This is a genomic window from Bacillus sp. AFS012607, assembly GCF_002558005.1.
GTDB classification, from domain to species: domain Bacteria; phylum Bacillota; class Bacilli; order Bacillales; family Bacillaceae_G; genus Bacillus_A; species Bacillus_A thuringiensis_S.
The window spans coordinates 57,672-115,342 of the sequence record NZ_NTVM01000023.1 but is presented as its reverse complement, the minus strand read 5'-3'; the positions used below and the strand labels follow the sequence as shown (position 1 = coordinate 115,342).

Here is a 57,671-nt window from a genome sequence, read left to right as displayed (position 1 = left end):
TATTTCTACTTTATTCAGTGATAAGAAATAAGAAAGGAGAGCAGTATGTTCAAAAAAAGAGTTAAATTACTTTTTTTATTATGTACTAGTGCATTCCTTTCTGGCTGTTGGGATCAAGAACCATTAAGAGAAGCGAGATTAGCTTATAGCATTGGATATGATATTACGGAAGAAAATAAACTTCAACAAACGCTTGAACTTGTAAAAAGTTCAAGCGGAGAACAATCTTCATTCGAGAATGAAGTACATTCAGCAACTGGATATAACATAAGGGATACAAGTGATGCCCTAAAAAAAAATGTAACTGGGAATATCCGCTATTTCAAATATGGCGTTCAATTACTTGGAACCAAAATTCTAAAGAAAGGTATACTACCCTATTTAGATGTCAGCTTTCGGGACCCAACAAACCCAACTGCTTTAGTAAAACTTATTGCAGTAGATGGTGAAACATCCGAGATACTCAAAAAAAAGAAAGTAGGAAATTTATTAATTGGAGATTTTTTAAAGAAAAAAGTAAAAAGCTTAGAAGATATGAGTGTGTTTCCGAAAGAAACTTTAGAAACAGCTGCTACAAAAATGTTAGATCCAGGTAAAGATTTTACCCTCCCCTCTATAAAAATAAAAGAAAAAGAAGTTATTACAGACGGATTATCTTTATTTAATAAAGACAAATTAACTGGGCATTTACCTTTGAAACAATCTGTTTTATTCGTGTTATTAACTGGAAAAATGGGAACAAGTGCCCGTATCACCCAAAAACTTACTAGCGATGAATCAGAGACGACATCTGATTATTTAACGATGGAAATTAGCAATCGGAAATTAAAACGAGACTTAAAAATAACAACAGATAAAAAAGGAAATGTTTATGCTCACATTAAGCTTCAACTAAAAGTTATAGCGCTTGAGGCTCCAAGAGATAATCTTTATAAAATGTGGGAACGAAAAAAACTAAATAAAGAATTATCAAAGCAACTTACGAAAGAAGCGAAACAAATAACAAAAAAGCTACAAAAAGCAAACTGTGATGCTTTCGGTATCGGCAGACACCTTATCGCTTATCACCCTGAGTTATGGAGGAAAAAAAATTGGGATAAAGATTATGCAAAAGTAAAGTTTAAACCTGAAGTAGAAGTAAGCATTTTGTATAGTGGTGTCTTAAAATAAAAGGTTGTATGCCCATGCGGCATACAACCTTTTTATTTCGTATATCGATACACAATTGATTCATATGGTCTTAAGTTAAGTTTTGCAATATCCTTGCTGGCATCTTTATAATTCGACAGTAGTACTTCTTGTTTCATTCCATCTAATTGAACGTGCGCTGGTACAGAGTACGTTATTTCTTCTCCATAGAAGTTATTTATAACAAGTAGTACTTCACTTTCTGTAGTACGAGTATATGCCCAAATTTTAGGATCATTTTTATCCAAAATAGCATATTCTCCTTCTGTAATTACATCATACGTTTTTCTAAGTTCTATTAACTTTTTATAATGATAAAATACAGACTCTTTATCTTCTAATGCCTTCTCTACGTTTATTTCTGTAAAGTTTTCAGTCACTGAAATCCAAGGTGTACTTGTTGTAAAACCACTGTTCATCTCTTCATTCCACTGCATCGGAGTACGAGAGTTGTCACGAGATTTTTGTTTTAAAATCCCGATAATCTCTTCTTTTGATAATCCTTCTTCTCGCTTGATATCGTATATATTTAACGATTCCACATCGCGATATTGCTCGATGGACTCGAATTTAGGATTCGTCATACCGATTTCTTCGCCTTGATAAATGTAAGGTGTTCCTTGCAACATATGCATAGCTGTCGCTAACATTTTCGCAGATTCATTTCGGTACTTTCTATCATCACCGAAGCGTGACACTATGCGAGGTTGGTCATGATTACACCAAAATAACGCATTCCATCCTCCGCCCTTTTGCATTTCAATTTGCCAGTTAGACATAATCTCTTTTAATTTAATAAAATCAAACTCTGCTTTCGTCCACTTATCACCATTCGGATAATCTACTTTTAAATGATGGAAACTAAACGTCATGCTCAGTTCATTACGCTCAGGATTAGAATATTTAATACAATTATCAATTGTCGTAGATGACATTTCTCCAACTGTAATTACATCTTTTCCTGCAAAAACTTTTCGGTTCATCTCTTGTAAATATTCATGAACACGCGGACCATCTGTATAATACTTGCGTCCATCACTTGTCGCAGTATTACCTTCATCGTTTAAGAAACATTGGTCTTTTGAAATTAAGTTAATGACATCTAATCGGAATCCTGTTACCCCTTTATCCAGCCAAAAACGCATCATATCATATACTTCTTCGCGAAGTTGTTCATTTTCCCAATTTAAATCAGCTTGTGTTTCATCAAATAAATGTAAATAATATTGCTCCGTCTTCTCATCATATTTCCAAGCAGATCCACCAAACTTAGACTGCCAATTATTTTTTTCATCACGCCAAATATAGTAATTACGATATGGACTATTTTTATCTTCCTTCGCTTCTTTAAACCACTTATGTTCAGTCGAACTATGATTTACAACAATATCAAGCATAATTTCAATGTTACGTACTTTCGCTTCTGCTAAAAGTTCCTCAAACTCTTCCATCGTTCCGTAAGATGGATCAATGCTGTAGTAATCACTTACATCATATCCATTATCATTTTGTGGTGATTGGTATATCGGTGTTAACCAAATATAATCCACTCCGAGTTCTTTTAAATAATCTAGTTTCTCTGTAACCCCTTTTATATCACCGGTTTCTTTATTGTAATAGCTATTAAAGCTCTTCGGATAAATTTGATAGACTACACTTTTATGCCAATCCTTCATGTTTAACTTCCTCCTACTTCTGTTTGACTCTTTTTGCAAATAACCATGTTAAAGTAAATGGGATTACAACTGCAATAATCATTCCTACAATAAACATTGGAATCGATTTCGGAATGATAGAAATAAATGCTGGCAATCCGCCAATTCCGATAGCAGGTGCTAATACACCATTTAATGTAATGAATATCGCTGCCACAGCAGACCCTATAATCGCTGCATAGAACGGGAACTTATTTCGTAAATTCACACCAAACATCGCTGGTTCTGTAATACCGAAGTATGCTGAAATGGCTGATGTTGATGCCATACTTTTATCATTTTGATTTTTAGAAATCCAGAACATTGCAAGTGCCGCACTACCTTGCGCAATGTTAGAAAGAGCAATCATTGGCCAAATGAATGTGCCACCGTGCTGTGCAATCAATTGTAAATCAATTGCAATAAACATATGATGCATACCTGTAATTACAAGCGGTGCATATAATGCTCCAAACAATACTGCTCCAACTACTGGTACTGTTTCATATACACCTACTAATCCTACTGTTAATAAATCTCCAATATGACGTGTAACCGGACCGATAATTCCTAATGCTAACACACCTGTCACAACGATTGTTGTAATTGGTACAACTAATAATTGAATTGCATTTGGTACATGTTTCTTTAAGAAAATTTCCACTTTACTTAATACAAAAGCTGCTACTAAAACAGGTAAAATTTGTCCTTGATATCCTACCTTCTCAATTTGGAACAGTCCTAAAATATTGAAGTACTCAATCTTTTGACCCTCTAAACCAGTCGCTGCTTTTCCATAGTCCCAAGCGTTTAATAAGGCCGGGTGCACAAGCATTAATCCCATAACAATCCCTAGTATTGGACTACCACCAAAACGCTTCGTTGCTGACCACCCGACAAGTGCTGGTAAGAATACGAATGCTGTATTGGCCATCATATTAATTAAATCCCAAAGCCCGCCTAAGTTCGGATAAACATCTAATAAATTTTTCCCATCAAAAAATAAGTCCTTTGCCCCTAATAGATTGTTAATACCCATTAGTAAACCAGCTGTTACGATCGCTGGTAATATCGGCATAAATACATCCGAAAATATTTTCACAAACTTTTGAGCTGGATTTAACTTCTGATTTCCAGAATCTTTTACGTCAGCTACAGTCGATTCTTCCATACCTGCAAGCGTTATCAATTCAGCGTAAACACGATCTACATCCCCTGGACCAATTACAACTTGAAATATACCAGCGTTATGAAACGCTCCTTTCACTAATGAAACAGACTGTAATTTATCATTATCTATTTTACTTTCATCTTTTAAAGCGATACGGAGCCTCGTCACACAATGTGCAGCTTGTTCAATATTGTCTTTCCCACCAATATACTGCAACACTTCCTCTGCTGTTTTACGATAGTCTTTCCCCATATTCCCGTCCCTCTTTTCTTTTTTTGATACCGTTTACAATTACATATTAACTCGTATATATAAGTTAGTCAACACTCGTATATACGAGTTTGTGTTTTTTTTTTATAAAAAAAGAGATGAAACAATATTTTGTTCCACCTCTTTACTTCCTGCGTGCCACATCCGAAAAGTGAAAAATATCTAAACGGTGGCGTGATTCTGTGTATTCAAACTGACTTCCATCATACAAATGTGTAAAGTTTTTCACAACGACAACATAGTCTGTTCCATTTAAATCTAAATACTTTCTGTCATCCTCTGTACACGGCTGTACTTCAATTACCCTCTGCGAATAACTAATATGTAGCCCAAGCTCTTTCTCAATGTATTTATAAATCGATGCAGTTGCAATTTCTTTCGTTAATCCTGGAATAAACTCAGATACAAAATGATTTATATCTAAAATTACTTTTTCTCCATCAATATTTCGTACACGTTTAATATGATCAATCTCTGTTTTTTCTTTTACATTTAATAATTTCGCAATTTCTTTTGTGGCTTTTTCTTTGTCCATTTCCACAACTTCCGTAATACAATGACGTCCTAAACGTTCATTTTCTTCTTGGAAACTTACAATACCGCCAAAATTAAATTCAATATTTTTTCGCTTTAAAACAAAAACACCTTTTCCATGAATTTTTTGCACATATCCACGCTCTTGCAGTAAATCTACAGCTTTTCTTACCGTGCCTCGGCTTGCCTCATACTGCTTCATTAATTCTGTTTCTGATGGGATTTTGCATCCCTCTTTTAATTGTTTATTATCAATAGATTTACTGATTTCTGTATAAATTTGTTCATACTTACTCATCATCTACAATAGCCCCTTGTCACCTTCTAATTCTATATGTATTATAACATGCTTCACTCTTCTGCCAATCTCTCACTTATTTTCCAGTACAAGAAAAATATAGGTAAATATTTAATCTTTAAAACGTATTTTTATAAAAATTTTTATATTTTTCTTTTCATTCAAAAAAACATGTAGTATACTAACTTCAAAATCAGAGGAGAAAGGGAGCAAAGAACTATGCTTACTTATACAACAACTGTAGTTTCATTTGCACAAAAACATCATCATCATACGTAACCCTTGAAACCTAGCGGAAAAATTACGCGTAGGTACAAGGGTTATTCCCGTTGTACCTACGCTTTGGCGAAAGAGCCATGTAGGTATTTTTTTATCTACATGGCTCTTTTTTTATTGTCAAAAAGCTAGTAAAAAATGATGTTTAAGCAAAACTTACTACAAAGGAGTTAACAAAAATGGAAACGAAAAAATGGGGATTATGGGTTTTAACAGCATTTGTTATCGGGAATATGGTTGGCGGTGGCGTATTTATGCTTCCAGCAAATTTAGCACAAGTATCAGGGCCAATGGGTTCTACACTCGCATGGAGTATTACAGGCCTTGGCGTATTTATGATTGCACTTGTATTTGGAAATTTAGCGATTCGGAAACCAGAATTAAAAGCTGGACCACAAAGCTACGCTCAAGCGATGTTTCCTTCAAAAAAAGCTGGTAAAGTTGCGGGATATAGTATGGCATGGGGATATTGGGCTGCTAACTGGGCTGCAACAGCATCTGTTATTATTTCCTTTGCTGGATATTTATCAACATTCTTTCCAGTTTTACAAAGTAAGCAAATTCTTTTTTCAATAAACGGATTTTCACTAGAACTCGGAAAAGGATTAACTTTCCTCGTATGTAGCCTTATGCTGTGGGGAATTCAATATATTCTTTCTCAAAATATTGATCGAGCTGGAAATATGAATCTACTTGCTACCATTGCAAAAATTATCGGATTTACAATGTTTATTGTAATTACATTATTCATTTTCAATGCCTCTAATTTCGGAGACGGTCAAACCTTTATGAATGAAGCAGGACAATCCATCTCGTTAGGTGGACAAATCAATTCAGCTGCTATTGCAACACTCTGGGCATTTATCGGTATTGAATCAGCAGTTATGCTTTCTAATCGTGCAAAATCACAGCGCGATGTAAAAAAAGCTACGATTTTCGGATTAATTATCGCTCTTCTTATTTACATGTCAATTACTTTACTTACAATGGGAGCTCTTCCGCAAGATGCTTTAAAAGAGTCTCAAAAACCATTAGTAGACGCATTAAATTTAGCAATTGGAAATAAAGGCGCATATATCATGGCTTTACTCGCTCTTATATCTTTATTTGGATCTACAGTTGGTTGGATTGTTGTTAGTTCAGAAGTACCTTACCAGGCAGCAAAGAATGGACTTTTCCCTAAGTTTTTCGGGAAAACAAATAAAAAAGGTAGTCCTTCAAAATCATTATTGATTACAAATGTAATGACGCAAATTTTCTTATTTTCAACGATTTCTGGTACTGTTTCAGAAGCGTATAGTTTCGCTATTGTCGTAGCAACATTAGCCTATTTAATTCCATACCTAGTTTCTACTCTGTACCAATTCAAACTGGTTATTACAGGAGAAACGTATGATATAATGCCTGGTTCTCGAATAAAGGACGGGATCATCACTACATTAGCATTTGTATACTCAATTTGGGTTATCAAAACGGGAACTGCTGATTTAAAAACGTTCTTCTTAGGAATTGGATTGTTCGTATTAGGTCTTATTCTTTATCCAGTACTAATGAAAGACTCACAAAAAACGGATTAAATAAAGAGAAGCTGCTGGCTTCTCTTTTTTATTAAAAATCTGTAATTAACTTTTCTTTTAACTCTCCTACAGATAAAGGTTTCGCATAATAAAATCCCTGTACATAATCACAGCTCATTGATTGTAACAAACTCTCTTGCTCTACTGTTTCTACCCCTTCAGCAACTACTGCTAAATTTAAACTATGAGCAATTTCAATAACAGATTTTACAATTGTTCGTTCTGGTTGCGCGTGATCATAATGAAATTCACGAATAAAATTACGATCAATTTTCACAATATCCAGTGGTAGTTGTTTTAAATAATATAAGGAAGAATAGCCAGTTCCGAAATCATCCAAAGCAATTAAAACACCCATATTTCTTAATTCTTGTAATGTAGCAATAATATAATCAAAATGGCGGACTGCAATGCTTTCCGTTATTTCTAATATTAAACGGTTCGGAGGAAAACCAGTTCTCTTTAAAATGCTACGTACAGACAAAATAAAACGTTTCTGCATTAATTGTTGTATAGATAAATTCACAGATAACTTTAGTCCTTCTTGATAATTTGGCAATGTTTTAAACAATCGGCACGATTTTTCTAATACCCAGTCTCCTAGCTTTATAATAAGTCCAGACTCTTCAGCTACCGGGATAAATTCGCTTGGTGCAATGGGGCCGTCTTCTGTCATACAGCGTACTAAAGCTTCTATACCAGAATATCTCTTCGTTTTCAAATCAATAATAGGCTGCAATGCTACATCTAACTCTTCATCACGAATTGCCTTTTGCAAAGCAAACTCAACTTTCATTCTACGATTTATTTTCGCCCGTAGCTCATCTGTAAAGAAACATGCAGCGTTTCTACCTTGTTCTTTTGCACTATACATAGCTAAGTCAGAGTTTTTCAATAACGTTTCCACGTCTAGTCCGTCTTGTGGATAAGAACAAAGTCCTAGACTAGCTGAAATGTATACTTCATGGCCTTCCAACATAAATGGTGCCTGAAAACATGACAACACAGATGTCGCTAACTGACTCATATCATCTTGCCTATGATTTTTTGTTAACAGCACAAATTCGTCGCCACCTAGCCTAGCCAGAACATCTTTCTCTCCTAGTACATAATGCAACCGTGAAGCGACTTCGCTTAAAAGTAAGTCCCCTATCATATGACCTAACGTATCATTTACTAATTTAAAACGGTCCAAATCAAAGTAAATCATACCAAATTCTTTTTTATCTGCAATCAATTTATTAACGGTTGTTATTAATTGCAAACGGTTCGGCAAACTGGTTAAAGCATCATGATAGGCAAGTTCCCTATAACGACTTTCACTTAGCCGCAATCTATGTTCTGCTTCTTTTCTACTACTAATATCATTTCGAATTGCGATAAACTGGTATGGCTCTCCTTTTTCATTTAAAAATGGAACAATTGTTGTTTTGACCCAATAATATGTACCATCTTTTGCTCGATTCCGAATCTCACCTGTCCATACTTTCCCATTCAAAATACGTTTCCATAAGTTTTGAAAAAAGGTTTTCGGATGATGTCCTGAATTTAAAATACGGTGATCTTTTCCAATTAATTCTTCTCTTTTGTATTTAGAGATTTCACAAAATTTATCATTTACATATGTAATAAGACCTTTTCGATCTGTAATTGCAACAATTGAAGACTCATCTAATGCTAACTTTAAATCTCGCAATGAAGAGTCATATAATGCATGACCTCTCTGTTCTAGCATGCGCATCTCTCCTTGCTTCCTATCTGACTAAAACACAACCTGTTTCTCTTCATAGAAATAGAGATATTTCATTTTCTAATACTAGCCCATTACATAAATTATCTTTTTAAATAGACCGATTAAAATAACATAATATTATTTGTAATAAAAAGCAATATTATACCGTTTCAATTATAACTAGTAGCTTCTCATCTCCCTAATTATTTCGCACCTTATTATACTGCAATCCTTTTAAGTGGCTCTATCCAAGCCCTGTTTCTAACTAATACCATTCACATCTGATCTCTTTACTCTTTAATAACAAAATAGAAATTAGACCATACTACATAACTATTCACGAATAATAATATGAAAATCTACATTAATGTATATGTTTTTGAATTACAATAACAAAATATTAACATATTTTCACCTTAATTTTGGAAGTATTTTATAAATAAATACCGTATTAAACTAAAAAAGAGGGTAGCCTCTTTTTTAGTTTAATACGAATATGGTATTTGCTGATAACCTGGGTATGGCATTGGATACGTTACAGGGTATGGTGATGGATAAGTTACTGGATATGGCGCTGGATAATACCCTCCACTTGCTGCACCCGTTAATGCGCCAGCTGTCAGTCCACCTAACACTCCTCCTGCAAAGCTTCCAGGGAAAAATCCGCCTCCCCATGAACTACCCCCCCAGCCCCATCCGCCTCCGTGATGATGATGGTGATCATGGTGATTGTGTCCTCCATGGTGATGATGTCCGCCGTTATGATTGTGCCCACCATGATTGTGTCCTCCATGATGATGATTCCGATAATACAATCCATTATTTTCTATATAATTCATGTTTCTCCGCTCCTTTTCGATTTTTTCATTTTCATATGCATTAAGAGTGGGATAAAAATGTGATAGTACACTGTATGTAGGACAAATGCGGAAAGTATAGGTGAAATGTCTATATTTTGTAAAAAAAGCAAAACACCTTATAATAAAGATGTCATATTACATCTTCTATTTAAGAAATCTATATTGAAAAAAGATTAGGGGAATTATATAGAAATGAAGAAGCCTATCGTTCAGTTACTATTAATATTTACAATTGTATCTATCGTTCTGTTCCTATTAAATACATCGTATATTTCGTTATATACATTTGTCGGTGCTCTATGGTCCATCACAATCGTAGGAATTTCATTCGTTATCTTTATAGAAAATAGATCTCCACAAAGCACATTGGCATGGTTTTTAGTATTAGCACTTCTTCCTATTATAGGTGTGCTTTTATACGCTATTTTCGGGCGCAGCCGCTGGAGAAGAAAAAAACATCTCCATCGTTCAGAAGAACAAAGAAAATTATTCCGTGAAATATTAGAAGGAAGAAGACTAGAGTTATTACTCACAGTCCCACTAAATGAACGTTCCATACATTTAACAGAAGTCATACAAAAATTTGGAGGCGGTCCTGCCGCAGATAAAACAACTACAAAACTTTTAACAAACGGAGATCAAACATTTTCAGAAATTTTGCGAGCTATAGAGCAGGCAAAACATCATATACATATTCAATACTACATTTATAAATCTGATGAAATTGGTACAAAAGTTCGAGATGCTTTAATACAAAAAGCAAAAGATGGTGTTATTGTACGCTTCCTTTATGATGGTCTTGGAAGTAACACGTTAAGAAGACGATTTTTGCAACCTATGAAAGAAGCTGGGATTGAAATTGTAGAATTTGACCCTATTTTTTCAGCTTGGTTACTTGAAACTGTCAATTATCGTAACCATCGAAAAATTGTTATTGTAGATGGAGAAATTGGTTTTACCGGAGGACTCAATGTCGGTGATGAATATCTTGGCCGTTCAAAGAAATTTCCTGTTTGGCGTGATAGTCATCTAAAAATAGAAGGAAAAGCATTATATAAATTACAAGCAATCTTTCTAGAAGACTGGCTCTATGCCTCTAGTGGTTTAAATACTTATTCCTGGGATCAATTCATGAATAGACAATACTTCCCAGGTAAAGAGATTTCACATGCAGAAGGTGCTGTTCAAATCGTAGCAAGCGGACCAAGCTCCGATGATAAAAGTATTCGTAATACATTATTAGCTGTTATGGGCTCTGCAAAAAAATCCATTTGGATCGCTACACCCTACTTTATTCCAGATCAAGAAACTTTAACATTATTACGCTTAAGTGCAATTGCCGGAATAGATGTACGGATTTTATATCCAGGTAAAAGTGATAGCATCATTAGTGATCAAGCATCTCAATCCTATTTCACTCCACTTTTAAAAGCTGGTGCTTCTATTTACAGTTATAAAGATGGTTTTATGCATGCAAAAATTGTACTCGTTGATGATACAATTGCAACTATCGGAACAGCGAACATGGATGTACGTAGCTTTGAATTGAATTACGAAATTATTAGCGTACTTTATGAATCAAAAACAGTTCACGATATTAAACGTGATTTTGAAAAAGATTTTAAACATTCAACTGAAATTAAATGGAACTCTTTCCAAAAAAGAAGTATAAAAAAACGCATATTGGAGTCTTTCATGAGGCTCATTTCTCCTTTACTGTAAGCAATCAACTTCATCTTGATTGCTTTTTCTTTTCCCTTTATCCTCCTTCCTTTTCTTTGCATACCATATTAAAACAAGTTATCATAAGATGTATTACTTTATGAAAATAATGTTAGGTGGGAAATACATGTTAGAACAATTTCATATACATTCTGATTTAAAACAGCAGCTTTCTACGATTCATGAAAAGAATAAACAAGAAGCTGGTGAAAATGCTCATTTAATCGGTACTAAAATATATAAAGCATCTGATAACAGCATTATCGAAGATGCGATTACAGCACTTCTTCTTGGCAAGAACATTCTATTAAAAGGACCGACTGGTAGTGGTAAAACAGTACTAGCGGAAACTCTTTCTTCTTTATTTCAAAAACCAATGCATAGCATTAACTGCTCTGTCGACTTAGATGTAGAAGGTATTTTAGGATACAACACACTACAAACGAAAGATGGTGCATCTGAAGTTTCATTCGTTAACGGTCCTCTTATGAAAGCAATGAAGAACGGTCACTTCCTATATATTGACGAAATCAATATGGCAAAACCTGAAACTTTACCGCTACTTCACGGCGCATTAGATTACCGTAAAATGATCACAAACCCATTTACACAAGAGGTTGTATACGGTGATGAAGAATACCGTGTAATTGCTGCGATTAACGAAGGTTACGTTGGAACAAGTGAACTAAATGAAGCATTAAAAAACCGTTTCGTTATTATTGAAGTTCCTTACATTCAAGGTGACACATTAAAAGAACTATTATTAGCAGAATCAAAATTAAATGATGTTGCAACAATTGAAAAGTTTGTTGCATTTGCAAGCGACCTTATGCCTTTAGCTCGCGATGGACGTGTAAGTGAAGAAGCAGCAAGTATTCGTGGTATTATCGACGCATGTGATTTAGGTGTATATATTCCTGTTATGCGCGCTATTGAACGAAGCATAATTGCAAAACTTAATGATGAAACAGAACAAATGACTGTCCGTGAATTAGCAGAAAGTTATTTCTTTGAGGGATAATTTATGAGACAAATTTTTAGTGACAAAAAAATTGATGCGTCGCTGTTTCTACAAATGGAAAACTTAATGTATGCCCTTCTAAAAGAAGACGATGCCTATCTTGAATATGGCTATAAAGCATACTACGACGAAATTGAAAAGAAAGTTGTCATTAGTCACTTTTGGGATGATCGAAAAGAAGAAGATACAGTAATCGGATTAAAAAGCGAAGTGTTCTTAAAAGCACTTGGTAATAAACATTACTCGGACATGACTTTAATTCGTTCTTATGCGATTGAATTGCAAGAATCGCCCCTAAAAAAGTTTTTAACACAATTATTTGTTCTATTAGAAGATTTACGCGTTGAGGAAATCGTAAAGAACTTACGTCCTGGCACGAAGCATATTTTTAAACGCCGAAAAGAAATGTACCGCAATTATTTCGGCTCTCAAAATGAAATAAACCGCGTTCGTAATTATCACGGTGATCGTTTGTTTTGCCTATGCTATCTTTCATTAACGAGCGATAAATATGAAATGTTTAATAATGAATATTTTGAGCAAATTGAAGCGATTTTACATGAAACATTCCAAGCACGTAATACAGAAGATATTATGTATGTCGTTGAGAAAATTCGCTATCGCTTAGAGGCGCTTCTTGAAAGTGATATGCTTAACAACTATTTCGGACATGCTCCACTTTACTTATCTGTTCTTGCAGACGAAAAGAACTGTCGCGTCGAAGATTTAGCAAATGATGATACACAGCTTATAGATGACGATGAAAATAAAAACAAAATGGATGAAAGTTTCTCCACATGGCATCGTGAAAATAAAAATAACGAAAACGAGAACTTTTTACGCTTTGAATTAGAAAGCGGAACAAAAACAAACATGATGGGCGATACTGCTCGTGAATCAGAAGATGGCGACCAAGCACTTGGTTCTGTACAAGGTACTTCTCAAAAAAGTACACAATCCAACTTTGATGGCGCTGATACAGAAGAAGCAAGAGCTTCACACGCTTCTAGCCAGCACGACGGTGCATACGGTAAGTATAATGTAGGTGCTTCTCATACATTTAAAGAAGCTCGCAAAGCAAATATCGATGAGAAAAAAGATTACCAAGCTATCAAATCAGTCGTCAATAAAGATGTAAAAGAATTAAAGAAAATTATCGAAAAAACGATTGAAAATAAAACGAATGCGAATAGTGATAAATATTACGGAAGGCTTCGCAAAAAATTCCTTCGTATTTATACCGAAAAACAACCGCGTATGTTTTATAAAAAAGGACAAGAGTCACAAGAACTCGATGTTGCATTCCAACTGTTAGTTGACTGTTCTGGTTCTATGTATAACAAAATGGAAGAGACGAAGAAGAGTGTTGTACTATTCCATGAAGCTTTAAAATCTTTAAAAATCCCGCACGCTATTAGCGGATTTTGGGAAGATGCCTCTAGCGCTAAACCTGAAGATAAGCCGAACGTTATCCATGAAGTTGTAAATTATAAAAACTCAACGTTACCAAACGTTGGTCCGGAAATTATGCAACTTCGTGAAGAAGAAGATAACCGCGACGGATATATTATTCGTATCGTTTCTGAAAAGCTTGCAAAAAGACCTGAGAAACATAAATTCTTACTAGTCTTCACAGATGGTGAGCCTTCTGCGCTAGACTATCAACAAGATGGAATTTTAGATACGCATGAAGCTGTTAAACTCGCGCGTAAAAGTGGCATGGAAGTAATCGGTATCTTCATCGAAGAAGGCGAGGCAAAAGAAGCAACTTATCAATTGATGAAGAACATTTATAACCATCACTTCTTAGTTGCAAATCATGCTGAAGATTTACGATTGAAGATTAAACCATTACTGAAAAAATTATTACTGAAGACGATTGAATAGAAGATAGGAGCCTTGTGGCTCCTGTTTTTTCATTCAATTACTTTGTTTCTGGTTGAAACTTATATGGAATGGCTACTTCTAATAAGGATTCAAATCCTCCGTCATAGTATGGGAAGCGCTCATTCGCAATTGTTCGATCCACCCACTCTATTGCAGAAATTTCACCTTCATCTTCCGCAATAAGTTCACCTTTTACTACATTCGCTCGGAATGTAAAAAATAGTGCATGATTCCCTGATTCCTCAAAGAATTTTTCATTGATCGCAACAAGTCCACCTAACGTAGCAATTAAACCTGTCTCTTCTTTCACTTCTCTTATTAGTGCTTCCTCTAATATTTCACCTTTTTCCACAGCCCCACCTGGCAATGACCAAACGTTTTGTTCTGCATTATGTACCATTAATATTTTATCTGTTTCCTCGTCATGTATTAGTGCGTATACGACATCTACTCTTTGCATAAGACTTCTGTCCTCCCAAAAATAATGAAGAGCCGATTCCTAAGAATCGACTCTTCCTATTAATTCATCACTAACTCAGCTGTGAGCTTTTTTTTTAACTTAGCCAACATGTCCGTTGTCATTTTGTCTAAATCGTATTCTGCTTTAAAGCCCCACTCTTTCATTGCTGCAGTTGCGTCAATAGAGTTTGGCCAACTATCAGCGATTGTTTGACGAGCTGAATCTACTGCATAATCCATTGTAAACGTCGGAATGTGTTTACGAATTGATGCTGCAATTTGCTCTGGCTCAAAACTCATTGCCGTAATGTTAAATGCATTTCTATGCACTAGCTTACTTGGATCAGCTTCCATTAATGAAATGATCGCTTGTAAAGCATCAGGCATATACATCATGTCCATGTACGTTCCTTCAGCAATGTATGAGGTGTATGCACCTTTTTTAATCGCCTCATAATAAATTTCAACTGCATAATCAGTCGTTCCGCCTCCTGGAGGAGCTACGTAAGAAATTAAACCTGGGAAACGGACACCGCGCGTATCTACGCCAAACTTTTGATGATAATAATCACATAGTAATTCTCCTGCTACTTTGTTTACCCCATACATCGTAGTAGGACGCTGAATTGTATCTTGCGGTGTATTATCTTTTGGCGTCGATGGACCGAATGCACCGATCGAACTTGGCGTGAAGAACTTACAGTTTAATTCACGAGCTGCTTCTAATGCATTTACAAGTCCGCCCATATTTAAGTTCCATGCGAATAACGGATTTTTTTCTGCTGTTGCTGAAAGTAAAGCTGCTAAATGAATAATTGTATCTACTTCATTATGCTTTGCAATATCATGTAATTTTTGTCCATCTGTTACATCTAACGTTTCAAACGGACCAGACTTTACTACTTCACTATCTGTTTCACGAATATCTGTTGCAATAACATTTGATGCGCCGTATACATCACGAAGTTTCATTACTAGTTCAGAACCAATTTGCCCTAAAGAACCGGTTACTAGAATTTTTTTCATTTTCCCCACTCCTCATTTGCAAGCTATTCAAAAGATGCCCTTACTTAAATGATGCCCATTTCTTTTCCTACTTTTTCATACTTACGAATTGCTTCATCTAACATTTCTTTCGTATGAGCTGCTGTAGGCATATTACGAACACGACCTTTTCCTTTTGCTACAGTTGGGAACACAATAGATTTTGCGTATACACCTTCTTCATTTAGACGCTTACTAAATTCTTGTGTTAACACTTCGTCCCCAATAATACAAGGTGTAATTGGCGTTTCACTTTCCCCAATGTTAAAGCCAAGTTCTTTTAATCCTTGTTTTAAGTAGCGGCCATTTTCCCATAAACGATCATGTAACTCTGTGCTTTCCATTAAGATTTCAATTGATCTCATGCAAGCTGCTGCATCAGCTGGTGTTAATGCTGTAGAGAATAAGAATGGACGTGAACGAACTTTTAACCAGTCAATTAAGTTTTGTTTCCCTGCTACATATCCACCAATTACCCCAATTGCTTTTGATAATGTACCAATTTGGAAATCAACTTTATCAGATAGACCGAAGTGCTTTACAGTTCCTGCACCTTTTCCAAGTACACCTGAACCGTGTGCATCGTCTACATATGTCATTAAATCTAATTCTTCTGCAATCTCAACAATTTCTGGTAGTTTTGCAACATCTCCATCCATTGAGAAGACACCGTCTGTAATTACCATTAATTTATTGTAAAGACCCGATTCTTTCGCCGCGATTGCTTTTTGGCGTAAATCTTCCATATCAGAATGTTTATAAACAATAATTTTTGCCTTTGATAGACGACTACCATCAATAATAGAAGCATGGTTTAATTCGTCTGAAAGAATTGCATCATTTTTATCCATAACAGCTGAAATCGCTGCCATATTACAGTTAAATCCTGATTGGTAAGCAATTGCCGCTTCTGTATGTTTAAACTTTGCAATTGTCTCTTCTAATTTAATATGCAAATCTAAAGTACCGTTAATTGTACGAACAGCTCCTGCCCCAACACCGTACTTATGAATTGCACCAATTGCTGCTTCTTGCAAACGGCTATCTGTTGCTAATCCAAGATAGTTGTTTGAAGATAAGTTAATATATTCTTTTCCGCCAATTGTAATGATTGGTCCATTTGAACTCTCAAGCGGATCAATTACGTTATAAAGCCCCTTTGATTTTAAATCCTCTAAATTTTCTTCTAAAAATTTTGCAAGTGTTTTACTAGACATCGTGAAGCCTCCCATCGTTCATGTAAGCGGATTATTGTCTTAATAGTTCTAATAATCCCTCTACTAGCTTAACACGTTTTCAGAATTTATTATAGAAAAATAGTTTAAAGTAACCGCTTACAATTTTAGATTATATATGATTCATTATAATAAATCTATCATTTACTTTTCATATTTGATAGAATTAAAAAAATATTTTGGGAGGTTTCAAACATGGCATTTACAGAATCTGATGTATACAATAACACAGCATTTTTCGAACAATATATGAAACGAAGATACCGAGAAAATAGCCCAAATGAATCCATTGAAAAACCAGTATTCTTTCAGCTCATTGGTCATGTGCAAGGAAAACAAATTCTCGATTTAGGCTGTGGTGACGCTAAGTTTGGTGCGGAATTATTAGAAAAGGGATGCTACTCTTACACTGGCATTGAAGGCTCCGAACTTATGTATGAAAAAGCTAAAAATCAACTAGAAAATAAAAATGGATCTGTTCATTTTTTAAACCTCAAAGATTATACCTATCCCTCTTCCACTTTTGATTTAGTAACATCTAGACTCGCCTTACATTATATTGAACATCTTGATACCATTTTTCAAAATGTGTTTCAAACTTTAAAAACAAATGGCACCTTTACCTTTAGCGTTCAACATCCCGTTATTACTTCTTCATTTGAAAGCTTACAAACAAGTGGTAAAAGAACGAGTTGGCTCGTCGATGATTATTTTAAACTAGGCAAACGGGTTGAACCATGGATTGACCAAGAAGTTATTAAATATCATCGTACAACGGAAGAGTATTTCACATTATTACAGCAAGCTGGATTTACCATTACATCATTAAAAGAAGCTACACCAAATCCAATCTATTTTCAAAATGAAGAAGAGTATAAACGTCGCTTACGAATTCCTCTCTTCCTCTTATTTTCTTGTACCAAATAAAAAAAAAACGATGAATCACTCATCGTTTTTTTATCTTATCGCCTGAGCAACTTCTTTAACTACACGTCTTCCTCTTCCATGCGGGATACAAAGCGGTGTTCCAAACAACGGATCCGTACTAATTTGACACTCCATTCGGAATACATCACGTACTAGTTTCTCATCTACCACTTCTTCAGGTTTACCTTGTGCATATATTTGTTTATCTTGAATTGCTACAATGTTATCTGCATAGCGGCATGCTAAATTTAGATCATGTAATACCATAACAATTGTTCTTTGTTCTGTTTCATTTAATTCGAATAATAAATCCAGCACTTCAATTTGGTGAGTCATATCTAAGTATGTAGTGGGCTCATCCAGTAAAATGATATCTGTATCTTGTGCAAGTGTCATTGCGATCCAAGCACGTTGACGTTGCCCACCTGAAAGAGCATGCACATCACGCTCAGCAAATTCTGTCATACCTGTCGCTGCAAGTGCTTTCTGTACCATTTCCTCGTCTTTTTCTGACCATTGCTTCAGCCATGTTTGGTATGGATAACGCCCTTGCTTTACAAGTTGTAATACTGTAAGTCCTTCTGGTGCTTGTGGTCCTTGCGGTAAAATCGCCATTTGACGAGCGATTTGCTTCGTTTGCATACTTTGAATGGCTTGATTATCTAACAAAATATCACCAGTTGTTGGTTTTAATAATCTAGCTAGTGAACGTAATAAAGTTGATTTCCCGCAACCGTTAGAGCCGATAAAGATTGTAATTTCGCCTTTTGGAATTTCTAAATTCAACTCATCAATAATACTTGTTTCACCATAAGACAACGTCAAGCGTTTCGTCTCCAATGCTTTTTGCATATTCATCTCCCTTTATGAATTCCGACTTTTATAAAGTAAATAAATAAAATAAGGTGCACCAATTGCTGATGTAAATACCCCTGCTGGAATTTCAAGTGACGTGAAAATTGTACGCCCTATTAAATCTGCAGCAAGTACTAGAATTGCACCGACAATAGCTGCAACTGGGAGTAATGCACCGTATAAAGAACCAACCAATCTTCGTGAAATATGAGGTGCCATTAAACCGACAAATCCAATCCCTCCGGCAAAAGCTACCGCACCACCAATTAAAGCTGTACTAAGTAATAGCATAAATACACGCGACTTCGTTAAAGGAACCCCAAGTCCTACCGCTATATCATCCCCTAGCTCTTGTGCATTTAAATGCCTAGCTGCGATAAATGATATTACTGTTAAAATGAGAACCCAAGGCGCAAGTACCATAACATTTTGCCAAGAAGAGCCATAAACGGTACCCGTAATCCATACATTTGCTTGGCTCGCTTGATAAATTGGTGCTAGCAACATAAATAATGTTGTCGCAGCCTTCGTTAATGCCCAGAATCCAACACCAATTAAAACGAGACTAATTGGTGATAATCCATCATTTTGCCATGCAAATAAGTATACAAAAACCGCTACAATCGTTGCTCCTGCAAAAGCTGCGAGCGGCATATAATGAATACTTACCGTTAGTGCATTATTTTTATCACTAAATAGCGCTAAAAATAATACAACTGCAACACTTGCCCCGCCCGTAATCCCGATGATATCAGGAGAAGCAAGTGGATTTCGAACAAGCCCTTGTAAAATACAGCCCGCTACCGCGAGCGCAATTCCTACGAGGATAGCAATTAAAATACGCGGCATACGAAACTTATTTACAACCATGTTTGACATCGCATCGCCATTTCCGGTAATTGCTTGCCATACGTCATAAGGAGCAATTTTCATGTCTCCCATACCTGCGCTCGCAAAGAATAATCCTATTAAAACAAGTAGTAAACTTAACAAGACGAGACAAGCTCGTTTATACATTAAAAACGAGAGCTCGCCTTTTCCTATACGAAACGGAATATATTTCTTCATTTGCTAAGCCCTCTCTTACGTGCAATATAAATAAAGAACGGTGCTCCAATAAATGCTGTCATAACTCCTACTGGTACTTCTTGTGGCATAATGACATATCTTGCTGCTATATCAGCCAATATTAGTAGTATTGCACCTAACAATCCGCTATAAGGCACTCTCCATCTGTGGTCAACTCCAACAAGAAATCTAGCAAAATGCGGAGTAATAATCCCAATAAATCCAATTGGGCCAGCAACCGCAACTGAACCACCAGACAACAGTACAATAATAAGTAACACGAATGATTTCATTAAAATTGTTCGTTGTCCAAGTCCTTTCGCGACGTCTTCTCCCATCATCAATGTATTTACTTTTCCTGCCATAATAAGAGATGCAATCCATCCTATTAATAAATATGGGAATACAGATTGTAAAATTTCTAACTTTCGCCCTTGCACAGATCCAGCAAGCCAAAATAATACCTCTTCAAGTGCTTTTTCATTTAACACAAGTAATCCTTGTGTTAATGATGAAAATAACGCACTAATTGCGACCCCTGCTAACGTTAACTTAAGAGGAGTAGTCCCTTCTTTTCCTAAAGAACTAGAAGCAAATACAAGCACAGCTGCAACCGCCGCTCCTAAAAAGGCGATCCATGTGAAAGCTGATAATGATGTTACTGAAAAGATTACAATTGCTACAACTATGAAGAACGCAGCACCTGAATTTAATCCAATAAAATCTGGAGAAGCAAGTGGATTCTTAGTTAAAGTTTGCATAAGACAACCAGCAATGGCTAAACTAGCACCAACACTAGCTGCAATTAACGCCCTAGGCAGACGTACATTTTGAATAATAATATGTTCATTGGAACCGTTAAAATGGAAAAAAGCATCCAATGCTAGTTTCCAACTCGTATTTGTATATCCGAAAATAATACTTCCCCAAATACAAATAACGACTGCAATGATTCCAACAAATAATCCAATCCCTTTTGCTCGATTTGTTTTTAATAACATGCAGCGTTTCCCCTTCAATGTATAATGATACGTTGTTAGTGTATTTCAACTTAATTCTTATTGTCAACGGAAATGAGAATTATTTTCACCCATATATATTGACAATTAAAAGATAAAGGCTTAATATCATGCTTGCTATTGAAAAATATTCTCAACATGTAGGGGGTACATAATGAATTTCATGCGGAAGAAATCGTTTACAGTATTTGTATTTTTACTAGCATTTTCAATGCTTTTAAGCGCTTGTGGAAAATCAAGTAACAAAGAAGAATCTACAAAAGAAGATAATAAAAAAGAAGTGGTTACTGTAGAACATGCAATGGGTAAAACAGAAGTTCCTGCTAATCCAAAACGTGTAGTTATCTTAACAAATGAAGGAACTGAAGCTTTACTTGAATTAGGTGTGAAACCAGTTGGTGCTGTAAAGTCTTGGACTGGTGACCCATGGTATCCACATATTAAGGATAAAATGAAAGATGTAAAAGTTGTTGGTGATGAAGGACAAGTTAACGTTGAAACAATTGCTTCTTTAAAACCAGACTTAATTATCGGTAACAAAATGCGTCACGAAAAAGTGTACGAACAACTAAAAGCAATTGCACCTACTGTGTTCTCAGAAACATTACGTGGTGAATGGAAAGATAACTTCAAATTTTATGCAAAAGCATTAAATAAAGAAAAAGAAGGTCAAAAAGTTGTAGCTGATTACGAATCACGTATGAAAGATTTAAAAGGCAAACTTGGCGATAAAGTAAATCAAGAAATCTCTATGGTTCGTTTCATGCCTGGTGATGTTCGTATTTATCATGGTGATACATTCTCTGGTGTTATTTTAAAAGAACTTGGATTTAAACGTCCTGGAGATCAAAACAAAGATGATTTTGCAGAGCGTAACGTATCTAAAGAGCGTATTTCTGCAATGGATGGTGACGTATTATTCTACTTCACATTCGATAAAGGAAATGAGAAAAAAGGATCTGAATTAGAAAAAGAATATATTAATGATCCGCTATTTAAAAATTTAAATGCAGTAAAAAATGGTAAAGCATACAAAGTTGATGACGTTATTTGGAATACAGCTGGTGGCGTAATGGCCGCTAACCTACTATTAGATGACATCGAAAAACGCTTTGTTAAATAATATTTCCTTAACCAGCTCCCTTCTATGGAGCTGGTTATTTTTCAATTCACTTAAATGTCACATTATTTCGTTTTGTATTTTTATTCCCAATATGTTATATTGAGAAAGTAAATAGAATATATTTTCTTTATATCGGAATAAATATTTTAATCTAAATTTTCTGATTAATCACTATTTTATTTTCTTTTAGAATTCAATTATTACATTTGAAAACGCTTATCATCTTGTTTTCAGGGCAAAATACAGTAACGGTCGAAGAAAAATAGAACTTTTTCAGAAATTTTCTTTCTATTTCCATATAATTCTATTGACTTCTAAATATTTTGTAAATTAAAATGATTACATAAATATCCGTTATACAGGATTAGGGGGAAACAAACATGGATGCAGCTTTAAAATTAGACAAAGCTGGAGAGCAACAATCACCAAAAAAACATCCACCAGGGTTATACTTGTTGTTCTTTACAGAGGCATGGGAAAGATTTAGTTATTACGGAATGCGTGGCTTATTAGTTCTTTATTTAACAACGAGCTTAGTAAGCGGCGGTTTAGGATTTGATAAAGCAGTTGCAGTTCAAATTTACGGTATTTTCACAATGCTTGTATATTTCACACCTATTATTGGTGGTTGGTTAACTGACCATTTCATTACGAAGCGACATGCCATTACTATTGGTGGTATCATCATGGCAATTGGTAACTTCGTACTATTTTCAATGAATACGAAAACTGGACTATTTTTAGGATTAGGATTATTAGTTATTGGTAACGGATTCTTCAAACCGAATATTTCGACTTTATTAGGTCAATTATATAGCGACAACGATTCTCGTCGTGATAGTGCCTTCACTATCTTCTACATGGGGATTAACTTAGGAGCTCTTATCGCTCCATTCATTTGCGGTTACTTCGCAGATTATAGATACGGTTTCTTAACAGCTTGTATCGGTATGATTATTGGACAAATTGCATTTAACTTATTAGCACCTCGTTACTTAGGATCAGCTGGAACAACAGTTGTGGGTAAAAAATCTAAAGAACAAAATGCAAAAGCTGTTGAGAAAAAACCTTTAACACCACAAGAGAAAAAACGTACTGTTGCAATTTTAATTTTAACTTGTTTCGTTGTATTCTTCTGGGCAGGATTTGAACAAGCTGGTAGCTCTTTAACACTTTACACAGATAAGTTCGTAGATCGTACAATTGTTGGATTTACAATTCCAACACCTTGGTTCCAATCTGTAAACCCACTATTCATTATCTTACTAGCATTACCTGTTTCTGCGTTATGGATTAAGCTTTCAAAAACAAAAAATGGTGATTTGAAAATCCCAACAAAAATGGCATTAGGTATGATTTTACTAGGGATTGGATATTTAGTTCTAACTTTAGCTGTTTTAAAAACTGGTAGCGATGAAGGTAACATTACAATGAAAGCAAACTTACTATTCATTGTATTCACTTACATGTTCCACACAATCGGTGAGTTATTCTTATCACCAATCGGATTATCTATGGTAAGTGCAATCGCTCCTGTTAAACTAGCGTCATTATTAATGGGTGTATGGTTAGCTGGTACTGGCTTCGCAAACTTATTAGCAGGACAATTAGCCGCTTTCACTCAATCTTTAGGATATTTAGAAGTATTCGCAAGCATCGGTATTATCGTAATTGTACTGGGATTAGTACTTCTTATGTTCTCTAAGAAAATTGCACATATGATGGAATAACAAAAAGACGCTTCTAAAATTAGAAGCGTCTTTTTTATTATTTCTCCTCTAAAGCTGTCACGTCCACATGAACGCTCTCACCAGGATTAGATACATCATACACTTGAGCACTCCCCTTCTGCTCATCACAGCTCTCAATCCATACTGGTACGCCCTCATATGTAACGTCAATTCTACTTGAAGAAGATAAGATTTGTTTCACACGTTTCACATCCATACTACTATCCCTCCTTTTGCTTACTACACTCCTTTCTATTTTTTCTTTTCCTTTTAGAATATATTCGGTAAGGTAGCATGTTGATTAATAGTCATTTCTTCCTCACATGCTAATATTTACTCTCTCGCTACCTTTCTGACAAATAAAAAAAGACGTATATTCTACACGTCTTTTTCCATAATATTCAAATTTTAAGAAAATAATGTTTTTACTACCGCACTTACTTTATCATTATGGATTTGATAATACACTTCTAATCCTCGTCTTTCAAAGCGCACTACTTTATTTTGCTTTAACTTCGTTAAATGTTGTGAAACCGTTGATTGCGGAATTTCTAACACTTCCTGTAGTTGTGTTACATTACATGTTCCTCTTTGCATAAGTTCCATTACTAGACGTAGACGAAGTGGGTGAGCTAACGCTCTTAACATTTGTACATCTTCTTCTGAAATACGACATTCGAATTGATTTTGGTTCATAAAGTTCCCCTCATTTTCGTTTTTATTTGCGTTTTTATGTTCTTTTTATTTATTTATATATCTGTTCTTATATTTCCTGTTACGACATAACTTTATCAACCTATAAAGCCGAAAATTTTTTCCATCTTCATCAGCAAAAATTCAGGAAAAAATCCTTGCTGATTTTGAATATTATACTATATGATATAACGAAAAAGCAAAATAATGGCCTACGAATACTTTGCTTACAAACGTTGTTTTATCAGGCTTTTTGTTATATTTTCACCTCATTGAAATGCACAGTAACGGTATTGTAAAATATCGTCTATAATTGATAACCTATCGTAATGTAGTTGAACTATACTTAACCTCTTTGTTACGCTAAAAGGAATTTTCAGTAAAAAGAGATGATATGGTATTAAAAATTTGTTTCTTATTTTTTATTCGTATTGCAAGCGGTTGAATTGTTGTGAAAAACTTCCTATTAAATCCACTCACCGTTCCTCTCTCACTAAATCAAACAGGACAGATAAGTGCATATATCAAACTTTAATCAGTAGGGTTTTTGTTCATCCCCACTGATTATCAGCCCTCACCAACCGGGCGTTTACTGGCAGCCCGATCCCCACCTAACTTCTTTGCTTCCGCTGAATTTTGAGGTGTGGGTCTTACTGCCCGTTAATGCGGGATAAGAGACGGCATCTAATATACACCTATAGGGAACATGCCATCTGAATAAGCAAAATAATATGCAAATAATTTATACAGCACACTTAAATTCATTTGAGTGTGTTTTTTGTCTACTTTATGAACAAAGCTTTTCTTTTAACACTATTATGGAATAATTATACTTTTTTACGTTGACAATAGTGTTGAAGGAGAATATACTAAGCATGTAAGTTGATTGTGAATAGTTTCACAAATAATGTGAATTTATTCACATATAATAGATAGGAGTTGTCATTATTATGAGTACTTGGACACAAATTTATGATCCATTAAACAGTATTTGGTTATCTGCACTAATCGCAGCACTTCCAATTTTCTGCTTCATCATTTGTTTAATGGTACTGAAAATGAAAAGTTATATCGCTGGTCTTTACAGTGTGATTGTCGCTATTATTCTTGCAATATTTGTTTATAAAATGCCAGCAACAGTAGCTGTAGCATCTGCTGGATTCGGTGTTTTATCTGGATTTTATCCAATTTGTACTATCGTTATCGCCGCAATTTTCCTTTACAAATTAACTGTTAAAACAGAGCAGTTCAATATTATTCGCGATAGTATTTCAAGCATTACAAATGATCAACGTTTACAAGTATTATTAATTGCTTATTCTTTCGGTGCTTTCTTAGAAGGCGCAGCTGGTCTAGGGGTTCCAGTTGCTATTACAGCTGCACTACTTGTGGGTATGGGCTTTAATCCATTAAAAGCAGCAGGTATTTGTTTAGTAGCTAATATTGCTGGTGGTGCTATGGGTGCTATGGGTATTCCAGTTACAGTACCGGCACAATTAACTGAACTTGACGCATTAACTATTGGTCGTCAAACTGTTCTTATTTTACCTTTCATTAGTATTATCTTACCTTTCTTACTTGTTTCAATGGTCGATGGAGTTAAAGGTATTAAAGAAACTTGGCAAGGTATTCTTGTAAGTGGTGTTTCTTTCGCTATTACTCAATTCGCTGTAACTTACTTCTTAGGTGCAGAACTTACTAATATTTTCGCAGCCGTTGTAAGTATGATTGCTCTTGCATTATTCTTACGTGTTTGGCAACCAAAATCTTCTACTAAAGAAGAAAAACAAGAAACTAAAGTATCACATACATTCAATCAAATTTTATATGCTTGGTCTCCATTCGTATTCTTAACTGCATTTGTAACAATCTTTAATTTAAAACCAATTAAAGCTTTATTTGCTCCAGATGGTGCGTTAGCAAACTTAGTATTTAACATTCAGTTCCCTGGTCTTCATAATGCTGTTATGAAAACTACACCAATTACAAAAGCTGATACACCTTTCGCAGCTGTTTTCAAATTTGATGTATTTTCTTCTACAACTACTGCGATTGTACTAGCAATTATCGTTTCACTTATCGTTTACCGCGTAAAAGGTAAAATGGTTAAAGAATTAATGATTGAAACAATGAAAGAATTAAAAGCTCCAGTATATACAATTTGTAGCGTTATCGCTTTAGCTTACGTAGAGAACTACTCTGGTATGTCATCTACACTTGGACTTGCATTCTCATCTACTGGTAATGCATTCCCAATTCTTTCTCCAATCTTAGGATGGATTGGCGTATTCATTACAGGTTCAGTAGTTTCAAGTGGTTCTTTATTCGCACCACTTCAAGCAGTAACAGCAGACCAATTAAACATCGTTCCTTCTACACTCGTTGCCTTAAACGTGGTAGGTGGTACAATGGCAAAAATGGTTTCACCACAATCTGTAGCAGTTGCTTGTGCCGCAGTTGGACTAGTTGGTAAAGAATCTGCTCTATTTAAAACAGCAATGAAATACAGTTTAATCTTCTTAGCTGTTATTAGCTTACTTCAATTAAACGCTGTGTTTAATATCTTTTAAAAATAAAACACCGATCCAAATGGATCGGTGTTTTTCACATTATATTTTTTTATTTTTTAATAAAGAAGCTCCAGCAATTTCAGGATGAGTCATTTCGAATGGATCTAAAATAATATCCAATTCCTCTTCTGTCAGTACACCATGTTCTAAACATAACTCCCTAACAGATTTTCCTGTTTCAATTGCTTCACGTGCAATACGAGATGCTGCTTCATAACCAATATGAGGATTAACTGCTGTAATAATTCCAACACTTTTCTCAACATATTGCTTCAGCAATTCTTCATTTGCTGTAATTCCTTCAATACAATATTCACGGAATACACGGAATCCATTATTCATAATGCTTATAGATTGAATTAAATTAAATACAAGCACAGGCTCCATTACGTTTAACTCTAATTGCCCTGCTTCTGATGCTAAGCAAATTGTATGATCGTTTCCGATTACTTGGAATGCGACTTGGTTAATTACTTCTGCCATAACTGGATTTACTTTTCCTGGCATAATGGATGAACCTGGCTGACGTGCTGGCAATTGAATTTCAGCTAACCCAACACGTGGACCAGACGCCATAATACGAAGATCGTTTGCAATTTTAGACATGTTCATCATACATACTTTAAGCGCTGCAGATACTTCTGTGTATGCATCTGTATTTTGCGTTGCATCAACTAAATGCTCTGCACCAACAAGTGGGAATCCACTAAACGTTCTTAAATGTTTTACCACTTGTTCAATATACGTAGGATTTGCATTTAATCCTGTACCAACAGCTGTCGCCCCCATATTCACTTCATATAAATGTTGACGAGACTGTTTAATTCTTTTTATATCACGCTCAAGCACTCGGCTATACGCTTCAAATTCTTGTCCAAGGCGAATTGGAACTGCATCTTGTAAATGTGTGCGTCCCATTTTAATAACGTGATCAAACTCTTTTGCTTTTTTACGAAAAGCAGAATGAAGTTCTTCCATTGTAATAAGAAGCTCTTCTAACATCATAAGAGTTGCAATATGAATCCCTGTTGGAAACGCATCGTTCGTTGATTGGGCCATGTTCACATGAGTGTTTGGGCTAATTTTCGCATATTCCCCTTTTTCATATCCCATACGCTCTAACGCTCTATTCGCAATTACTTCATTTGTATTCATATTAATAGAAGTTCCGGCTCCGCCTTGAATAGGATCCACGATAAATTGATCATGAAACTTTCCATCAACAATTTCTTGCGCTGCTTCTGCAATTTCATGTCCAATGTCTTTAGCTAAGTAACCAGTATCTATATTCGCAAGTGCCGCTGCTTTTTTCACAATTGCCATTGCTGTAATGAGTGATGGATGAATGCGGTATCCTGTAATTGGGAAGTTTTCTACGGCACGTAATGTTTGTACACCATAATAAGCTGCACTTGGTACTTCTTTTTCACCTAAAAAATCTTTTTCTATACGTATATCCTTCGTTGCTATCATTTTTATCACCTATACTTTTTCATTCTAAATCCTTATCCAAAAAATCCGCCCTCTAAAAACACGAGTATCATTCAGAAGAATTTTTCAGTATCCACCTTCACTATATAGCACCTTTTTTGAAAGCGCAAACATTTATTTTTCTGTATATCCTTTTTATTAAAGTTTATAGAAAATCATTCTTCTACTTTCCTTATTTCCACTCGTTTAATTTGATGCATATCCTTTTCAAGGACTTTAAAATAAAAACCGTGTTTCTCAATAACATCTCCTTCAGCAACGATTTGTTTTTGTACCATAATCCAGCCACCAATTGTATCTACATCATCAGCAATTAAATGTATGCCAAGCAAATCATTTACTTCACTAATAAGCACTTTTCCCTCTACGATTTTATATCCTTCACTTACATGCTCTATAGGTGGATTCTCATCTTCATCGTATTCATCTCGAATTTCTCCAACAATTTCTTCTAAAATATCTTCTAGTGTAACAATCCCTGCTGTACCACCATATTCATCATATAATACAGCTAATGGAATGTGTTTTCTTTGCATTTGTAACAGTAAATCATGAATTGGAATATTTTCTAGCACTTCAATAACTGGCCTTGTATATGGCATAATTGAGCACTCCTCGTCCCGATTACCATCCATATAACGAATAAATAAATCTTTTACATTTACCATCCCAATAATTTCATCTTTATCTTCACCAAATACAGGATATCTCGTGTACTTTTCTTGTGCGATGACTTTAATATGTGTTTCAAATGGTTCGTCCTCATATAAGCCTACAACTTCCGTACGAGGTACCATAATTTCTTTTGCTACTCTATTATCAAATTCAAAAATATTATTTACATATTTAAATTCCCTTTGGTTAATCTCTCCGCTCTCATAGCTCTCAGATAAGATTAACCTTAATTCTTCTTCTGAATGAGCTACTTCATGTTCAGAAGCTGGATGTAATCCGAATAAACCAGTTACAACCCTCGCTGAACCATTTAAAGCCCAAATAAACGGGTACATAACTCGGTAAAAATAAATAAGTGGTTTCGATAACAATAAGCTAACTTGTTCTGCTTTTTGTATAGCAAATGTCTTTGGAGCAAGTTCCCCAATGACAACATGTAAAAATGTAATTACTGCAAAGGCAATAATAAATGAAACTGTACTGGAAATTGCAGGTGAGAATTGTAATTTTAAAAACAACGGCTCGAGTAAATGTTTAATAGTTGGTTCCCCTAACCACCCGAGCCCTAAAGCAGTAATTGTAATACCTAGCTGACAGGCCGATAAATACTCGTCTAAATTTGAAGTTACCTTTTTAGCTGCCAGTGCACCTCGTCTTTTTTCACTAACGAGTTGATCAATACGACTGCTACGTACCTTAATAATTGCAAATTCAACAGCCACAAAAAATGCTGTTAACCCAATAAGAATGACTACCATCAATAATTTTAAAATATCCACATATGCTCTTTAGCTCTCTTAGCTAAAGTTACACCTCCTTTTAAAAAGAAGTTTCACTTTAGTTTCTTCAATTATTGGAAAGCAACTCTATATAAAATCCACCAATTTTCAAACCTCATACAATTCTAAAGGTAAACCATCAGGGTCTTGGAAAAAGAAGAATTTCTTCCCCGTTATTTCATCAATACGGATTGGTTCTGTCTTAACACCACATTGGTTTAAATGCTTCACAGCTTCTTCTATATTTGTAACAGCAAATGCTAAATGTCTAAGACCGGCTGCTTCTGGAAAACTTTTGCGCTCAGGCGGATTTGGAAATGAAAATAATTCGATTTGATACTCTTCTCCTACACATAAATCTAATTTATAAGAATCTCGTTCCTTTCTATATACTTCATTTATCTCTTTAAACCCTAATATTCTAGTATAAAAATTCTTTGACCTCTCATAATTCGAACAAATAATTGCAACGTGATGCACTCTACATATATTCATACTCTCTCTATTCCTTTCTTTACCAAAGATGCATATTCTCCCTTGAAATGAAAAACATATATAGCAGAATATCTCTTTTAGGGGGCTTATCATGAAATTCATTACTTTTTTCGTCGGACTAATTGTTGTTTTCTTACTCGCTTATATTGCTAGCAACAATAAGAAACATATTAAGTTTAAACCAATTTTCATCATGCTTATTATACAGTTAATTTTAACCTACCTATTATTAAATACAGAAATCGGTCTCATACTTATTCGTGTCATTTCCAGTCTGTTTACAAAGCTACTCGAGTATGCTGCTGATGGAATAAATTTCGTATTTGGTGGTATTGCAAATAAAGGTGAAATGCCATTTTTCCTTACTGTATTATTACCAATCGTCTTTATTTCTGTTTTAATTGGTATATTACAACATTTCAAAATACTACCATTTTTTATTCATTGGATCGGGTACTTTCTTAGTAAAATAAATGGTCTTGGGAAATTAGAATCTTACAATGCTATTGCCTCTGCCATTGTCGGTCAATCAGAAGTTTTTATTACAGTGAAAAAGCAATTAGCTCAAATTCCAAAACACCGTCTTTATACACTTTGTGCCTCTGCTATGTCAACCGTATCTATGTCTATCGTAGGTGCCTATATGACAATGATTGAACCTAAATATGTAGTAACTGCACTCGTTCTCAATTTATTTAGCGGTTTTATTATCGTACTCATCATTAACCCTTACGACGTTAAAGATGACGAAGATATTTTAGAAATCAAAGGTGAAAAACAAAGCTTTTTTGAAATGCTTGGAGAATACATTCTTGATGGTTTTCGTGTAGCCATTGTTGTCGGCGCTATGCTCATCGGATTTGTCGCATTAATTAGTTGTATTAATGACCTGTTCCTCATTATATTCGGTATTACGTTCCAACAATTAATCGGCTATGTATTTGCACCTATCGCATTCCTTATCGGTGTACCAAGTTCTGAAATTGTCGCAGCTGGCAGCATTATGGCAACGAAGCTTGTAACGAATGAATTTGTCGCAATGATGGACCTTAGTAAAATTTCTAATAGCCTTTCTCCCCGTACAGTTGGGATTATTTCTGTTTTCCTTGTGTCTTTTGCCAATTTTTCTTCCATTGGTATTATTTCAGGTGCGGTAAAAGGACTAAACGAAGAACAAGGAAACGTTGTTGCGAGGTTTGGCCTTAAATTACTATATGGAGCTACTCTCGTTAGCATTTTATCCGCAATTATCGTAAGCATTATGTTGTAATTAGGTAAAATTTTATCATTTTCTTATCCCTATCTTTTGTATACAATAACGAATAGATGTCTTATAAAGTGAAACTTTACTCAGAGGGGCTATCCCCCTCTGAGTATTAGCCTTCACCAATCGGGCTTTTACGGGCAGTTAACTCCCACCTAACTTCCTTGCGTTCGCTGGACTTTGAGGTGGGAGTTTTACTGCCCGTTAATGCGGGATAAATAATCAAGACATCTATTTTTTATACATGTACAATCGCTTTTATTTAGCGTAAAATATTTTTTATGTGTTTGAATACACTTCTAAATGTATATACTTCGATAGTTTTAAAGGAGAAAAAATGATGAAATCCGACCCGAACAACAATACGCGAGCCAGAAAAGGACGCTCAAAGAAAAAACGCCTACTTTGGTTCCTTCTTATTCCATTACTAATTGTAGCACTTGGAGCAGGAGGCTACTCCTTCCATATATACAGTAAAGCAAAGTCCGTCTTAAATAATGCTTATGCTGAACTAGGTCGAGGAGATAAGTCCAGTAAACGTGAAAAAGCTGTTAAACCTATGACCGACAACATTTCTGTACTAATTATGGGTGTTGATGAAAGTGATATTAGGGAAAAAGGTTATGGAAAAGCAACTCGAACAGATGCGTTATTACTTGCAACAATTAATAAAAACGATAAATCCGTTAAACTTGTAAGCATTCCACGTGACTCACGCGTCTACATTAAATCACGTGATAAATACGATAAAATCACACATGCGCACGTATTCGGTGGTGTAGACAGCACAATTGATACGGTAGAGAACTTTTTAGATGTTCCAGTTGACTACTATGTAAAATTCAACTTTAAATCATTTATTAAAATTGTTGATTCCCTTGGTGGTATTACTGTAGACGTTCCAGTTGAGTTCACAGAGCAAAATAGTAAAGATGAAGCAGATGCAATTCATCTAAAAAAAGGACGTCAACATTTAAATGGAGAAGAGGCACTGGCACTGGCTAGAACTCGTCATATCGATAGTGATTATATGCGTGGTCAACGCCAACAGCTTGTATTAGAGGCCATTGCTGAAAAGGCACTATCTCTTAATTCCATTAATAAAATCGGAGGCCTACTAGACGCTGTCGATAAAGACTTAAAAACTAATTTAACTTTTGATGATATGATGACAATTACAAAAAATTCAATGGATTCAAATTTAAAGATGGAAAAAATGCAAGTAGAAGGTACAGATAAATATATAGGCGGTATTTATTATTACGTTCCAAATGAAAAAAGCGTCAATAATATTTCGACAAAACTACAAGAACATCTCGGTGTTACGAATAAAAATGAGCATAAAAAATTATAATAAAAAGGCTGCTAGATTTCTCTAGACAGCCTTTTTATTATATTTTTCAACATATTTTTCATACACATTGTGACAAGAAGTGACAATTATTACAGCGGTGTAACATTTTTTATGAAAACATTACACACACAGTGAAAATAATAGTATACTAGTACGTACATAATGTTATTTTCATCATTTTTATACAAAAAATGTAATACATATATTTATACATAAATTTCTGGGGGGAAATAAATGAAGCTAAGTAAAATACTGATCGGTTCTGCAATTGCTGGGGGCATATTACTTTGTGTAGGCGGTGTTGGGGGATATCAATATGTCTCCAAATTAAATAATCAATTAGATACTACTGCATTACCGAATACTACATTTGAAGGTATTTCTCTCGATGGAAAAAATAAGAAAGATATTCAAGCAATTATTAATCAAAAGGTAACTGAATTAGATCAAAAATCCCTTACCTACATATTCCAAAACGATAAACAAACTTACACATGGAAAGATTTAGGGATAAATTATAAAGAGAAAGATATTATTGACAAAATCTTTAAAGAACAAGAAGGAAACGTAATGAATCGTTACAAAATGCGTAAGCAAGCTGAAAACGGTGAATTAAAACGTGACTATAAATTAACACCACAATTAAATGCAACAGCTTATGAAACCTTTATAAAAGATAAATATAATGAAACATTAAAAAATCCTATTAATGCAGAATTCAGTATTGAAGGCTCAACAGTAAATGTTAGTCAAAGCCAAAACGGAGAAAAAATTGATAAAGGGAAACTAAACGGTTTAACAAACGAAGCTATTACTACCGGTAAATCAGATGTCACATTGCCAGTCACATTCATAAAACCAGAACGCTCTACAGAAGACATACAGAAAATGGGGATTAAAGAAGTCATCGCTGAATATTCTACTCCAATGGCCGGCCGTAACGGAAATCAATCATTTAACGTAAATAAGTCAGCCAATACTTTAAGTGGGGTTATTGTCGCACCTGATGAAACGTTTAGTTTTAACGGCCGCGTTGGCGTAACTGATGCTGCACATGGTTACAAATCTGCAGCAGTATATTCACAAGGTAAAGTAATACAAAGTGCAGGCGGAGGAGTTTGCCAAGTCAGTAGTACATTATACAGCGCAGCTTTAAGGGCAGATTTAGGCATTGTTTCTCGAAGCAATCATTCTATGCCGGTAAATTATTTACCACTTGGGCAAGATGCAGCAGTAGCAGATTATGGTCCAGATTTAAAATTTAAAAATAATACGGGCAATCATATTTATATTCAAGCATTTTCAAATGGAGGTAGTATTACTACACGCATTTTCGGTACAAATACTGGTAAAAATGTTGAAGTTTCTTCTCAAGTAATTAGTAGGACTAGTGATAAAATCACAGCGGTTACGTATAAAAAAGTAACACAAAACGGGGAAGTAATATCAAATGGACAAATTTCAAAAAGCGTATATAAAAGCGCTCCAAAAGAATAGCTAATATCCACCGAATAGCATAAAGAAAAAGGCGTGATTATATCACGCCTTTTTCTTTTGCAGTAATAGTAAAAAAGTTTCAAGATGGTCTTTCGTTTCTTCTAAAGACCACATACGATTGCCTTGCTTCGCAGCTAATACACACGCCTCTTCCCACGCGTTCTTTTTCTTCATATTTATTAATTCATCACGTAATTTCAAAACAATTTCTTCGTCTTCTTGTTCAATAAACTCTTCCATCACGCTTACTATTTCATCCTCATGAATACTTAACGTACAGTACGATTTAAGAAAGTATTGTAATGTCGTATACATAATGTACTCCCCCTTCTTATTTATCAGATGGATAAGAAGTAATAATCTTAAACCCTAATTCTCCTGACTTATCTCTTGCTAAAACAGTAACAGTTTTTACCAACTTGTCTTTTACACTCATATTTTTCTTTATTACCGTTTTTCCAACCGGGAATGAATGTGTTGTATTTAATACGAGACGAGCCTCTTTAGAATTTTTTAACCAGTCTTGAATTTCCTTATCATGCTGCTTCAAACTATCTTTTACAGCTTTCGTTGCTGTTTCCTTGTCATAGTATGTACTTGCTGCTGATACTTTATCTGTCTTCAAGCGATTCTTCAAATCTTCTTCTGATTTGCCTACATGTCTTTCAATCGTATGACCATTTTTAGGTGGCCCTTCCATTTCATCTAAAATATTATCACTAATTTTTTCTACTGATGTCGATTGATTCCCTGTTTGTTTCTCTGTTTTTTGTTCTTTTCCTGCACATCCACTTAAGATCAGCATTAGTGCCAATAAACCACTCAAGAAAAGACTACTTATTCGTTTCATCATATCACCTCTTTCATGATTATTATCGCAACTTCACTAAAAGTCAATTTCACAACGAAAAAATCTATCAGTTTTCATTTTTTTCATCTATTTTTCCATATTTACCCGCGCAATTTCATCAACCCTCTATTTTTCGACTTTTTATAATATATACCCCCTATATTTTATGATTATTTCCCAGATGAAAACACTGATAACATAACTATAAAACTCTTTTATACAAAGGTTTTTATAGTGTTTTTTAATTTTTTTAAAATACCCCCATTTTTATATACCTAATACCCATATAAGGTATAAAGACCACTTCTTATCAACGTTTTTCTACATTATGTAAATTTACCCTTGCCTATACAAACGAAATATGGTGTAATGCAAAAAAAGATAAAGGATTTTAAACAATGGCTGAAACGATTCAAAATTTCTTAACAGAATACTATTCAATCGCAATTCCACTTAGTATCTTAATTAACATCATCATTAGTCTTTTAGGTGTTATTCCTAGCATCTTTTTAACCGCCATTAATATACAGCTCTTCGGTGTAACAAATGGCACAATCATTTCGATCGCAGGTGAGGCCTTAGGGGCTATTATCTCGTTTTATATTTATCGCATAGGCCTTCAAAAGTTCACTCACGATAAAGTAAATAAGTACCCAAAGGTAGAGCGTCTTCTTTATGTAGAAGGTATAGAGGCCTTTCTACTCGTTCTATCGTTTCGATTGATACCTTTCATCCCATCAAGTATCGTGACTTTATTTGCAGCTCTAGGGAAAATGTCATTACTCTCCTTCAGTATTGCCAGTACAATAGGTAAAATACCGGCCTTATTGATTGAAGTATATTCGGCATATCATGTTATGAACGGAACAAATGAAGCGAAGTGGATTGTAACAATCGCAGGCGCTATTGGATTGTTTTATTTGTGGAAAAAATGGAGAAAAAAATAAAGAAGGAGCCTATGCTCCTTCTTTATTTTTGAAGTATTTTATTAATATCTGTCCCTTAAATCCTTAATTTACACCAACAGCACTAAATGATTGCTTCACTGCATTTACTTCTGCAGAGCTAGCACCATATAAATCCGCAGCAGCTTGTACTGCACCAGCACGAGCTTGACTAAATGTAGTAGATTGCGTGAAATACTGTGTATTTGCACGGTAGTAAATCGCACCTAATTTATCTTTACCAATACCAGTTACAGTTACACCAGAATGCGTACCACCATTTGCTAATAAATAAGCTTGTTTGTTAATAATACCACTGTTTGTATGAACGCCACCGTTATCACTTGAACCTGTGTAACGCTTAGAATAGTGGTCTGGGTCACCATATTTCGCTGGATCACTCATAGAGCGAAGCGCGTCTCCTGCTTTACCAGGCGTGTAAATATCTTCACCAATCTCCCAATCTGGGTTACGGTTATCATAGAATTCTACTAAAGTACCAAAGATATCAGAAATCGCTTCATTTAACGCCCCTGATTCATTTTGATAAATTAAGTCCGAGCTATTTTCCGTAACAGCATGCGTTAATTCGTGACCAATTACGTCAATTCCACCAGATAATGAAGTGAATGTTACACCATCACCATCCCCGTATACCATTTGTGAACCGTTCCAGAATGCATTATTATACTTACTTCCGTAATGAACTGTTGATTTTAATGGTGCTCCTGCATCATTAATAGAGTTTCTGTTAAATGTAGCTTTATAATAATCATATGTTCTACCTGCATAGTAATGAGCATCTACTGCCGCTGCATCATACGCTGCATTGAAAACATTATCTGCATCTGCCCATAATGTTCCTGGTAATGTTGAGCGGTTTTTCGCATCGTATGTGAAAATCGTTGCTCCGCGCGTATTATCTTGTAAGTAGTAAGATGAACCAGATAATGTTGTATTAAGTGATTTCGTATCTCCTAATACACCTTTACCAGTTCCTACTTTATTTGTTCCTGTTACAGGTTTTACTACTGCTTTCGCATCCTGTTTAGGAGCCTCTTGCTTAACTGGTGACTTATCTTCATTTGCTACATGATCCAATTTATTATATTTATTTAATACTTTACCGCTGTCTGCTTCAATGAAATAGTAGTAGTTTCCTGGACTAGGATCTAAGAAGTTTAGATTTACAACGTATGCATATGTTGTTTCTTCACCATTTTGATATACATATAAGTCCGCTTTTGGTTCTACCTCATATTTCGGTGTTACCCCTAAGTCTTGCTGCGCGATTTCAATCGCTTTTGCGCCTTCAATCTTATTTTTATTTTTCAACTTTTCCTTCTTGTCTAAATCAGGTGCAACTGTTCCAGACAATACTTTTAAAGAACCGTCTTTACTTACGTGAGCTACTTGAGTAGAACCCCATACAGGTACTCCTTCGTAAACTTGTTGCATACGTACTACTGTTGAATCAGTTACAGCATCTTTCTTCACTTGTTTCACTTTGAAAGAATCTTGCGCACTCTTTTCCCCTAGCTTGTAATCACCTTTTGCTGCGTTTAAGTAATCAAACACAACAGATTCTGCTTTCTTACCAGTCGCTCCAGTTAAATCACCAGAAATAAACTCAGGTGACTGTACTGTCTCATTGTACTTCTTCGTAGAGAGTACATTTTTAGAATCCGCAAATGCAGAGCCTGTCCCTCCAAACGTTGTAACTGCCATTCCTGTCGCTAACACTAACGCTAAACTTTTCTTTTTCATGAACCTTCCCCCTAATAAAATTTTTTTGAAAAAGAGTAGTTTCATATTAGCATTATGTTTTCACTATTAATATACTAAAAATTCAATTAATTTATTTCTCAAGTTTTGTAGAATTTTGAGGAACAAATATTGAAAAACCCCTTTCCGGTTGGAAAGGGGTTTCTTCATTATGAATTAATTTGTTCAACGGTTTTAGCTTCTTGACCAAGGACATCTGGTTTCCAAGCATACTGAATATCTAATACTATCGCCGCAATTGACATAATTACAAATGTTCCTACAATAAACTTTTTCATAATCTCACTCCTTTTTATTCTTCTAATAATTTTATTGCTAATTTATAATAATAATTACTTTCTTTAAAATCTGCGCATTCTTCTAAGTACTCCGCCAACTCTAAATATATAGTTTTCAAATCTTTTATATTGTTTTCAGCTTTAAAAAAAGGAACTACCTCTGTTTCCAAAAACCTTTTATAAGTATCTCTTTTTTCAAAATACTTATATTGTAAACTTAATAGTAAATATAACATTCCTTTGTATCTTTCAGCTTTCTTTGCAGCAAAAATACCTTTTTCAATCCATTTCTTCGCGTCTTCAAATTCTCCCAATTGAATACATTGTAAGGATAGTTCATACATAGCATCAATATAATTCATATCCTCTTCTTTTTTATACTTTAAACATTCTATATAATACTCTTTTGCCTTCACATAATTCTTTTGACGGTAATACAAATAACCAATATTATTTAAAGCGATTGACATAATATTATCTTTATCCGCAAAAGAATTTGCTTCTCTTAGAATATGATTATAGATTTCCATCGCTTCATTATATTGTTTTTTTCGAGTATAACTAAATGCAATTAGAAATTTACAATTAATTATATTTCTAAACTTATACTCACTCTTAAAGCCTTCTAACGCAACATTAGCAAAGTATAAAGTCATGTGGTCTATTTCCATCTGACTATATGTGAGCGCTAAATTATAATATATCCCCGTTTCATAATAGCCCAGTTCCTTCGCCATGGTTTCCGTTTGCAGTAAGTACTCCAAAGCCTGTGTATATTTATACTGTAAAGAATATAATAACGCCCTACTATACGTATAAAGCATTTTTTGAAATGGTGAATATTTTTTATACACCTTTTTCAACTTATCCAATTCTTCTTCAAGAGCTACTAAATCCCTTTTCATAATTAAATACCGCGTATACAGCAGTTTATAATAATTTATAATTTCAAAATCCAACACATGCTTCATTTCACCTTGTAACTCTTCATATATACGTTCTACTTGTGGCTTGTCCAAATGAACTAGTGCATTCAGCCATTCATCCAACTTCCCCTTCACATCTTCTTCTACATCCCTCAAATCCGTCACGGCAATTTCTAACCTTGTGCAGAGCAATTGTAGAATTTCTTCTGATGCTTCGATCTTTCCATTTTCGATTTTACTTAAGTATGAGACAGAACAAATGCCCTGACATAATTCTTCTTGTGTCATTTTTTGCTGAAGCCGTTTGTAAAAGACTTGTTTGCCTATTTTTTCTAATGTTTGTTGCATTGTCCTCCTCCATTCTCATTACCCCATTACTCTAATAATACATAAAATCTGGAGAAATATAAATTGATAAATATAAATTTTCTAAAAAATATGCATAATTTCATTTTTTTCTCTCTTGACTTCACTTCAATATCTCTTCTTTGCTACGAATGGTGAAAAATTGGTATACTATAACCAAATTATGGAGGTGTTCTCGCGATGACTCATTATAAAGACGATAGTTATGCCTTACATACAGACCTATATCAAATCAACATGGCTTATACATATTGGAAAGATGGTATTCATAATCGCCGTTCCGTGTTTGATTTATACTTTCGAAAGCTTCCATTCGAGAACGGTTATGCTGTTTTTGCTGGCCTTGAGAAAATTGTAGAGTACATAGAAAATTTCAGCTTTACTGAAAGCGATATCGCTTATTTAGCAGAATTACAATTTGAAGAAGAATTCCTTCATTATTTACAAAATATGAAATTCACTGGGACGATTCGTAGTATGCAAGAAGGTGAAGTTGTATTTAATAACGAGCCTTTATTACGCGTTGATGCACCACTTGGTGAAGCACAAATTATTGAAACCGCCCTCTTAAATATTGTGAATTACCAAACATTAATTGCAACAAAAGCTGCTCGTATGAAACATGCTGCAAGTAATGATGAGCTTTTAGAGTTCGGCACAAGACGTGCCCATGAGTTCGATGCCGCCCTTTGGGGGACACGCGCTGCCTTTATTGGTGGTTTCTCCTCTACAAGCAACGTTCGTGCTGGGAAACGCTTCGGGATCCCTGTAGCTGGCACACACGCTCACTCTTTCGTTCAAGCATATCGCGATGAATACGTCGCGTTTAAGAAATACGCTGAAACTCATAAGAAGTGCGTCTTTCTCGTTGATACATATGACACATTGAAATCTGGTGTTCCAAATGCAATTTGTGTTGCAAAAGAATTTGGGGATCGTATTGATTTCTATGGTATACGTCTTGATAGTGGTGATATGGCTTATTTATCGAAAAAGGCACGAAAACTACTAGATGAATCAGGGTTTACAAATACAAAAATTATCGCTTCTAGCGATTTAGATGAATACACAATTATGCACCTTAAATCTCAAGGGGCAAAAATTGACGTATGGGGTGTTGGGACAAAATTAATTACGTCCTTTGAGCAACCTGCATTAGGGGCTGTTTACAAACTAGTTGCGATTGAAGATACTGCCGGAAAATTAAATGATACGATTAAAATTTCATCTAATCCTGAAAAAATTACCACTCCAGGACTGAAACGAATTTATCGTATTATCAATCGGGTTAACGATCATGCAGAAGGCGATTATATTGCGTTAGATTCTGAAGAACCTGGAAAAGAAGAGCGCTTAAAAATGTTCCATCCAGTTCACACATATATAAGTAAATTCGTAACAAACTTTGAAGCCCGTGAACTCCATAAAGACATTTTCGTTAACGGTGAAAGAACATATGAACTACCAAGTATATTAGATATTCAACAATATAATGAACAGAGTCTCGCTCTATTTTGGGAAGAATACATGCGAACTTTAAATCCCGAAGAGTATCCTGTCGATTTAAGCCAAGAATGTTGGGATCATAAAATGAATTACATTCAAACTGTTCGAGAACAAGTTGAAAAAAACATAAAAAAGTAAACAGAGAAGTTTCTCCTTCTCTGTTTTTTCAATACTATATGGATATTTGTAAAAAATATATTAAAATAATACGACGAATGTTTTTTATTTGTAAATTTTAATATCATATTATTCAAAAGTAAAATAATATTTGATATTATTTTATTAAATCAATTTCAACAAAATAACCAATAAAAAAGAGGACGCAGGTTGCGTCCTCTTTTTTATAAATCTTTCACTCGTAATACACGCATTGCATTTAACACTGCAAGTAGTGTCACACCAACATCTGAGAAAACAGCTTCCCACATTGTTGCAATACCAAAGGCACCAAGTAATAGAACGATCCCTTTTACACCTAAAGCAAAGATGATATTTTGCCACACTATACTTCTTGTGCGTTTTGCAATTTTTACAGCTGTCGCAATTTTTGAAGGCTCATCAGTCATAATAACGATGTCTGCCGCTTCAATTGCTGCATCTGATCCTAAACCACCCATCGCAATACCAACGTCTGCACGGGCTAATACTGGTGTATCGTTAATACCGTCACCAACGAAAGCAATTTTTTCTTTTCCATGCTTCGCTGCATCAATTTTTTCAATCTCTTCTACTTTTTGTTGCGGTAGTAATTCCGCATGAACTTCATCTAAGCCTAATTCTTTACCGACAGCTTCACCAACTGTTTTTGCATCACCAGTTAACATTACTGTCTTTTTAATACCTAGTTCTTTTAACTTTTGAATCGCTTGTTTCGAATCCTCTTTTACCTCATCAGAAATAACAATATAACCTGCATATTTTCCATCTATAGCAACGTGAACTAATGTACCTACTGTTTCTGGTTGTTTAAATTCAATATTTTCTTTTCTCATTAATTTTGCATTACCTGCAAAAATTTCTTTTCCTTGTACTTTTACGACTGTACCGTGACCAGAAATTTCGTTATAATCATCGATTATTTTTTCATCAATTGATTTTCCATATGCCTTTCGAATAGATTGGGCAATTGGATGGTTAGAATACACTTCAGCAAATGCCGCATACTCTAATAACTCTTCGCTTGTAGTACCTTCGCTCGGTTCCATTTTTGTAACTTTGAAAACACCTTTTGTTAATGTTCCTGTTTTGTCAAAAACAATATATTTTACATCATTTAAAGCTTCTAAATAGTTACTACCTTTTACTAACACACCACTTTTAGATGCACCACCGATACCTCCAAAGAATCCAAGAGGAATGGATACAACTAACGCACATGGACAAGAGATTACTAAGAACACTAAAGCTCTATAAATCCACTCAGAGAATGTAGCCCCTTCTAAAATAAGCGGTGGAATAAACGCCATGATTGCCGCTGTAATAACTACAACTGGAGTGTAGTAACGCGCAAACTTCGTAATAAAGTTTTCTGTTGGTGCTTTTTTACTGCTTGCATTTTGAACTAAATCTAAAATTTTCGATACAGTTGATTCACCAAATTCTTTTGTAACTTCAATTGTCAACACGCCGTTTTGGTTCACAAAGCCACTTAATACATCATTTCCAACTTCAACTTCACGTGGTACAGATTCACCAGTTAATGCTGAAGTATCTACCATTGATGTTCCTTCAATTACTTTTCCATCTAATGGTACTTTCTCACCTGGCTTAACGATAATATAATCGCCAATTTGTACATCTTCTGGTGATACTTGTTTCGTTTCATTTCCAACCTTTACATTCGCATAATCAGGACGAATATCCATTAATGAAGTAATTGATTTTCGAGAGCGGTTTACCGCAATGCTTTGGAATAGTTCTCCTACTTGATAAAATAGCATTACTGCTACAGCTTCTGAATATTGCTGAATTGCAAAAGCTCCTACAGTTGCAATTGCCATTAAGAAGTTTTCATCAAATACTTGGCCACGAGTTATGTTTTTTACCGCTCTCCAAACGATATCTCCACCTATTAATAAATAAGCAAGGACGAATAACGGAATTGTTACCATTTGTGGTAAGCCCGCTAATGCAGCAATTGCCGTCAAAATTCCGCCAACCACTAATCTCCCTACCATCTTTTTCACATTTGCTTCACCATGATCGTGACTATGTCCGTGGTCATGACCGTTCTTCTCTTCACGAACAACTTTCACATCTGGCTCTAACTTTTGAACGACATTTGTTATATTTGCTACAGTCGCTTCTAGTTCTCTTTTATTCGCAACTTCTACTCGTAGTTTCTTCGATACGAAATCAACAGTTGCTTCTGAGACAGCTGGCATTTCCTTAACTTTATTTTCAATTTTCATTGCACAGTTCGCGCAATCTAAACCTTCTAATATAAATACTTCTTTAGCAATTTTATTTTTTTGTTCTTCTTGCACTTTAATATGCGGTTCTAATTTTGTAACGAGTTGTTTTGCTTCCGTAACAACTTCGTTTTCTTTATTTTGTGCTGTTTCTAAGATCATTGTCTTTGTTGCGAAGTTTACAGAGCAAGAATTTACTCCTTCTATATTCCCAACACCTTTTTCAATTTTCATTGCACAGTTCGCACAATCTAAACCTTCTAACATCAATTTCTTTTTCACTAATGCTTCAGCCATCGTTCTCCCTCCTCGCGTTCTTTTTATTCTTCTTCGTTTACGTGCTCAAACGCTTGCTCGAAGATATGAATTACGTGCTGATCAGCTAACGAATAATAAACAACCTTTCCTTCTTTACGATTCTTTACAAGTTTCGCTTGCTTTAACACACGAAGCTGATGCGAAATAGATGATTGTGTCATTCCTAATAAATAAGCTAAATCACAAACGCACATCTCAGCTTCAAATAGCGCATGTAATATTCTCGTACGTGTACGGTCACCTAATACTTTAAATAGTTCTGCTACTTTACTTAAACTTTCATCAGTTGGAATTGTTTGTTTTACTTGCTCAACAACTTCTTCATGAATTATCGTTTGAGAACATGTCTCTTGTGGTGTTTCTACTTTATTTCCAGCCATTATAGCTCACCTCTTTAATTGAACATATGAACAATCATTCATATATTTTATACTCTTATTATATGAGCACCTGCTCATATGTGTCAATGAAATCTGAATTTTTTTATGAACATTTTAATAAGGCATATACATATTTTCCGCATCCTCTATATTCTCATACAAAAAAGGATGCACAAGTCGCACACCCCTTTTTTTCATATTCCGACATAAAAATTCAACAAAGTAATATATGTTCCCTTTATTTCAACAAAAGAAAAAGCCTTGCGCGCTCCCTAGACGCACAAGGCTTACTGTGTTATATCCCTTTAATTAGCTTGATCTAAATTATCCTGCGAACTGCTATCGTCTTTTAAATGACTATGTTTTTTCGAATAAACAAAGTATACAACTACTCCAATTGCTAACCAAATACCAAAGTATATCCATGTTGTTAACGGTAAATTTACCATTAAGAATAGACAACATGCAATTGAAATAATCGGTAAGATCGGTACAAGTGGTACCATAAATCCACGTTGTAATTTCGGATGCGTTTTACGAAGAATGATAACAGTTACACCAACCATGGCGAATGTTAATAACGCTCCAATATTCGCTAAATTCGACAATTCTTTTAAATCGATAAATCCAGCAATTAAAGCACTACCAATTCCTGTTAACCAAACTGAAAATGTTGGCGCTTCAGTCTTCTTGTTAATTTTCGCAAAAGATTTTGGTAATAAACCATCACGGCTCATTGCGAAGAATACACGTGTTGTCGCATAAATGTAAGCGAAAATTACAGCCATAATACCAATTACAGCTCCAATTGCAATTACACCAGCCACTTTATCTTGTCCTACAACTTCTAACACATACGCCATAGCTTCAGGTACATCTAATTCCTTATAAGAAACCATACCTGTCATAACGAGACAAACTACAACATAAATAATTGTACAAATAACTAACGAAGCAATAATACCAATTGGTAGATCACGTTGCGGATTTTTTACTTCTTCAGCAGAAGTTGCTAATGCATCAAATCCTAAGAAAGCAAAGAATACTGCTGCTCCCCCTGCGAACACTCCACTTAAACCGTAAGGTGCAAATGGTATCCAGTTTTCTGGTTTCACGTAGAATACACCAACTGCAATGAATAAAACAACAATACCAATTTTAATTAATACCATTATGTTATTCACACGCTTACTTTCTTTCGTACCTCGTGATAATAACCAAGTTATCACTAACGTAACAATAACTGCTGGTAAGTTTACCATACCACCTTGCGCTGGAATCGTTAGCAACGCTTTCGGAATTTCAAGTCCCAGCCCACTCACTAAATTATTGAAATAACCCGTCCATCCGCCAGCTACTGCGGCAGTCGTTACGACATATACGGATAACAATGTCCATCCCATTAAATGAGCAACAAACTCACCAATTGTTGCATACGAATATGTGTACACACTACCTGAAACAGGAAGTGTAGATGCAACTTCTGCATAACATAATGCTGCAAATCCACAAACAATTGCTGCAATCATAAATGAAAAAATAACTGCTGGACCAGCATCTCTTGCTGCTACTAATCCAGTTAATACTAGAACTCCTGTACCAATTATCGCACCAATCCCTAGCATTGTTAGGTCAAATGCCCCTAGCGTTTTCGTCAAAGTTTTACTTTTACTTTCCCCTAACAATTGCGTAACGGATTTCTTTTTAAATAGGTTGGCCACGATGTATGCCCCCTTTTGCCAAGAAGAGCTAAGAGATCTTCACTCTTAGCTCTTATCATGTTGTTTTATATATTGTTCGATTTTGTTTTGTATAATGCTTCTATTAGCAAGATACTGTCTTTGCTTCTAATAATTCTTTAGCACCTTTGTACTCTACACCGTGAGCTTCTGCAACTGCTTCGAATGTTACATAGCCATCTAATGTGTTAATACCTTTTAGTAATGCAGAGTTACCTAGGCAAGCTTCTTTGTAGCCTTTGTTAGCAATTTGTACTGCATATGGTACTGTTACGTTTGTTAATGCAAGAGTTGATGTACGTGGAACCGCACCTGGCATGTTTGCAACTGCATAATGAACAACGCCGTGTTTTTCGTAAGTTGGGTTATCATGAGTTGTAATACGGTCAGTTGTTTCGAAAATACCACCTTGGTCAATCGCGATATCTACAACAACAGAACCTGGTTCCATTGATTTAATCATTTCTTCTGTTACAAGTTTTGGAGCTTTTGCACCTGGGATTAATACTGCACCGATTACAAGATCAGACTCTTTAACAGCTTCTGCAATATTGTAAGGATTAGACATTAAAGTTTTTACTTGGTTTCCGAAAATGTCATCTAATTGACGAAGACGTTCTGCGCTTAAGTCGATGATTGTTACATCCGCACCTAGTCCAACTGCAATTTTAGCAGCATTTGTACCAGCTTGTCCACCACCGATGATTGTTACTTTACCACGTTTAACCCCTGGAACACCTGCAAGTAAGATACCTTTACCGCCTTTGTTTTTCTCAAGGAATTGTGCACCAATTTGTGCAGCCATACGACCAGCTACTTCACTCATAGGTGCAAGTAATGGTAATGAACGGTTTTCTAATTGTACTGTTTCATATGCGATAGAAACAACTTTTTTCTCGATTAAAGCTTTTGTTAATTCTGGCTCTGGAGCTAAGTGTAAGTATGTGAACAAGATTAAGCCTTCACTGAAGTGTTTGTATTCGCTTTCAATTGGTTCCTTAACTTTCATAACCATTTCCATGTTCCAAGCTTCTTCAGCTGTATCAACAATTTTTGCTCCCGCTTCAACATACTGAGCGTCTGTGAAACCAGATCCTAAACCTGCACCCTTTTGAATGAATACTTCGTGATTGTTACGAATTAAATGTACAACACCTGCTGGTGTCATTGCCACACGGTTTTCGTTGTTTTTAATTTCTGCTGGTACCCCAATACGCATAATGAAATGCCCCCTTATAATTAACAGAAAAAAGAGATTCTTTTTTCTTTTTGTAATAATTAATAACTTATGTCCTTATTCTAGCATAACTTAAAAGTTATGAAAACGCTAACATACCATTTTCCTAAAGTTTTTATATTTAGAATAGTGTAAATATAAAAAACATTGATTCTATTAGGGGTTTTGTGTCATTCCATTATCTTTCACTCTATTTTTATTATACTATTTCAAAATAAACAGCAATCATTTATTATTTTACAATAATGTAACAATGTAAGAAACCTAAGCGATAACGTATACATATACAGTTATTACTTTACTCAATACTTTAGAGATATATTCTTTTCACAAAAAAACAGCTGCTAGCATTTAGCTAGCAGCTGGGTAACTTATAAATAACTTAGAAAATAAATCATCTGTCGTTTCAGTAATTTTATCAAACAGATCACTTTCTTCCGCTTCTTGCTCTTTTAACATCTTAATTGTTTCACGTGCATCTTCAGGATAATCGGTTATGATACCATCTACGTTTAACTTATAATATGCCTTTAAATTTTCCATATCATTTACTGTCCATACGTAAATTGGTTTGTTTAACTTCCTTGCTTCTTTTACTAATTTCTTATTTAACATATATTCTTCTGCTACGTAAAAGTCAGCCTTCACATTCTTTAAGTTAGCTCTACTTGCATACAATATATACCCTACTTTTATATCTGGATTTGCACGTTTAAACTCTTTAATAAGTGGATAGTGTAACGTTTGAATTACACATTGCTTCTCAAATTCATTATCTTTAATCGTTTTTAAGACTTTGTTTACAAAATCTTTTTCGCCCCCATGAAGCTTCACTTCTATATTAAGTTTGATTTTGCCATTTGCTAGCTTAATGATTTCATCAAGTGTACTTATTTGTCCTGAAAGTCCATCTTGACTAAGGGTAAGCTGCCTTAACTCAGCCATCGTTAAATCTGACACATGCACATTGGCATTGGCAAGACGCTTCAGCTTCAAATCATGTATAACCGCTAGTTCACCGTCTTTCGTTTGTAATACATCTATTTCAGCGTAGTCTGCTTTTGCATCAATAGCACCTTGCACAGCTTCTTTCGTATTTTCTACGCCTTTTGATATATACCCGCGGTGCGCCATAATAATTGGTTCTTTATACGAATTTGAAATAAACGTTACAATGAAGGCAACAACCATTCCAGCAGTAATAATCCCCACAATATATACGCCAATAAATTTCCAACGATGTTTTTGGAAGAAACATTTATCTGCTTTCGTTTTCGAATAATCTAATCCTTCTTCTAATAAAACATCTTCAACCGGTACCTTTTGTAAGTATAATCGCGTAATCGCCATAATATAAAATGGCGTCACGATAAAACTAAATAAATACAATGTACTCGTTAAAAATACAGAAATCGTTGATTCTGCTAATAATGCAAATGTTCCTTTCGGATTTGTAAATTCATAAACACCCCATAGGCACAATAAATATATTCCCAAAAATACGACATATACAATTCCAATTGAAATAAAAAATCCTACTAAAAAGAGCAGTACTTTAAAAAAGCTTTCCTTTACTAAAGTTGCACTTTTACGTGCTGCCACGCGAAATGATTTTTGCTCTAAAACAACAATAGGTAGAACGAAAATCCATCGAAGATTTATATACGCGACTACAGCAAAGAACGTGTAATAACCAACTTGTCCCATCGTTGTCTTAAACAGTTCTCCTGTAATGAAGTTAGGAATTTGAATTTGCGGGATTAATGCCGTTTCATATCCCATATTTAAAAGAGGCAACAATACGACAGCATATAAAATAAATCCTGGTAAGCAATATGTGAAAAGAGTAGGTAAATACGTTACCGTTTTATATAAAATCGGACGTAATTTCACCTTCTGTCTTTTATGAGCGAAATACGAAATAATAATAAGCACCGCAAATTCTGTAAAGATAAGAAACAGTGCTAACAATGACAAAATTACGATTGCTAAGATGCCATAAGGCGTCTTTAAAAACGCTAATAATTCATCATTTGTCGCATTTGCATAACCACCAAAATACAATAATTTATTAAAAATGATTCCAAATAGTGGAACAAACACAATCGCTGCTAATAATTTATAAGCAAGTTGAAAAGTTAATACATTCCAAAAAGCAAATTTAACTGTTTGAAAGGAATGTCTCATTACTCCTGGTATAGATAGTTTTTTACGGTGTTGCATATACTCCTCCAAATTCTAAAACGGTATTTGAGATGGATTCCATATTTCCAGTTCTAATCCATCTTTTTAATAATAATATATTCCGCTTAACATGAACACTCTTATACATATAATGAAAAAAGTGATGGCTACTTCCCATCACTTTTTCATTTATTCTATTTTTTCTCTAGCCCTTGTCCAAATGCTTTCAAGAAGCTAAAACCGAATGTAATAGCTCTATTGATATCTGGATCTTTTAATACTTTAAAGAAATCCATCACTTTTGTTTTTTTACCACAATTTAATTCATCTGTTGCAAATTGCAATCCTGTAACTAAACTTGACGTAATTTGCTTCGTTATTTCTGGGTCAACTGAAGATAACGCTTCTCCTGCCCCCATCATATTATTTAACGCATTTTTAACGGGTTCACGATTTAATTGCTCCACAGCGATTTTTGAAACATCTTCCTTCGCAGCAAGTAAACTAATTGCCGCATCTAATATACCAGCCTTCTGCAACTGTGCTAAAAGCTGCATCGTTTCTTCTACTGCTTCACGATTATTAGATAGCTCATTTAGAAGTTCATCTGCTACTTGCTGTTTCTGTTCTTCCTCTGTTACAACTTTCTTTTTAATTACAGTAATTTCTTTCGCCACTATCTCCGCCCCCTAGTCCACAAGTGATACGTATTGTTTTCTTTGCCATTTTTGCTCGATTTCAACACCGTTTTGCGGATTACGCTTTTTATCTCTCGGGTTTGAAGATGGTAACGGACGATTCCCTTTTTCACGTAGTACACGCATCTTTACCATCGTTTGTTTGTACGCTGGTGTACATGTATAAAGATCTGTCGCCGTTCCAGTTAAAATATTGATTGCCTCTTCATTTACCGTTGCATGCATCGGTAAATATAGCTCTTTCCCCGTTACACGATCTGTAACAAGTGCCTGTACTTTAATTTTCCCAAATGGTGATGCTAATTCTACAAGACCACCATCTTTCACATTGCGCTCTAGGGCAAGTTCAGGCGAGATTTCAACGAACACTTCAGATACTTTAGATAAAATACCAGCCGATTTATTCGTCATATTCCCTTCATGGAAATGTTCTAACATACGACCATTATTTAAAAGTAAATCATACTCATCTGGTGCTACAACTGGTGGTACCCATTCATCTAATGATAGACGAGCTAGTTTATCCGGGAAGTTAAATCCGTCCACATATAATAGCGGTGTATCACTGCCATCATGGCTACCCCAACATAAACTATTCCATCCTTCTAAACGATCGTATGTTGCCTGAGAATATAAAGGTGCAAGCGATGCGATTTCATCCATGATTTCACTTGGACTTTCATAATTCCAGTCCCCGCCAAGTGCACGAGCTACTTTTTGTAAAATCCACCAGTCTGGCTTTGAATCACCAAGCGGCTTCAATACTTCATATAATCTTTGAATACGGCGCTCTGTATTCGTAAATGTTCCCTCTTTTTCTAAGCTTGGTGCTGCCGGTAAAATAACATCAGCAAAACGAGCTGTTTTCGATAAGAACATATCTTGAACAACAAGGAAATCTAAATTCGCTAAAATATGTTGTACATGGTTGGCATTCGAATCTACTAAAGCCATTTCTTCACCCATAACATACATACCACGCAGTTTCCCTTCATCTGCCGCCAGTAACATTGCAATATTATTTAAGCCTGGTGCTTTCGGAATTGTAGTACCGTATGCTTTTTCAAATTTCGCACGGAGCGCATCATCTGAAACTGCTTGGTAACCTGGAAGCCAGTTTGGTAATGTTGCCATATCACAAGCGCCTTGTACGTTATTATGTCCGCGTAATGGATATGCTCCTGCACCAGGACGACGATAGTTACCCGTAACAAGCAATAGATTTGAAATTGCTGCTGAAGTTGTACTTCCTCCAGTATTTTGAGTTACACCCATTCCCCAAAGTACACAAGTACCATCTGCTTCATATACCATACGAGCCATTTCTTTCAGATTTTCTTTCGAAATCCCCGTAATTTCTTCTGTATAATCAAGCGTATACTTTTCTACCATTTTGCTATATTCATCAAAATTCTTCACATTTTCAGCTATGAACTTTTTATCGTGCCAATCTTGATCAATAATATATTTCGTAATACCAGCGAGCCATACGTAATCAGTTCCTTGGCGCGGATGAATGAATAAATCCGCACGCTCTGCCATTTCATGTTTACGAAGGTCTGCCACAATTAATTTTTGGTCATGTAATTTATGAGCACGTTTTACACGCGTTGCAAGTACAGGATGTCCTTCTGTTGGATTTGCTCCAACGATAATGACAAGGCCTGCTTCCGCAATATCTTTCACTGTTCCAGCGTCCCCGCCCATACCGACAGTTTTAAATAAACCGTCTGTTGCTGGAGATTGACAATAACGGGAACAGTTGTCTACATTATTCGTTCCATATATTTGACGGGCTAGTTTTTGCATAAGATAATTTTCTTCATTCGTTACTTTCGAAGAAGAAATAAACCCAAATGCATCACTTCCATATTCTGATTTAATATGCTGCATATTGGATGCAACAACTTCCAGAGCCTCTTCCCATGAAGCTTCAACAAACATATCTCCTTGGCGAATTAATGGCTTTGTAATACGATCTTCACTGTTTACAAAATCCCATCCAAATTTGCCTTTTACACATGTGGAAATACCGTTAACCGGCGCATCTGAAACAGGCTGCACTTTCAAAATGTGGCGGTCTTTCGTCCATACTTCAAATGAACAACCTACACCACAAAATGTACAAACTGTTTTTGTTTTATTCACTTTCGTCTTACGCATCGCAGCCTCTACTTCTGAAACTGCTAAAATACTACTATATCCCGGCTCTACATCCTTTACAAAATCAATCATCGGATCTAACACATCCGGTTTCAATCCTGTCATGAATCCAGCTTCACCCAGCATTGTTTTTTCCATTAACGCATTACATGGACATACTGTTACACACTGCCCACAACTTACACAAGATGAGTCATTTATACTTACACCATTGTCCCATATAACACGTGGACGGTCTAAGCTCCAATCAATTGATATAGTTTCATTCACTTGTAAGTTTTGACATACTTCTACACACTGCCCACAAGCAATACATTGATTTGGATCATATCGATAAAATGGATGTGACATATCCACTTCACACGCACTTACTTTTGGCTCATACGGATATTTCTGTTCCTCAATTCCCATCATATGTACTGTATTATGGACTTTACAGTTACCATTATTGTTATCACAAACGGTACAATACAATAGATGATTCTCTAATATTCGATCCATTGCCTCAGTCTGTGCCTCTTTTGCACGCTGGGACTGTCTTTCGATATGCATACCGTTCTCTAATTTCGTTGAACAAGCACGCAATAACTTTCCATTTACTTCTACAATACACGTATCACAAGTTTGAATTGGATCTACTTCTGGTACATGACAAATTTGAGGATGTTCCAAATTACTCTCGTTAAATAATTGTAGTATCGTCTTTTCACCTGATGCAGAAAATTCTTTACCATCGACGGTTACACGGACTGTCTGTTCTGCCATAGTTTCCCCTCTCCTTACAACCAACTGTACAACACAATTATGAATCCGTTTTCAAAATCGCATTACTGTACATATTTTTGAAACGCTCTACCCAAATACTTTCTTATGAAGTCGATTCTAGATGTTATAAGGTATAACTACGAAAGCTTGAAAATATCACTATTCTACAGTTCTATTATATCGTACATATACAATAATAACCAAAATAATCTGTGATCTTCTTGTTAATAGGTGTTTTTATTTTTTCCATTGTTTTATGATAAATGTGGGAGAGAAATACATATAAAAGGGGAATTAAATATGGGGCCTACGCAAGAGACTTATACAATTGTACGTTATCAATCTGGTACATTTTCAAAACAACTTGATGAGATTGTCACAGAATCTCCTATTACTATTAAATTGAATGGTGAAGAATATGTAACAGTCGTATGCACACCAAATTATATTGAAGATATGGTAATTGGTTTTTTAATTTCTGAGGGGATTATTTCTTCCTATAAAGATGTTGAAGAACTATGGGTTCAAAAAGATAACGGAATTGTCCATGTAAAATCATCAAAAGTGAATCCGCTCTATCAAACTTTATATAATAAACGATACATCACTTCTTGCTGCGGAAAAGGTAGACAAGGTTTTATTTTCGTAAACGACGCAGCAAAAGCAAAAGACTTACATGATATACATGTAAAAATTACTCCTGAAGAATGCTTTCATTTAATGAATACCTTGCAACAATCTTCTACTACATTTCGCCAAACTGGCGGTGTTCACAATACCGCGCTATGTGATCGAAACAATATCCTCCTATCAAGAATGGATATTGGAAGACATAATGCATTAGATAAAATATATGGTCATTGTTTGCGTAACGATATATCCATTAAAGGAAAAATCATCGCATTTAGCGGACGTATTTCATCCGAAATTTTACTCAAAGTTTCAAAAATCGGATGTGAAATTGTTCTATCTAAATCCGCTCCAACAAAACTGGCATTGCAACTTGCCCATGATTTAGGCATTACAGTCGTAGGGTTTATTAGAAATGAATCTTGTAATATTTACACACATCCAAAACGAATTGATGGCTATCAATCCAATGTTTAAAAAATAAATCCTCAATCGAGGATTTATTTTAGTTATAAAAATGTAACATATTAAACACTTGAATAGTTAACAAAGTTAATATATAATTTCATTACATAATTAAAACAAAACATTGTAGCATATATCTTTTCATTCTTTTACAAATTAAAAGAGAATACTAACAAAACATATACTCAATCTTATAAAAGTAATGGATTTATTTGAAATCCACCAGGGAGGTTACAACTATGGAAATTCGCTTATTAACAACAGAGGACGCAGAAATATATTTAAAAGTTTGTATGGAAGGTTTAACGAAAAATCCGGAAGCTTTTAGCTCTTCTTATGAAGATGTTTTGAAACATGAGGATCCTGTAGCTGCTATGGCTAAACGATTAAGCAATCCGGATAAGTATACTCTAGGTGTCTTCAAAGATAATGATTTAATTGGTATCGCTACTTTAGAAACAAAACCATTTATTAAACAAGAACATAAAGCAAAAATTGGCTCCGTTTTTGTTTCTCCAAAAGCACGTGGTCTCGGAGCAGGACGAGCTCTAATTAAAGCAATTATCGAAAATGCCGATAAATTACATGTAGAACAACTTATGCTCGATGTTGTAGTTGGTAACGCTGGTGCCAAAAAATTATATGAATCATTAGGTTTCCAAACTTACGGCGTACAAGAACGTTCATTAAAACATAACGGTCAATATTGGGACGAGGAACATATGGTTCTGTTCTTAAATGATTAATACTTCAATATAAAGTGAAACTTTACTAAGTGGGAGATTTTTCCATCCCCCACTGAGTATTAGCTGAACCAATCGGGCTTTTACGGGGTAGTTTTCCAAAAACATCTTTCTTAATAAGAAAGATGTTTTTTTGCATTACAACAATGTAATCTTCATGTCACCTTTATCGATCGTACCAATCCTTACCATTCATTATACTAAAAATATAAAGTGAAACTTTAATTAGTAAAGCACCAATCACAAAATGAACGTATAGCATTCAATTGATATGTAGAGGAGAATGTGACATGAAACAAAACAAACGAGCTGTGCTTTTAATATGTACTACAGCAATTGTAACTTCTGGTTTAGCAATTTTACCTTGGTTTATCATATAGGAATACTCCCCTAATAATGAAAAAAGCTGATTGCTTCTTAAGAAGCAATCAGCTTTTTTATTTTATAAAATCCCTAAAATTTTATTTACGCAACTTATAATAATAACCATAGATACGGCAACACACATGACAACCGTATTACGATCTTGCTTTTCTTTTTTTGAAATTTCTTCTTTTGGATTCATGTGTATGATCTCCTTTTAAAAAAAGTGTGAGATAGGAAATTTTTCTTATCCGATGCGAGGTGAATACGAAAACCCTCTCTATCTCACATACACAATAGAATGGAATTGTCATTTTATAAATAAAATGACATGACGTTATGTCGCAACATAGGGTATTTTGTGTCGCTACGTTTTCTATTATAAAAAATAGTTGTGCAAAACTAGTGCATTTTTTATGTCAATTACTCTGAGCGAAAAAATCAGCCCTCCATTCAATCACATAAAAAGAGTTTTTATCCTTTTCGGCAAGAAGACTCCATCTGATTTGTGTTACGGGTGAAACCCAACAATTCAGGTGGAGATGAATTGCCGTCAGTCAATAAGGCTGAACTTTTTTGTTTCTTTTTGTCTTACGATACAATCTACTCTTAGATAAGGAGGGTATAGATCGTAAAACAACGAAATTGAATAATGATAATCATTCGGTTACTTGAGCCAAAAGGAATTACGATGAAGACTATATTCACATTTTGTTCCGTTTCATTTCAAATATTATCTTAGGGAAGAAATAATTTTAATGAACTCTCTGAGAAAGGTGGTGAAAACAATGGTTAAAAAGAAAGCAGTGAAAGTATTACGCAAACAAAAGAAAAGAGAAAACATGCAACGATTCACGCAGAAACAAAATATCGGACGAGCTAGTCTGACTGCAAAAGAATTCCGCTTACTGCAACGCATGTCACATAGTTCAAAAGCATTGCGAAATGTTGGATTGTACACGATGAAACAAAGTTATTTGAACCATAATAAAATGGCTACTGTAAAAGAAGTAGATACCGCCATGCAAGCCGATATGAACTACTGGGGCGTGCAATCAAACTCTGTGCAGGCTATTCGTAGAGCCTTATATGCAGAAGTGAAGAGCTTTTTTAAGGCATTGGAAACGTGGAAGAAAAATCCTGAAGCATTCACAGGGCGTCCTAATTTTCCGAATTATTCTCATTCAACTGACAAACGAATCATTGAAATCTATCAAGTGCCAAAAGTGGATGATAACGGGTATTGGCTGATTCCGATGAGTGTTGCATTCAGAAAAAAATTCGGTTCCATTAAAATACGTATGCCGAAAAACTTAAGACATAAAAAAATCTCCTACATTGAGCTTGTACCGAAGCAAAAAGGTCGGTTCTTTGAGGTGCATTACACATATGAGATGCACGTTTCTCAAATGAAGAAAACATCCACGACTACGAATAACGCTTTGAGTTGCGATTTAGGTGTAGACAGATTAGTAAGTTGCGTAACCAATACAGGTGATACATTTTTAATTGATGGTAAAAAACTAAAAGCCATTAACCAATACTTCAATAAAATGATACGTAGTCTGCAACAGAAAAATGTTGAAAACGGAATTTCAAAACGAGTTGTAACGAACAAAATGGCTGCACTTTGGCATAAACGGGAAAGGCAAATAAATGGTTACATTTCACAAACTGTAGGCTTGTTGTTTAAAAAAGTGAAAGAATGTAGTGTAGATACGGTTGTAGTAGGTTATAACGCTGGTTGGAAACAAAAATCAGATATGGGAAAAAAGAATAATCAACAATTTGTTCAAATCCCGTTTCATAAACTGATTGCGGCAATTGAGAATAAATGTATAAAAGAAGGCATCCGGTTTTTCAAACAAGAAGAAAGCTATACTTCAAAAGCTAGTTTTCTTGATAAAGATCCGGTTCCAGTTTGGACTAAGGATGATAGGACACACTATCACTTTAGTGGCAAACGAATGACTCGTGGTCTGTACCAAAGTAAAGCAGGAACATGTATCCACGCTGATATTAATGGTGCGCTGAATACATTGCACAAATCAAAAGTGGTAGAATTGAAAGAGAATCTTAAAGTGAAAACGCCGATTCTATTAGAAGTGCAAAAACGTAAGGCTGTTGCTTCGCGCATAGCTTAGTGGGTGCGTCAACCATCCATATGTACTCGACTTGTCGGGGCTTGTAGCACACGCCAGATTCATCTGAGTGGTTGCTTCTTCCACAAGGGAGAATTGCTCTTTTTCGAAAGGGTGGTGCAAGTGGGAAAACAATCATTCGTTGCCAGTACCAACCAAAAACATACTTGGGGTGTTACCATAAGGTGGCATGAATGCTAGAGCGTCAAACTGTCTAGCGATGGACGAAAAGACCTAGCGTTCAAACTCAAGCCCCCACTGAAACGATTCA

The 57,671-nt window shown here is 35.1% G+C and carries 47 protein-coding genes (1 of these 47 only partly in view); 18 read left to right on the top strand and 29 right to left on the bottom strand.

Annotated elements, in window-relative coordinates:
• Both CN409_RS24555 and CN409_RS24550 read left to right on the top strand, forming a co-directional pair.
• On the top strand, positions 1-65 hold the 3' portion of the coding sequence (locus CN409_RS24555; RefSeq protein WP_044783724.1) for a GerAB/ArcD/ProY family transporter. 1,042 nt of this gene lie to the left of the window's left edge; 65 of the gene's 1,107 nt are visible here — the last part of the coding sequence; the start codon falls outside the window, past its left edge; it ends in the stop codon at positions 63-65.
• The gene (locus CN409_RS24550; RefSeq protein WP_044783723.1) at positions 46-1,170 is read left to right on the top strand and encodes a Ger(x)C family spore germination protein; all 1,125 of its coding nucleotides are present in this window, start codon (positions 46-48) and stop codon (positions 1,168-1,170) included. The genes CN409_RS24555 and CN409_RS24550 overlap by 20 nt, the downstream gene beginning before the upstream one ends.
• A gap of 32 nt (positions 1,171-1,202) precedes the next feature.
• Here CN409_RS24550 and treC read toward each other — a convergent pair whose 3' ends face one another.
• The 3 genes from treC to treR all read right to left on the bottom strand — a co-directional run bounded on the left by treC (position 1,203) and on the right by treR (position 5,158).
• On the bottom strand, positions 1,203-2,864 hold the full coding sequence (gene treC, locus CN409_RS24545; RefSeq protein ID WP_086390898.1) for an alpha,alpha-phosphotrehalase: 1,662 nt from the start codon (positions 2,862-2,864) through the stop codon (positions 1,203-1,205).
• Positions 2,865-2,877: 13 nt separating this feature from the next.
• The gene (treP, locus tag CN409_RS24540; protein WP_000513939.1) at positions 2,878-4,305 is read right to left on the bottom strand and encodes a PTS system trehalose-specific EIIBC component; all 1,428 of its coding nucleotides are present in this window, start codon (positions 4,303-4,305) and stop codon (positions 2,878-2,880) included.
• Positions 4,306-4,447: 142 nt separating this feature from the next.
• Positions 4,448-5,158: a trehalose operon repressor gene (treR, locus tag CN409_RS24535; RefSeq protein WP_000987242.1), complete on the bottom strand. Its 711-nt coding sequence runs from the start codon at positions 5,156-5,158 to the stop codon at positions 4,448-4,450.
• Positions 5,159-5,610: 452 nt separating this feature from the next.
• Between treR and CN409_RS24530 the strand changes: the two genes are divergently transcribed.
• Positions 5,611-7,008, top strand: a complete 1,398-nt coding sequence (locus CN409_RS24530; protein WP_000448446.1) for an amino acid permease — start codon at positions 5,611-5,613, stop codon at positions 7,006-7,008.
• 31 nt (positions 7,009-7,039) lie between these two features.
• Here the strand turns inward: CN409_RS24530 and CN409_RS24525 are convergent, their stop codons facing one another.
• A complete protein-coding gene (locus CN409_RS24525) occupies positions 7,040-8,743 on the bottom strand; it encodes a putative bifunctional diguanylate cyclase/phosphodiesterase (protein ID WP_000893348.1) in 1,704 nt (567 codons plus the stop codon).
• Positions 8,744-9,225: 482 nt separating this feature from the next.
• Positions 9,226-9,579 carry a hypothetical protein gene (locus CN409_RS24520; protein WP_001106404.1) on the bottom strand — a complete coding sequence of 118 codons (354 nt, stop codon included), beginning with the start codon at positions 9,577-9,579 and terminating at the stop codon, positions 9,226-9,228.
• A gap of 213 nt (positions 9,580-9,792) precedes the next feature.
• On the opposite strand from CN409_RS24520, the gene CN409_RS24515 reads away from it, so the two are divergent.
• The 3 genes from CN409_RS24515 to CN409_RS24505 all read left to right on the top strand — a co-directional run bounded on the left by CN409_RS24515 (position 9,793) and on the right by CN409_RS24505 (position 14,230).
• Positions 9,793-11,322 carry a cardiolipin synthase gene (locus CN409_RS24515; protein WP_000743027.1) on the top strand — a complete coding sequence of 510 codons (1,530 nt, stop codon included), beginning with the start codon at positions 9,793-9,795 and terminating at the stop codon, positions 11,320-11,322.
• Between the two features lie 127 nt (positions 11,323-11,449).
• Positions 11,450-12,343, top strand: a complete 894-nt coding sequence (locus CN409_RS24510) for an ATP-binding protein (protein WP_000892989.1) — start codon at positions 11,450-11,452, stop codon at positions 12,341-12,343.
• A gap of 3 nt (positions 12,344-12,346) precedes the next feature.
• On the top strand, positions 12,347-14,230 hold the full coding sequence (locus CN409_RS24505) for a vWA domain-containing protein (RefSeq protein WP_001248845.1): 1,884 nt from the start codon (positions 12,347-12,349) through the stop codon (positions 14,228-14,230).
• A gap of 37 nt (positions 14,231-14,267) precedes the next feature.
• Here the strand turns inward: CN409_RS24505 and CN409_RS24500 are convergent, their stop codons facing one another.
• Genes CN409_RS24500 through CN409_RS24490 form a run of 3 tightly spaced genes read right to left on the bottom strand, consistent with a single transcriptional unit; the run spans position 14,268 to position 16,950 of the window.
• On the bottom strand, positions 14,268-14,690 hold the full coding sequence (locus CN409_RS24500; protein ID WP_001189930.1) for an NUDIX hydrolase: 423 nt from the start codon (positions 14,688-14,690) through the stop codon (positions 14,268-14,270).
• Between the two features lie 59 nt (positions 14,691-14,749).
• Entirely contained in the window at positions 14,750-15,715 is a 966-nt protein-coding gene (locus CN409_RS24495; RefSeq protein WP_000723120.1) for an L-threonine 3-dehydrogenase, read from the bottom strand.
• A gap of 44 nt (positions 15,716-15,759) precedes the next feature.
• On the bottom strand, positions 15,760-16,950 hold the full coding sequence (locus CN409_RS24490) for a glycine C-acetyltransferase (protein ID WP_000095903.1): 1,191 nt from the start codon (positions 16,948-16,950) through the stop codon (positions 15,760-15,762).
• A 213-nt stretch (positions 16,951-17,163) separates the two neighbouring features.
• On the opposite strand from CN409_RS24490, the gene CN409_RS24485 reads away from it, so the two are divergent.
• Positions 17,164-17,895, top strand: coding sequence for a class I SAM-dependent DNA methyltransferase (locus tag CN409_RS24485; protein WP_000885973.1), 732 nt, complete (start codon positions 17,164-17,166; stop codon positions 17,893-17,895).
• A gap of 30 nt (positions 17,896-17,925) precedes the next feature.
• Here CN409_RS24485 and CN409_RS24480 read toward each other — a convergent pair whose 3' ends face one another.
• From CN409_RS24480 to CN409_RS24470, 3 genes are read right to left on the bottom strand one after another with little or no spacing between them, the layout of a single operon-like run.
• A complete protein-coding gene (locus CN409_RS24480) occupies positions 17,926-18,747 on the bottom strand; it encodes an ABC transporter ATP-binding protein (RefSeq protein WP_001167972.1) in 822 nt (273 codons plus the stop codon).
• 12 nt (positions 18,748-18,759) lie between these two features.
• On the bottom strand, positions 18,760-19,818 hold the full coding sequence (locus CN409_RS24475; RefSeq protein ID WP_097981455.1) for a FecCD family ABC transporter permease: 1,059 nt from the start codon (positions 19,816-19,818) through the stop codon (positions 18,760-18,762).
• A complete protein-coding gene (locus CN409_RS24470) occupies positions 19,815-20,819 on the bottom strand; it encodes a FecCD family ABC transporter permease (RefSeq protein ID WP_000925213.1) in 1,005 nt (334 codons plus the stop codon). Before CN409_RS24470 ends, CN409_RS24475 begins: the two co-directional genes overlap by 4 nt.
• Before the next feature lie 172 nt (positions 20,820-20,991).
• Between CN409_RS24470 and CN409_RS24465 the strand changes: the two genes are divergently transcribed.
• Both CN409_RS24465 and CN409_RS24460 read left to right on the top strand, forming a co-directional pair.
• Entirely contained in the window at positions 20,992-21,960 is a 969-nt protein-coding gene (locus CN409_RS24465; protein ID WP_001010281.1) for an ABC transporter substrate-binding protein, read from the top strand.
• A 380-nt stretch (positions 21,961-22,340) separates the two neighbouring features.
• Complete coding sequence (locus CN409_RS24460) at positions 22,341-23,690, top strand: peptide MFS transporter (protein ID WP_097981456.1); 1,350 nt, start codon at positions 22,341-22,343, stop codon at positions 23,688-23,690.
• A gap of 37 nt (positions 23,691-23,727) precedes the next feature.
• Here the strand turns inward: CN409_RS24460 and CN409_RS24455 are convergent, their stop codons facing one another.
• Positions 23,728-23,907 (bottom strand): acid-soluble spore protein H, encoded by a 180-nt coding sequence (locus CN409_RS24455; RefSeq protein ID WP_000382679.1) that lies wholly within the window; start codon positions 23,905-23,907, stop codon positions 23,728-23,730.
• A gap of 191 nt (positions 23,908-24,098) precedes the next feature.
• Positions 24,099-24,386 carry an ArsR/SmtB family transcription factor gene (locus CN409_RS24450; protein ID WP_001075219.1) on the bottom strand — a complete coding sequence of 96 codons (288 nt, stop codon included), beginning with the start codon at positions 24,384-24,386 and terminating at the stop codon, positions 24,099-24,101.
• Positions 24,387-25,333: 947 nt separating this feature from the next.
• On the opposite strand from CN409_RS24450, the gene CN409_RS24445 reads away from it, so the two are divergent.
• Positions 25,334-26,953: an L-lactate permease gene (locus CN409_RS24445; protein ID WP_097981458.1), complete on the top strand. Its 1,620-nt coding sequence runs from the start codon at positions 25,334-25,336 to the stop codon at positions 26,951-26,953.
• Positions 26,954-26,992: 39 nt separating this feature from the next.
• Here CN409_RS24445 and aspA read toward each other — a convergent pair whose 3' ends face one another.
• The 3 genes from aspA to gloA2 all read right to left on the bottom strand — a co-directional run bounded on the left by aspA (position 26,993) and on the right by gloA2 (position 30,393).
• Positions 26,993-28,426, bottom strand: coding sequence for an aspartate ammonia-lyase (aspA, locus tag CN409_RS24440; RefSeq protein WP_000562136.1), 1,434 nt, complete (start codon positions 28,424-28,426; stop codon positions 26,993-26,995).
• Positions 28,427-28,599: 173 nt separating this feature from the next.
• A complete protein-coding gene (locus tag CN409_RS24435) occupies positions 28,600-29,898 on the bottom strand; it encodes a hemolysin family protein (RefSeq protein WP_000353320.1) in 1,299 nt (432 codons plus the stop codon).
• A gap of 108 nt (positions 29,899-30,006) precedes the next feature.
• On the bottom strand, positions 30,007-30,393 hold the full coding sequence (gloA2, locus tag CN409_RS24430) for an SMU1112c/YaeR family gloxylase I-like metalloprotein (protein WP_097981459.1): 387 nt from the start codon (positions 30,391-30,393) through the stop codon (positions 30,007-30,009).
• A gap of 91 nt (positions 30,394-30,484) precedes the next feature.
• On the opposite strand from gloA2, the gene CN409_RS24425 reads away from it, so the two are divergent.
• From CN409_RS24425 to CN409_RS24415, 3 genes are all read left to right on the top strand, one after another.
• Positions 30,485-31,663, top strand: a complete 1,179-nt coding sequence (locus CN409_RS24425) for a NupC/NupG family nucleoside CNT transporter (protein WP_000668872.1) — start codon at positions 30,485-30,487, stop codon at positions 31,661-31,663.
• 331 nt (positions 31,664-31,994) lie between these two features.
• A complete protein-coding gene (locus tag CN409_RS24420) occupies positions 31,995-33,011 on the top strand; it encodes an LCP family protein (RefSeq protein ID WP_002083775.1) in 1,017 nt (338 codons plus the stop codon).
• Between the two features lie 234 nt (positions 33,012-33,245).
• Complete coding sequence (locus tag CN409_RS24415; protein WP_000777351.1) at positions 33,246-34,508, top strand: VanW family protein; 1,263 nt, start codon at positions 33,246-33,248, stop codon at positions 34,506-34,508.
• A 42-nt stretch (positions 34,509-34,550) separates the two neighbouring features.
• On the opposite strand, the gene CN409_RS24410 is transcribed toward CN409_RS24415, so the two are convergent.
• Both CN409_RS24410 and CN409_RS24405 read right to left on the bottom strand, forming a co-directional pair.
• The gene (locus CN409_RS24410; RefSeq protein WP_000288803.1) at positions 34,551-34,823 is read right to left on the bottom strand and encodes a hypothetical protein; all 273 of its coding nucleotides are present in this window, start codon (positions 34,821-34,823) and stop codon (positions 34,551-34,553) included.
• 16 nt (positions 34,824-34,839) lie between these two features.
• The gene (locus CN409_RS24405; RefSeq protein ID WP_000822706.1) at positions 34,840-35,358 is read right to left on the bottom strand and encodes an RNase A-like domain-containing lipoprotein; all 519 of its coding nucleotides are present in this window, start codon (positions 35,356-35,358) and stop codon (positions 34,840-34,842) included.
• 398 nt (positions 35,359-35,756) lie between these two features.
• Between CN409_RS24405 and CN409_RS24400 the strand changes: the two genes are divergently transcribed.
• Positions 35,757-36,305 (top strand): TVP38/TMEM64 family protein, encoded by a 549-nt coding sequence (locus CN409_RS24400; RefSeq protein ID WP_000852229.1) that lies wholly within the window; start codon positions 35,757-35,759, stop codon positions 36,303-36,305.
• A 63-nt stretch (positions 36,306-36,368) separates the two neighbouring features.
• Here CN409_RS24400 and CN409_RS24395 read toward each other — a convergent pair whose 3' ends face one another.
• From CN409_RS24395 to CN409_RS24390, 3 genes are all read right to left on the bottom strand, one after another.
• Positions 36,369-38,069 (bottom strand): M4 family metallopeptidase, encoded by a 1,701-nt coding sequence (locus tag CN409_RS24395; RefSeq protein ID WP_000730377.1) that lies wholly within the window; start codon positions 38,067-38,069, stop codon positions 36,369-36,371.
• A 167-nt stretch (positions 38,070-38,236) separates the two neighbouring features.
• Positions 38,237-38,365 carry an NprX family peptide pheromone gene (locus tag CN409_RS31545; RefSeq protein ID WP_000713580.1) on the bottom strand — a complete coding sequence of 43 codons (129 nt, stop codon included), beginning with the start codon at positions 38,363-38,365 and terminating at the stop codon, positions 38,237-38,239.
• Positions 38,366-38,379: 14 nt separating this feature from the next.
• A complete protein-coding gene (locus CN409_RS24390) occupies positions 38,380-39,639 on the bottom strand; it encodes a tetratricopeptide repeat protein (RefSeq protein ID WP_081143493.1) in 1,260 nt (419 codons plus the stop codon).
• A 198-nt stretch (positions 39,640-39,837) separates the two neighbouring features.
• Between CN409_RS24390 and CN409_RS24385 the strand changes: the two genes are divergently transcribed.
• Positions 39,838-41,301, top strand: a complete 1,464-nt coding sequence (locus tag CN409_RS24385) for a nicotinate phosphoribosyltransferase (RefSeq protein ID WP_097981461.1) — start codon at positions 39,838-39,840, stop codon at positions 41,299-41,301.
• A gap of 203 nt (positions 41,302-41,504) precedes the next feature.
• On the opposite strand, the gene CN409_RS24380 is transcribed toward CN409_RS24385, so the two are convergent.
• The 7 genes from CN409_RS24380 to fdhF form a co-directional block, all read right to left on the bottom strand.
• Positions 41,505-43,871: a heavy metal translocating P-type ATPase gene (locus tag CN409_RS24380; RefSeq protein WP_000796565.1), complete on the bottom strand. Its 2,367-nt coding sequence runs from the start codon at positions 43,869-43,871 to the stop codon at positions 41,505-41,507.
• A 23-nt stretch (positions 43,872-43,894) separates the two neighbouring features.
• Positions 43,895-44,272 (bottom strand): ArsR/SmtB family transcription factor, encoded by a 378-nt coding sequence (locus CN409_RS24375; RefSeq protein ID WP_000918378.1) that lies wholly within the window; start codon positions 44,270-44,272, stop codon positions 43,895-43,897.
• A 305-nt stretch (positions 44,273-44,577) separates the two neighbouring features.
• Positions 44,578-45,993, bottom strand: a complete 1,416-nt coding sequence (locus tag CN409_RS24370) for an amino acid permease (protein WP_001284899.1) — start codon at positions 45,991-45,993, stop codon at positions 44,578-44,580.
• 103 nt (positions 45,994-46,096) lie between these two features.
• Positions 46,097-47,230 carry an alanine dehydrogenase gene (gene ald / locus CN409_RS24365; protein WP_001219743.1) on the bottom strand — a complete coding sequence of 378 codons (1,134 nt, stop codon included), beginning with the start codon at positions 47,228-47,230 and terminating at the stop codon, positions 46,097-46,099.
• A gap of 369 nt (positions 47,231-47,599) precedes the next feature.
• Positions 47,600-49,471 (bottom strand): glycerophosphodiester phosphodiesterase, encoded by a 1,872-nt coding sequence (locus tag CN409_RS24360; protein WP_001164710.1) that lies wholly within the window; start codon positions 49,469-49,471, stop codon positions 47,600-47,602.
• Positions 49,472-49,626: 155 nt separating this feature from the next.
• Complete coding sequence (locus CN409_RS24355; protein ID WP_001040538.1) at positions 49,627-50,109, bottom strand: helical membrane plugin domain-containing protein; 483 nt, start codon at positions 50,107-50,109, stop codon at positions 49,627-49,629.
• 12 nt (positions 50,110-50,121) lie between these two features.
• A complete protein-coding gene (gene fdhF, locus CN409_RS24350) occupies positions 50,122-53,058 on the bottom strand; it encodes a formate dehydrogenase subunit alpha (protein ID WP_000840671.1) in 2,937 nt (978 codons plus the stop codon).
• A gap of 300 nt (positions 53,059-53,358) precedes the next feature.
• On the opposite strand from fdhF, the gene fdhD reads away from it, so the two are divergent.
• Both fdhD and CN409_RS24340 read left to right on the top strand, forming a co-directional pair.
• Positions 53,359-54,165 (top strand): formate dehydrogenase accessory sulfurtransferase FdhD, encoded by an 807-nt coding sequence (fdhD, locus tag CN409_RS24345; protein ID WP_000529230.1) that lies wholly within the window; start codon positions 53,359-53,361, stop codon positions 54,163-54,165.
• Positions 54,166-54,392: 227 nt separating this feature from the next.
• Positions 54,393-54,899 carry a GNAT family N-acetyltransferase gene (locus CN409_RS24340; protein WP_000405874.1) on the top strand — a complete coding sequence of 169 codons (507 nt, stop codon included), beginning with the start codon at positions 54,393-54,395 and terminating at the stop codon, positions 54,897-54,899.
• Between the two features lie 439 nt (positions 54,900-55,338).
• Here CN409_RS24340 and CN409_RS32590 read toward each other — a convergent pair whose 3' ends face one another.
• Entirely contained in the window at positions 55,339-55,461 is a 123-nt protein-coding gene (locus tag CN409_RS32590) for a hypothetical protein (protein ID WP_001068392.1), read from the bottom strand.
• A gap of 586 nt (positions 55,462-56,047) precedes the next feature.
• Between CN409_RS32590 and CN409_RS24325 the strand changes: the two genes are divergently transcribed.
• On the top strand, positions 56,048-57,403 hold the full coding sequence (locus CN409_RS24325) for an RNA-guided endonuclease TnpB family protein (protein WP_042597091.1): 1,356 nt from the start codon (positions 56,048-56,050) through the stop codon (positions 57,401-57,403).
• Positions 57,404-57,671 lie beyond the last annotated feature (268 nt).

What these genes read in the sequence shown, in the direction of transcription:
- CN409_RS24495 (WP_000723120.1), bottom strand. Translation starts at nt 15,715, where the DNA reads ATGAAAAAAATTCTAGTAACCGGTTCTTTAGGGCAAATTGGTTCTGAA.
- CN409_RS24480 (WP_001167972.1), bottom strand. Translation starts at nt 18,747, where the DNA reads ATGCAAAAAGCATTGGAGACGAAACGCTTGACGTTGTCTTATGGTGAA.
- CN409_RS24445 (WP_097981458.1), top strand. Translation starts at nt 25,334, where the DNA reads ATGAGTACTTGGACACAAATTTATGATCCATTAAACAGTATTTGGTTA.
- CN409_RS24420 (WP_002083775.1), top strand. Translation starts at nt 31,995, where the DNA reads ATGATGAAATCCGACCCGAACAACAATACGCGAGCCAGAAAAGGACGC.
- CN409_RS24505 (WP_001248845.1), top strand. Translation starts at nt 12,347, where the DNA reads ATGAGACAAATTTTTAGTGACAAAAAAATTGATGCGTCGCTGTTTCTA.
- CN409_RS24375 (WP_000918378.1), bottom strand. Translation starts at nt 44,272, where the DNA reads ATGGCTGGAAATAAAGTAGAAACACCACAAGAGACATGTTCTCAAACG.
- CN409_RS24550 (WP_044783723.1), top strand. Translation starts at nt 46, where the DNA reads ATGTTCAAAAAAAGAGTTAAATTACTTTTTTTATTATGTACTAGTGCA.
- CN409_RS24410 (WP_000288803.1), bottom strand. Translation starts at nt 34,823, where the DNA reads ATGTATACGACATTACAATACTTTCTTAAATCGTACTGTACGTTAAGT.
- CN409_RS24360 (WP_001164710.1), bottom strand. Translation starts at nt 49,471, where the DNA reads ATGCAACACCGTAAAAAACTATCTATACCAGGAGTAATGAGACATTCC.
- CN409_RS24450 (WP_001075219.1), bottom strand. Translation starts at nt 24,386, where the DNA reads ATGAACCAAAATCAATTCGAATGTCGTATTTCAGAAGAAGATGTACAA.
- CN409_RS24390 (WP_081143493.1), bottom strand. Translation starts at nt 39,639, where the DNA reads ATGCAACAAACATTAGAAAAAATAGGCAAACAAGTCTTTTACAAACGG.
- CN409_RS31545 (WP_000713580.1), bottom strand. Translation starts at nt 38,365, where the DNA reads ATGAAAAAGTTTATTGTAGGAACATTTGTAATTATGTCAATTGCGGCG.
- CN409_RS24400 (WP_000852229.1), top strand. Translation starts at nt 35,757, where the DNA reads ATGGCTGAAACGATTCAAAATTTCTTAACAGAATACTATTCAATCGCA.
- CN409_RS24325 (WP_042597091.1), top strand. Translation starts at nt 56,048, where the DNA reads ATGGTTAAAAAGAAAGCAGTGAAAGTATTACGCAAACAAAAGAAAAGA.
- fdhD (WP_000529230.1), top strand. Translation starts at nt 53,359, where the DNA reads ATGGGGCCTACGCAAGAGACTTATACAATTGTACGTTATCAATCTGGT.
- CN409_RS24475 (WP_097981455.1), bottom strand. Translation starts at nt 19,818, where the DNA reads ATGAAGAAATATATTCCGTTTCGTATAGGAAAAGGCGAGCTCTCGTTT.
- gloA2 (WP_097981459.1), bottom strand. Translation starts at nt 30,393, where the DNA reads ATGAATATATGTAGAGTGCATCACGTTGCAATTATTTGTTCGAATTAT.
- CN409_RS24525 (WP_000893348.1), bottom strand. Translation starts at nt 8,743, where the DNA reads ATGCTAGAACAGAGAGGTCATGCATTATATGACTCTTCATTGCGAGAT.
- CN409_RS24460 (WP_097981456.1), top strand. Translation starts at nt 22,341, where the DNA reads ATGGATGCAGCTTTAAAATTAGACAAAGCTGGAGAGCAACAATCACCA.
- CN409_RS24385 (WP_097981461.1), top strand. Translation starts at nt 39,838, where the DNA reads ATGACTCATTATAAAGACGATAGTTATGCCTTACATACAGACCTATAT.
- CN409_RS24510 (WP_000892989.1), top strand. Translation starts at nt 11,450, where the DNA reads ATGTTAGAACAATTTCATATACATTCTGATTTAAAACAGCAGCTTTCT.
- fdhF (WP_000840671.1), bottom strand. Translation starts at nt 53,058, where the DNA reads ATGGCAGAACAGACAGTCCGTGTAACCGTCGATGGTAAAGAATTTTCT.
- CN409_RS24470 (WP_000925213.1), bottom strand. Translation starts at nt 20,819, where the DNA reads ATGTTATTAAAAACAAATCGAGCAAAAGGGATTGGATTATTTGTTGGA.
- CN409_RS24415 (WP_000777351.1), top strand. Translation starts at nt 33,246, where the DNA reads ATGAAGCTAAGTAAAATACTGATCGGTTCTGCAATTGCTGGGGGCATA.
- treC (WP_086390898.1), bottom strand. Translation starts at nt 2,864, where the DNA reads ATGAAGGATTGGCATAAAAGTGTAGTCTATCAAATTTATCCGAAGAGC.
- CN409_RS24515 (WP_000743027.1), top strand. Translation starts at nt 9,793, where the DNA reads ATGAAGAAGCCTATCGTTCAGTTACTATTAATATTTACAATTGTATCT.
- CN409_RS24500 (WP_001189930.1), bottom strand. Translation starts at nt 14,690, where the DNA reads ATGCAAAGAGTAGATGTCGTATACGCACTAATACATGACGAGGAAACA.
- CN409_RS24465 (WP_001010281.1), top strand. Translation starts at nt 20,992, where the DNA reads ATGAATTTCATGCGGAAGAAATCGTTTACAGTATTTGTATTTTTACTA.
- treP (WP_000513939.1), bottom strand. Translation starts at nt 4,305, where the DNA reads ATGGGGAAAGACTATCGTAAAACAGCAGAGGAAGTGTTGCAGTATATT.
- CN409_RS24485 (WP_000885973.1), top strand. Translation starts at nt 17,164, where the DNA reads ATGGCATTTACAGAATCTGATGTATACAATAACACAGCATTTTTCGAA.
- CN409_RS24425 (WP_000668872.1), top strand. Translation starts at nt 30,485, where the DNA reads ATGAAATTCATTACTTTTTTCGTCGGACTAATTGTTGTTTTCTTACTC.
- aspA (WP_000562136.1), bottom strand. Translation starts at nt 28,426, where the DNA reads ATGATAGCAACGAAGGATATACGTATAGAAAAAGATTTTTTAGGTGAA.
- CN409_RS24340 (WP_000405874.1), top strand. Translation starts at nt 54,393, where the DNA reads ATGGAAATTCGCTTATTAACAACAGAGGACGCAGAAATATATTTAAAA.
- treR (WP_000987242.1), bottom strand. Translation starts at nt 5,158, where the DNA reads ATGATGAGTAAGTATGAACAAATTTATACAGAAATCAGTAAATCTATT.
- CN409_RS24380 (WP_000796565.1), bottom strand. Translation starts at nt 43,871, where the DNA reads ATGGCTGAAGCATTAGTGAAAAAGAAATTGATGTTAGAAGGTTTAGAT.
- CN409_RS24530 (WP_000448446.1), top strand. Translation starts at nt 5,611, where the DNA reads ATGGAAACGAAAAAATGGGGATTATGGGTTTTAACAGCATTTGTTATC.
- CN409_RS24520 (WP_001106404.1), bottom strand. Translation starts at nt 9,579, where the DNA reads ATGAATTATATAGAAAATAATGGATTGTATTATCGGAATCATCATCAT.
- CN409_RS24405 (WP_000822706.1), bottom strand. Translation starts at nt 35,358, where the DNA reads ATGAAACGAATAAGTAGTCTTTTCTTGAGTGGTTTATTGGCACTAATG.
- CN409_RS24395 (WP_000730377.1), bottom strand. Translation starts at nt 38,069, where the DNA reads ATGAAAAAGAAAAGTTTAGCGTTAGTGTTAGCGACAGGAATGGCAGTT.
- CN409_RS24490 (WP_000095903.1), bottom strand. Translation starts at nt 16,950, where the DNA reads ATGTCTAGTAAAACACTTGCAAAATTTTTAGAAGAAAATTTAGAGGAT.
- CN409_RS24455 (WP_000382679.1), bottom strand. Translation starts at nt 23,907, where the DNA reads ATGGATGTGAAACGTGTGAAACAAATCTTATCTTCTTCAAGTAGAATT.
- ald (WP_001219743.1), bottom strand. Translation starts at nt 47,230, where the DNA reads ATGCGTATTGGGGTACCAGCAGAAATTAAAAACAACGAAAACCGTGTG.
- CN409_RS32590 (WP_001068392.1), bottom strand. Translation starts at nt 55,461, where the DNA reads ATGAATCCAAAAGAAGAAATTTCAAAAAAAGAAAAGCAAGATCGTAAT.